Source organism: Pedobacter kyonggii (assembly GCF_004310665.1).
Taxonomy (GTDB): Bacteria; Bacteroidota; Bacteroidia; order Sphingobacteriales; family Sphingobacteriaceae; genus Pedobacter; species Pedobacter kyonggii.
The window spans coordinates 346,029-403,699 of record NZ_SIXF01000001.1 but is presented as its reverse complement, the minus strand read 5'-3'; the positions used below and the strand labels follow the sequence as shown (position 1 = coordinate 403,699).

At 39.3% G+C, this 57,671-nt stretch carries 53 protein-coding genes, 4 tRNA genes and 1 pseudogene (2 of these 58 cut by a window edge); 25 read left to right on the top strand and 33 right to left on the bottom strand.

Features of this window, described 5'->3' with window-relative positions:
- Positions 1-611: the 3' portion of a LytR/AlgR family response regulator transcription factor gene (locus EYS08_RS01820; RefSeq protein ID WP_029276707.1), read on the top strand. Its footprint begins 139 nt before the window's first position; 611 of the gene's 750 nt are visible here — the last part of the coding sequence; its start codon lies off the left edge, out of view; the stop codon is at positions 609-611.
- Positions 612-735: 124 nt separating this feature from the next.
- Here EYS08_RS01820 and EYS08_RS01815 read toward each other — a convergent pair whose 3' ends face one another.
- From EYS08_RS01815 to EYS08_RS01805, 3 genes are all read right to left on the bottom strand, one after another.
- Positions 736-1,494 (bottom strand): lysophospholipid acyltransferase family protein, encoded by a 759-nt coding sequence (locus EYS08_RS01815; RefSeq protein ID WP_131028143.1) that lies wholly within the window; start codon positions 1,492-1,494, stop codon positions 736-738.
- Between the two features lie 247 nt (positions 1,495-1,741).
- Entirely contained in the window at positions 1,742-2,296 is a 555-nt protein-coding gene (locus EYS08_RS01810; protein ID WP_131028142.1) for an NUDIX domain-containing protein, read from the bottom strand.
- A 105-nt stretch (positions 2,297-2,401) separates the two neighbouring features.
- Positions 2,402-4,891, bottom strand: coding sequence for an outer membrane beta-barrel family protein (locus EYS08_RS01805; RefSeq protein ID WP_131028141.1), 2,490 nt, complete (start codon positions 4,889-4,891; stop codon positions 2,402-2,404).
- A 215-nt stretch (positions 4,892-5,106) separates the two neighbouring features.
- On the opposite strand from EYS08_RS01805, the gene EYS08_RS01800 reads away from it, so the two are divergent.
- Together EYS08_RS01800 and EYS08_RS01795 are read left to right on the top strand one after the other, a co-directional pair.
- Entirely contained in the window at positions 5,107-6,033 is a 927-nt protein-coding gene (locus EYS08_RS01800) for a 2-hydroxyacid dehydrogenase (protein ID WP_131028140.1), read from the top strand.
- A 332-nt stretch (positions 6,034-6,365) separates the two neighbouring features.
- Positions 6,366-6,842 (top strand): OsmC family protein, encoded by a 477-nt coding sequence (locus EYS08_RS01795; RefSeq protein WP_131028139.1) that lies wholly within the window; start codon positions 6,366-6,368, stop codon positions 6,840-6,842.
- Between the two features lie 68 nt (positions 6,843-6,910).
- Here EYS08_RS01795 and EYS08_RS01790 read toward each other — a convergent pair whose 3' ends face one another.
- Entirely contained in the window at positions 6,911-8,791 is a 1,881-nt protein-coding gene (locus tag EYS08_RS01790) for a M1 family metallopeptidase (protein ID WP_131028138.1), read from the bottom strand.
- 321 nt (positions 8,792-9,112) lie between these two features.
- Here EYS08_RS01790 and greA point away from each other — a divergent pair, with 321 nt between their 5' ends.
- Both greA and EYS08_RS01780 read left to right on the top strand, forming a co-directional pair.
- On the top strand, positions 9,113-9,586 hold the full coding sequence (gene greA / locus EYS08_RS01785; RefSeq protein WP_029276724.1) for a transcription elongation factor GreA: 474 nt from the start codon (positions 9,113-9,115) through the stop codon (positions 9,584-9,586).
- Between the two features lie 92 nt (positions 9,587-9,678).
- Entirely contained in the window at positions 9,679-10,077 is a 399-nt protein-coding gene (locus EYS08_RS01780) for an HIT family protein (RefSeq protein ID WP_131028137.1), read from the top strand.
- A gap of 56 nt (positions 10,078-10,133) precedes the next feature.
- On the opposite strand, the gene EYS08_RS01775 is transcribed toward EYS08_RS01780, so the two are convergent.
- On the bottom strand, positions 10,134-10,982 hold the full coding sequence (locus EYS08_RS01775) for a hypothetical protein (protein ID WP_165456339.1): 849 nt from the start codon (positions 10,980-10,982) through the stop codon (positions 10,134-10,136).
- A 174-nt stretch (positions 10,983-11,156) separates the two neighbouring features.
- Here EYS08_RS01775 and EYS08_RS01770 point away from each other — a divergent pair, with 174 nt between their 5' ends.
- Together EYS08_RS01770 and EYS08_RS01765 are read left to right on the top strand one after the other, a co-directional pair.
- Positions 11,157-11,795 (top strand): RNA polymerase sigma factor, encoded by a 639-nt coding sequence (locus tag EYS08_RS01770; RefSeq protein ID WP_244215830.1) that lies wholly within the window; start codon positions 11,157-11,159, stop codon positions 11,793-11,795.
- Positions 11,792-12,985: a hypothetical protein gene (locus EYS08_RS01765; protein ID WP_131028134.1), complete on the top strand. Its 1,194-nt coding sequence runs from the start codon at positions 11,792-11,794 to the stop codon at positions 12,983-12,985. Before EYS08_RS01770 ends, EYS08_RS01765 begins: the two co-directional genes overlap by 4 nt.
- Before the next feature lie 17 nt (positions 12,986-13,002).
- Here EYS08_RS01765 and EYS08_RS01760 read toward each other — a convergent pair whose 3' ends face one another.
- From EYS08_RS01760 to EYS08_RS01730, 7 genes are all read right to left on the bottom strand, one after another.
- The gene (locus tag EYS08_RS01760) at positions 13,003-13,284 is read right to left on the bottom strand and encodes a GNAT family N-acetyltransferase (RefSeq protein WP_131028133.1); all 282 of its coding nucleotides are present in this window, start codon (positions 13,282-13,284) and stop codon (positions 13,003-13,005) included.
- Positions 13,285-13,290: 6 nt separating this feature from the next.
- Positions 13,291-14,181 (bottom strand): pirin family protein, encoded by an 891-nt coding sequence (locus EYS08_RS01755; RefSeq protein ID WP_131028132.1) that lies wholly within the window; start codon positions 14,179-14,181, stop codon positions 13,291-13,293.
- 518 nt (positions 14,182-14,699) lie between these two features.
- Positions 14,700-15,800: an NADH:flavin oxidoreductase gene (locus tag EYS08_RS01750; RefSeq protein WP_131028131.1), complete on the bottom strand. Its 1,101-nt coding sequence runs from the start codon at positions 15,798-15,800 to the stop codon at positions 14,700-14,702.
- 11 nt (positions 15,801-15,811) lie between these two features.
- Positions 15,812-16,114, bottom strand: a complete 303-nt coding sequence (locus tag EYS08_RS01745) for an ArsR/SmtB family transcription factor (RefSeq protein WP_029276735.1) — start codon at positions 16,112-16,114, stop codon at positions 15,812-15,814.
- 525 nt (positions 16,115-16,639) lie between these two features.
- Positions 16,640-17,191 (bottom strand): hypothetical protein, encoded by a 552-nt coding sequence (locus EYS08_RS25990; protein WP_208745763.1) that lies wholly within the window; start codon positions 17,189-17,191, stop codon positions 16,640-16,642.
- A 78-nt stretch (positions 17,192-17,269) separates the two neighbouring features.
- The gene (locus EYS08_RS01735) at positions 17,270-17,668 is read right to left on the bottom strand and encodes a winged helix-turn-helix transcriptional regulator (RefSeq protein ID WP_131028130.1); all 399 of its coding nucleotides are present in this window, start codon (positions 17,666-17,668) and stop codon (positions 17,270-17,272) included.
- Positions 17,669-17,758: 90 nt separating this feature from the next.
- A complete protein-coding gene (locus EYS08_RS01730) occupies positions 17,759-17,965 on the bottom strand; it encodes a hypothetical protein (RefSeq protein ID WP_165456338.1) in 207 nt (68 codons plus the stop codon).
- Between the two features lie 148 nt (positions 17,966-18,113).
- Here EYS08_RS01730 and EYS08_RS01725 point away from each other — a divergent pair, with 148 nt between their 5' ends.
- Positions 18,114-18,992 (top strand): oxidoreductase, encoded by an 879-nt coding sequence (locus EYS08_RS01725; protein WP_131028128.1) that lies wholly within the window; start codon positions 18,114-18,116, stop codon positions 18,990-18,992.
- A gap of 136 nt (positions 18,993-19,128) precedes the next feature.
- Positions 19,129-19,932 carry a helix-turn-helix domain-containing protein gene (locus tag EYS08_RS01720; protein ID WP_131028127.1) on the top strand — a complete coding sequence of 268 codons (804 nt, stop codon included), beginning with the start codon at positions 19,129-19,131 and terminating at the stop codon, positions 19,930-19,932.
- A 177-nt stretch (positions 19,933-20,109) separates the two neighbouring features.
- Here the strand turns inward: EYS08_RS01720 and EYS08_RS01715 are convergent, their stop codons facing one another.
- The 4 genes from EYS08_RS01715 to EYS08_RS01700 all read right to left on the bottom strand — a co-directional run bounded on the left by EYS08_RS01715 (position 20,110) and on the right by EYS08_RS01700 (position 23,843).
- Positions 20,110-20,334: a CDGSH iron-sulfur domain-containing protein gene (locus EYS08_RS01715; RefSeq protein WP_086548824.1), complete on the bottom strand. Its 225-nt coding sequence runs from the start codon at positions 20,332-20,334 to the stop codon at positions 20,110-20,112.
- An 84-nt stretch (positions 20,335-20,418) separates the two neighbouring features.
- On the bottom strand, positions 20,419-21,102 hold the full coding sequence (locus EYS08_RS01710) for a GNAT family N-acetyltransferase (RefSeq protein WP_131028126.1): 684 nt from the start codon (positions 21,100-21,102) through the stop codon (positions 20,419-20,421).
- A 70-nt stretch (positions 21,103-21,172) separates the two neighbouring features.
- On the bottom strand, positions 21,173-21,955 hold the full coding sequence (locus EYS08_RS01705; protein ID WP_131028125.1) for an alpha/beta fold hydrolase: 783 nt from the start codon (positions 21,953-21,955) through the stop codon (positions 21,173-21,175).
- Between the two features lie 634 nt (positions 21,956-22,589).
- Positions 22,590-23,843 carry an ROK family protein gene (locus tag EYS08_RS01700; RefSeq protein ID WP_131028124.1) on the bottom strand — a complete coding sequence of 418 codons (1,254 nt, stop codon included), beginning with the start codon at positions 23,841-23,843 and terminating at the stop codon, positions 22,590-22,592.
- A 225-nt stretch (positions 23,844-24,068) separates the two neighbouring features.
- On the opposite strand from EYS08_RS01700, the gene EYS08_RS01695 reads away from it, so the two are divergent.
- The 5 genes from EYS08_RS01695 to EYS08_RS01675 all read left to right on the top strand — a co-directional run bounded on the left by EYS08_RS01695 (position 24,069) and on the right by EYS08_RS01675 (position 33,364).
- Positions 24,069-25,355: a Gfo/Idh/MocA family oxidoreductase gene (locus EYS08_RS01695; RefSeq protein WP_131028123.1), complete on the top strand. Its 1,287-nt coding sequence runs from the start codon at positions 24,069-24,071 to the stop codon at positions 25,353-25,355.
- Between the two features lie 22 nt (positions 25,356-25,377).
- Positions 25,378-28,851 carry a DUF1080 domain-containing protein gene (locus EYS08_RS01690; protein ID WP_131028122.1) on the top strand — a complete coding sequence of 1,158 codons (3,474 nt, stop codon included), beginning with the start codon at positions 25,378-25,380 and terminating at the stop codon, positions 28,849-28,851.
- Between the two features lie 29 nt (positions 28,852-28,880).
- Positions 28,881-30,335, top strand: coding sequence for a Gfo/Idh/MocA family protein (locus EYS08_RS01685; protein WP_131028121.1), 1,455 nt, complete (start codon positions 28,881-28,883; stop codon positions 30,333-30,335).
- 8 nt (positions 30,336-30,343) lie between these two features.
- Positions 30,344-31,429, top strand: coding sequence for a Gfo/Idh/MocA family protein (locus EYS08_RS01680; protein ID WP_131028120.1), 1,086 nt, complete (start codon positions 30,344-30,346; stop codon positions 31,427-31,429).
- A 504-nt stretch (positions 31,430-31,933) separates the two neighbouring features.
- The gene (locus EYS08_RS01675) at positions 31,934-33,364 is read left to right on the top strand and encodes a DUF1593 domain-containing protein (protein WP_131028119.1); all 1,431 of its coding nucleotides are present in this window, start codon (positions 31,934-31,936) and stop codon (positions 33,362-33,364) included.
- Between the two features lie 386 nt (positions 33,365-33,750).
- Here EYS08_RS01675 and EYS08_RS01670 read toward each other — a convergent pair whose 3' ends face one another.
- The 4 genes from EYS08_RS01670 to EYS08_RS01655 form a co-directional block, all read right to left on the bottom strand.
- The gene (locus tag EYS08_RS01670) at positions 33,751-34,821 is read right to left on the bottom strand and encodes a PepSY-associated TM helix domain-containing protein (RefSeq protein WP_131028118.1); all 1,071 of its coding nucleotides are present in this window, start codon (positions 34,819-34,821) and stop codon (positions 33,751-33,753) included.
- Positions 34,802-37,465, bottom strand: coding sequence for a TonB-dependent receptor (locus EYS08_RS01665; protein WP_165456337.1), 2,664 nt, complete (start codon positions 37,463-37,465; stop codon positions 34,802-34,804). Before EYS08_RS01665 ends, EYS08_RS01670 begins: the two co-directional genes overlap by 20 nt.
- Positions 37,466-37,554: 89 nt before the next feature.
- Positions 37,555-38,475 carry a FecR family protein gene (locus tag EYS08_RS01660; protein WP_131028116.1) on the bottom strand — a complete coding sequence of 307 codons (921 nt, stop codon included), beginning with the start codon at positions 38,473-38,475 and terminating at the stop codon, positions 37,555-37,557.
- Positions 38,476-38,551: 76 nt separating this feature from the next.
- The gene (locus EYS08_RS01655; protein WP_131028115.1) at positions 38,552-39,052 is read right to left on the bottom strand and encodes an RNA polymerase sigma factor; all 501 of its coding nucleotides are present in this window, start codon (positions 39,050-39,052) and stop codon (positions 38,552-38,554) included.
- A 617-nt stretch (positions 39,053-39,669) separates the two neighbouring features.
- Here EYS08_RS01655 and EYS08_RS01650 point away from each other — a divergent pair.
- Both EYS08_RS01650 and EYS08_RS01645 read left to right on the top strand, forming a co-directional pair.
- Positions 39,670-40,038: an ATP-binding protein gene (locus EYS08_RS01650; protein WP_131028114.1), complete on the top strand. Its 369-nt coding sequence runs from the start codon at positions 39,670-39,672 to the stop codon at positions 40,036-40,038.
- 7 nt (positions 40,039-40,045) lie between these two features.
- The gene (locus EYS08_RS01645; RefSeq protein WP_131028113.1) at positions 40,046-40,306 is read left to right on the top strand and encodes a hypothetical protein; all 261 of its coding nucleotides are present in this window, start codon (positions 40,046-40,048) and stop codon (positions 40,304-40,306) included.
- Positions 40,307-41,204: 898 nt separating this feature from the next.
- On the opposite strand, the gene EYS08_RS01640 is transcribed toward EYS08_RS01645, so the two are convergent.
- Positions 41,205-41,867: a hypothetical protein gene (locus EYS08_RS01640; RefSeq protein ID WP_131028112.1), complete on the bottom strand. Its 663-nt coding sequence runs from the start codon at positions 41,865-41,867 to the stop codon at positions 41,205-41,207.
- Positions 41,868-42,356: 489 nt separating this feature from the next.
- Here EYS08_RS01640 and EYS08_RS01635 point away from each other — a divergent pair, with 489 nt between their 5' ends.
- Both EYS08_RS01635 and EYS08_RS01630 read left to right on the top strand, forming a co-directional pair.
- Positions 42,357-43,919 (top strand): hypothetical protein, encoded by a 1,563-nt coding sequence (locus EYS08_RS01635; protein WP_131028111.1) that lies wholly within the window; start codon positions 42,357-42,359, stop codon positions 43,917-43,919.
- 17 nt (positions 43,920-43,936) lie between these two features.
- Complete coding sequence (locus EYS08_RS01630) at positions 43,937-44,551, top strand: hypothetical protein (protein WP_131028110.1); 615 nt, start codon at positions 43,937-43,939, stop codon at positions 44,549-44,551.
- Between the two features lie 744 nt (positions 44,552-45,295).
- On the opposite strand, the pseudogene EYS08_RS26250 reads toward EYS08_RS01630, so the two are convergent.
- The 9 genes and pseudogenes from EYS08_RS26250 to EYS08_RS01590 all read right to left on the bottom strand — a co-directional run.
- A pseudogene (locus EYS08_RS26250) lies at positions 45,296-45,523 on the bottom strand (tyrosine-type recombinase/integrase); the annotation flags it as partial.
- Between the two features lie 112 nt (positions 45,524-45,635).
- On the bottom strand, positions 45,636-46,052 hold the full coding sequence (locus EYS08_RS25985) for an HNH endonuclease (RefSeq protein WP_208745762.1): 417 nt from the start codon (positions 46,050-46,052) through the stop codon (positions 45,636-45,638).
- A gap of 1 nt (position 46,053) precedes the next feature.
- The gene (locus EYS08_RS26565) at positions 46,054-46,350 is read right to left on the bottom strand and encodes a group II intron reverse transcriptase/maturase (protein WP_208745761.1); all 297 of its coding nucleotides are present in this window, start codon (positions 46,348-46,350) and stop codon (positions 46,054-46,056) included.
- Positions 46,268-46,861 (bottom strand): site-specific integrase, encoded by a 594-nt coding sequence (locus tag EYS08_RS01615; protein ID WP_131028108.1) that lies wholly within the window; start codon positions 46,859-46,861, stop codon positions 46,268-46,270. The genes EYS08_RS26565 and EYS08_RS01615 overlap by 83 nt, the downstream gene beginning before the upstream one ends.
- Complete coding sequence (locus tag EYS08_RS01610) at positions 46,839-47,189, bottom strand: Arm DNA-binding domain-containing protein (protein WP_131028107.1); 351 nt, start codon at positions 47,187-47,189, stop codon at positions 46,839-46,841. The genes EYS08_RS01615 and EYS08_RS01610 overlap by 23 nt, the downstream gene beginning before the upstream one ends.
- Before the next feature lie 249 nt (positions 47,190-47,438).
- Positions 47,439-47,510 (bottom strand) — tRNA-Glu (locus EYS08_RS01605).
- 75 nt (positions 47,511-47,585) lie between these two features.
- Positions 47,586-47,661, bottom strand: a tRNA-Met gene (locus tag EYS08_RS01600).
- Between the two features lie 90 nt (positions 47,662-47,751).
- Positions 47,752-47,823, bottom strand: a tRNA-Glu gene (locus tag EYS08_RS01595).
- 74 nt (positions 47,824-47,897) lie between these two features.
- A tRNA-Met gene (locus EYS08_RS01590) sits at positions 47,898-47,973 on the bottom strand.
- Between the two features lie 114 nt (positions 47,974-48,087).
- Between EYS08_RS01590 and era the strand changes: the two genes are divergently transcribed.
- The 4 genes from era (at position 48,088) to EYS08_RS01570 (ending at position 51,807) form a co-directional block, all read left to right on the top strand.
- Positions 48,088-48,984 carry a GTPase Era gene (era, locus tag EYS08_RS01585; protein ID WP_029274793.1) on the top strand — a complete coding sequence of 299 codons (897 nt, stop codon included), beginning with the start codon at positions 48,088-48,090 and terminating at the stop codon, positions 48,982-48,984.
- Positions 48,985-49,000: 16 nt separating this feature from the next.
- Positions 49,001-49,507, top strand: coding sequence for a TlpA family protein disulfide reductase (locus EYS08_RS01580; protein ID WP_131028106.1), 507 nt, complete (start codon positions 49,001-49,003; stop codon positions 49,505-49,507).
- A gap of 154 nt (positions 49,508-49,661) precedes the next feature.
- The gene (gene der / locus EYS08_RS01575) at positions 49,662-50,963 is read left to right on the top strand and encodes a ribosome biogenesis GTPase Der (protein ID WP_131028105.1); all 1,302 of its coding nucleotides are present in this window, start codon (positions 49,662-49,664) and stop codon (positions 50,961-50,963) included.
- 334 nt (positions 50,964-51,297) lie between these two features.
- Positions 51,298-51,807, top strand: a complete 510-nt coding sequence (locus EYS08_RS01570; RefSeq protein ID WP_131028104.1) for a GNAT family N-acetyltransferase — start codon at positions 51,298-51,300, stop codon at positions 51,805-51,807.
- 196 nt (positions 51,808-52,003) lie between these two features.
- Here EYS08_RS01570 and EYS08_RS01565 read toward each other — a convergent pair whose 3' ends face one another.
- The 3 genes from EYS08_RS01565 to EYS08_RS01555 all read right to left on the bottom strand — a co-directional run bounded on the left by EYS08_RS01565 (position 52,004) and on the right by EYS08_RS01555 (position 55,810).
- Complete coding sequence (locus EYS08_RS01565; protein ID WP_131028103.1) at positions 52,004-52,510, bottom strand: GNAT family N-acetyltransferase; 507 nt, start codon at positions 52,508-52,510, stop codon at positions 52,004-52,006.
- A 407-nt stretch (positions 52,511-52,917) separates the two neighbouring features.
- Positions 52,918-54,051 (bottom strand): histidine decarboxylase, encoded by a 1,134-nt coding sequence (locus EYS08_RS01560; RefSeq protein WP_131028102.1) that lies wholly within the window; start codon positions 54,049-54,051, stop codon positions 52,918-52,920.
- Positions 54,052-54,202: 151 nt separating this feature from the next.
- The gene (locus EYS08_RS01555; RefSeq protein WP_131028101.1) at positions 54,203-55,810 is read right to left on the bottom strand and encodes a S41 family peptidase; all 1,608 of its coding nucleotides are present in this window, start codon (positions 55,808-55,810) and stop codon (positions 54,203-54,205) included.
- Positions 55,811-56,000: 190 nt separating this feature from the next.
- On the opposite strand from EYS08_RS01555, the gene murQ reads away from it, so the two are divergent.
- The 3 genes from murQ to EYS08_RS01540 form a co-directional block, all read left to right on the top strand.
- Positions 56,001-56,804: an N-acetylmuramic acid 6-phosphate etherase gene (gene murQ, locus EYS08_RS01550; protein ID WP_131028100.1), complete on the top strand. Its 804-nt coding sequence runs from the start codon at positions 56,001-56,003 to the stop codon at positions 56,802-56,804.
- A gap of 109 nt (positions 56,805-56,913) precedes the next feature.
- A complete protein-coding gene (locus tag EYS08_RS01545; RefSeq protein WP_131028099.1) occupies positions 56,914-57,480 on the top strand; it encodes a hypothetical protein in 567 nt (188 codons plus the stop codon).
- 38 nt (positions 57,481-57,518) lie between these two features.
- Positions 57,519-57,671, top strand: the 5' portion of a protein-coding gene (locus tag EYS08_RS01540; RefSeq protein WP_131028098.1) for a Bax inhibitor-1/YccA family protein. 603 nt of this gene lie beyond the right edge of the window; 153 of the gene's 756 nt are visible here — the first part of the coding sequence; it begins with the start codon at positions 57,519-57,521; its stop codon lies off the right edge, out of view.

Sequence of the window (57,671 nt, the reverse complement as noted above, 5' to 3'; positions counted from 1 at the left end):
GGGGAATTGATCTTGTATTTTTAGATATTCAAATGCCTGAACTGACCGGAATCCAGTTTTTAAAAATCGCTGGCAATAAATGCCACTACATATTAACTACTGCCTATCCGCAATATGCCCTAGAGAGTTACGACCTAAATGTTTCAGATTATTTATTGAAACCTATTGCGTTTGATCGTTTCTATAAAGCGGTAGAAAAAGTACACAATCAGGTAAAACCAGTTGAGGCTCCGGCCAGTGTAGCGCAGCCCATCGTTACACCTGCACCGTTTTCTGGTTCAGCAAATCCTGTTCAGGATTATATTTTTGTTAAAACAGAGCATAAGATTCAAAAAATCTATTTACACAATATTTTATTCATCGAAGGTTTAAAAGATTACATTTCGATATTTACGAAAGATGAGCGTGTTATTACGCTTCAGAGTATGAAAAAGATGGAAGAAGCTCTACCTCAAGGTCAGTTTATCAGGGTACACAAGTCTTATATTGTAGCTGTTGATAAAATCGAAAGTATCGAACGTAGCCGCATTACCATCAATCAAAAAATTATCCCTGTTGGCGATACTTACCGCGATGAATTTTTCAGGGTGATTGGAAATAAGAATATCTAGAGCGGTTGGCACTGGGCGCTTAACCAGTTCAATTAACCTTTTAATTGCCACGGAAATATAGAAACTAAGGAATGATCCTGCCGCGATTGGGAGTCGAAGGATCTTTAAAGAGATTAATAAAAAATTATAAAACAGCAACCTGTACCATTGGTTGACCTAAAACTTTCCTGATTTCGTTTTCTACCTCAAGCGTGATATCATTTGGCGTTTTTACGCCCGGTTCTATCGGTTTTAAAACTGTCCATTTTAGCGCATTGCCTGTGGTTAATGGAAACATGCCAAAGCGAACAATTTTCCAGGAATTTTCTATGGCCACAGGAACGACCAAAGCATTGGGTACTACTTTTAATATGGTAGCAATACCTCCAAATTGGAATGTTTTCAGCTGACCATCTTTCGCTCGGGTTCCCTCTGGAAAAATAACCGTGCTCCAATTATTATCTTTCATTCTACGGCCAAGTTTGATGATTTCGGAAATGGCCTGTTTGTTGTCTTTTCGGTTAATGTTTGCCCCGCCGCCCAGGCGCAGGTTAATTGATATGGATGGAATTCCTTTAGTAAGCTCGATTTTGGAGATAAATTTTGCGCTGTGTTTCCGTAAAAACCAAATTAACGAAGGGATATCGTACATACTTTGGTGGTTGGCAGCAAAAATAATCGGTCTGTCGGTTGGCAAATCGTATTCGTTCTTAAAGCTGATCGAATTGAATAGAAAGATCTGGCAGTAGGTTAAGAAAAAGTTAAGGATATCTACCGAAACTTTATGCGCTTTATAGCCAAAAAGCTTAAAGCAAATCCATTGTATAGGATGGAAGATACAAAGTGTTAATCCAAAGAAAATATAAAAAATAGGGCTTAAAATATATCCGAAAAGCTTGCTCATCTGGTTGATTTTATAGATGGCAAAGATAATAATAAATTATTCTGGTTTGATTATCGCAATTACAACTTGGTGTACCACAAATTGCAAAGGTTTAAAGCTATAAACATATTTGTCGTCATTCCGACCGTAGCGGAGGAATCTTTAAAAATGATTTAATTTATCCACTGAAAGATTTCTCGACTACGCTGCGCTGCCCTCGAAATGACGGAACCTAGGTTAATTTATTCGCAAATCTTTAGATATGATTTTACAATTCGCCATTCATTATCATCAGCCTTGCTCTTAAAATTGCTGCAACGCTTATCGAATCGGTAATCTCTCCATTCAAAACCATTTGATAAGCCTCATCAAAGGGTAATTTTTTTACTACGAGTTGTTCCGTTTCTTCTGGCATCGCGATACCTTGAATTAAGCCAGTGGCAACATAGATTATGCTCAGTTCATCGCTTACTGAGTTAGACAGGTGCATTCTTTGGATCTCTTTCCAGTTTCTGGCGCTCATGCCCGTTTCTTCCAATAATTCCCTTCTGGCACTTTCTAGGGGTGCTTCGTGAAATGGCCCACCACCTTCTGGAATTTCCCAGCTGTAAGCATTTAGTGCATATCGGTACTGACCAACCAACCAGGTATTGTAATTTTCATCTAACGGGAGGATTCCGATCGCCAGGTTTTTAAAATGAACTGTACCATAAATTCCTTTTCCACCAGAGGGGTTAATCACCTGATGTTCGGTTAAGCGGATCCAGGTGTTATCGTACTTTACCTCGCTCTCTAGTGTTTTCCAAGGGTTGATCTCTTCCATGGTGCAAGATAATAACTTGTTATTGTTTTAAAGGAAGGAATTGTATTGAAGAAAATTTAAAGGAAAAAAGGTGCTTAGAAATATTTTTCTAAGCACCTTAGGTTATTAAAAGGATCCCTCATCAGGGCGGTTGTCCTGCTGATCGTCTTTTTTCTTTTTACTCGTACCGGTAAATGTAGTTTTTCCAAAGCGGTAAGAGAACGTTAAATTTCCCATTGTTCCCTGAAACTGGCGTTCAAAATCAACAATTGTGGCTCTATCTTCAGTGGTCATGCTCCATCTTCTGGTATTAAATACATCTCTAACATTGAAACTTAAAGATGCTTTTTTGTTCGGGAAATCGTATTTAGCTCCACCGTCAATGCCGTACATAGCATTGCGTTTTCCCTGCGCCATTACTTCTGGCGCACGGTAATCGCCCCGTACCTGTAATGATAAATTTTTAACTACTGTTAAATTTCCGGTAAGATTGGCGTTCCAGCTAAAGCCACTGCTTGATGGAATGTCAAATCGTGCATCACCAGCAAATTTAGCCTGATATAAGTTTACATTAGTAGTGAAATTTAAAGCTTTAACCAGATCGAAACGACCAATTAACTCTAAACCACTATTGATTTGATTCGTTAAATTTTGAGGGGTTGAAGTAATGATCCCGTTAACTGGCGTACTTCTTACCCGTTGAATTACATCATTGGTTTGGCGGAAATACAAACTTGAAGTTAAAGTTACTTTTTTCCAGTATTTACTATATCCCAATTCGAAAGAGTGTACATCCTCTGGCAATAAATTCGGGTTACCACCTCTATAGTTTAAAGGATCCGAAACATCCAAGAATGGATTGGTATCCCATGGGCGGGGGCGGTTTACGCGGCGTGTATAACTCAGTTGAAGCTGGTTATCGCCTTTAAATTTCTGCGTTAAGAAAACACTTGGATAGATCCTTTTGTAGTGGATATTTCCTTCGGCCGTGGTTAATACATTACCCGTGTAACCTTCTAAATGCGTATCTAAACGCGCATCTTCTCCTCTTAGTCCAATTTGGTAACCAAAATCTTTAATCTGGTTCTGATAATTGAAATAAAGTGCGTGCACCTGATCCTTACTGTCGAAACCGTTAATTAATTTATTATTACTGACATAAATATTCGTATTGGTAGGGATCGAATCTGCATATTGATCATTTTCCCCTAAGCGGATCTGACTGCGGTAACCAACTTCAACTTTACCCGCTTTACCAACAGGTAATGCATAATCAGTCTGGATGTTATAATTGGTATTGTTGCCCGTATTAAACACCCGCTGTAAACTCAAGGTCTCATCAATCGGCACACCATTTCTGTTCGTGGTATTGGTGCTATAAGTCTGGTCGTTGTTATTTGTTCCGTTCGAATAACCAAAGTTGAAAGTTAACTCTTCTTTAGGCTTATTAAATTTCTGCACGTAATCTAAATTCAGGTCATAACTTTTTCCGTAGCCATCATTTTTATTGGTTCTGTTGCTCAATAAAACCGGCGACTGGTTGGAACTTAATTGTCTGATATCAAGCAATTCGTTTCGCTCATTTTCTCTTGAGTTAAAACCGCCCGACAAGCTGATTACGCTTTTTGGTGCCAAGTAATAATCTAACCCAGCTTTAGCATTGTGACCTCTATCAGAAGAGTTCGAAACCGTGTTCTGATTTGCGAAAGCTGTTGAACTGGTTGGTGTTTTGTAGGTAATATCCTGGAAGCCACCACCCAAACGGTTGCCATAGCGATAGCCATAGTTACCATAAATATTTACTTTACTGTTCTGGAAGCTTAAGTTGGTGTTTGCATTATAGTTATCGCGGTTACCTGCAGTTAGTGCAGCTGAACCATTAAAGCCAAGTTTTGTGTTTTTCTTTAGTACAATGTTGATAATGCCTGATTGACCTTCTGCATCATATTTAGCCGATGGATTGGTAATTACCTCAACACTTTCGATAGAGCTAGCTGGGATTGATTGAAGAATCTGCGCAACATTACCTCCAGCAATTAAAGATGGTTTTCCATCAATTAATACTTTAACGCCCGAAGAGCCACGTAAACTCACATTGCCATCCATATCAGTAGAAACAGAAGGTACATTCTGCAATAAATCGCCTGCTGAGCCACCTTCGCTGATTACGCTCTGGTCTACAGCGAAAATCTTTTTGTCGATCCCCATTTGCATGCCTTGTTTTTGGCCTGTTACCGTAATTTCGCTCAGCATATTGCCTTTGGCGGCATTCATTTTAATGTCGCCAAAGTTTAATGTGCCCGTAGCTGCAGTAATTACCACATTATCTCTAACCATGGTTTGGTAGCCCACAAAGCTTATTTTAAAGGTAAAAGTTCCGGGTGGGATATCTGCCATCACAAATGAACCATTTACATCTGTTTGGGCAATTTTTGCATTTTTGCTTGTTGCTTTATCAATTAAAACAGCGGTAGCAAAGGGAATGGTTTCTTGTGTTTTTGCGTCTTTAAGTACTCCGGTAATTTTTGCCTTTCCACCTGTTTGCGCGAAAAGACTAAATGATAAGCTTAAAAGTAAAAGGGTAATCTGTATTGTTCTCGATTGTAGAAGTCTCATTAAAAATAAATTTCGTGTGTTTTTATAAAGGGAGACAAAGTAACGGCAACTAAGTTTAATTAAGGAGGCGTAACTATTTTATTACAGCCATTTTATAGTAATATTTTTGTGGGTTAATCGCCAATTAACTGTTCTCAATTAGCAGTCTTCAGTTTTACAAAAACTTAAAAGAATATTGCAATTGAACAATTTGCAAAATGTTACTTTTGTTTATTATGAATAGGATATTAATTGTTGATGATTTGCACCCTGCCTTTAAAGAGCAGGCGATTGCTATGGGCTACCAGGTTGATGATGAACCACAGATTACCCGCCAACAAACATTAGATAAAATTAAAGATTATACCGGTATTGCTGTCCGGACGAAATTTAGGATAGATGCCGAAATTTTTGCTGCAGCTCCAAATTTAAAATTTGTGGCCAGGGCAGGTGCAGGCCTGGATAATATCGATGATAAAATCGCTTTTGAAAGAAATATCGAATTGATTAACGCACCAGAAGGCAATTGCGATGCGGTTGGCGAACATGCTACCGGTTTGCTGTTATCATTGATGAACAACTTCCGCAGGGCCGATATCGAAATCAGAAATGGTGTATGGGATAGGGAAGGTAACCGTGGCTACGAATTGAAAGGCAAAAAAGTAGGGATTATTGGTTATGGTTTTATGGGACAAAGCTTTGCAAAGAAGCTGGCGGGTTTCGAGGTTGATGTAATGGCTTATGATAAATACAAAACAGGTTTTTCTGATGCTTTTGCCCGCGAGGTAAGTATGGAAGAAATTGTGAAACACAGCGATGTGCTGAGTTTGCATATTCCCTTAACGGCCGAAACCAGGCAAATGGTTGATGACGAGTATTTCTACCATTTTAAAAAGCCAATTTTCTTTATCAATACGGCAAGGGGTGAAATTGTAAATACACCAGCAGTATTGAATGCCATTAAAAGCGGAAAGATTTTAGGTGCCGGACTGGATGTATTGCAAACAGAAAAATTCCCGGCCCTGGGTGAACAGGCTTGGTACAATGAACTTAAAAATAACGACAAAGTGATTTTAACGCCACATGTTGGTGGCTGGACATTCGATTCGTACCGTAAAATTTCGGAGGTTTTGGCCGAGAAGTTAAGCGGGCTTAGTTTTTAATTAGGTTAGACCTCGCAGGTTTTAAAAACCTGCGAGGTCTAACTGAAAGATATCCGATTTTTGCTGACACTCCTGGCCTTTGAAAAAACTCGAAAGCCTTTGCCGACTAAACCTGATAAAGCGGAAAGCCCACAGCGCAGCGAGGACTTGAAGCGATAGCAGGGCTTTCGGAACCGAGCACACCGAACCCTGCTTTTCAAAATAATATAACACCTAAGATGGATATAATTGTTTTGCTACAGGTTCATATCTTGCAGGTTTTAAAACCTTTCTGATCTTAAAAAAGTAATTTTATTTTCTTAAATTGGCTATACAATCTAACCAATTTTATCATGCCGAAAGATCATTTATATTCAACTACAGTTACTTGGACGGGCAATAAAGGCTCGGGTACAATGGATTACCGTTCGTACGATCGCGATTATGTAATTTCAGTAAAAGGCAAAGCCGACATTTCAGGATCGTCTGATTCTGCTTTTTTGGGCGATAAATCTAAATATAACCCTGAAGATCTGTTATTGGCCTCAATATCCAGCTGTCATATGCTCTGGTATTTACACTTATGCTCTAAAAACGAGATCGTAGTAATCGATTATAAAGATGAGGCAGTAGGTACAATGGAAGAATCAGCCGATGGAAGTGGCCGTTTTAGGGAGGTTACCCTTCATCCCCAGGTTTTAATAGCCGATAAGGCACATTACGAACTTGCAGCTTCGCTGCATCACGAGGCAAATAGAATGTGTTTTATTGCCAATTCATTAAATTTTCCAGTTAAACACGAACCTACTTGTAAAGCAGAAAACGGGTAACAGTTTTCAGTTTGCAATTTTCAATTGGCAGTTAACTACAAACTGTTAACTGCCAACTGAGAACTGAGTTATTTGCTTTCCCAAACATTATCTTTTGGCGTAGCATCTACATAAATGCCATTATCTAAAGCAATTGACTTTATTTTTTTAGCTGTATTCACTGTTACATTCACCTCTTTCTGGTTTGCTTTCCAAACTGCTGGCGTTTTATGAGTCGTTTCAGTTTTTCCATCGGCATAAGTAACCACTACATCAAAAGGAATAACAAAACCACCAATATTTTTAATGGTAGCGGTAGATTTTCCTTTTGCAGGCGTTACTTTGGTTATGGCTAAATCAAGATAGTTGTTGGTGAAAAACCAATTCTGGAAAAACCAGTTTAAATTTTGTCCAGATCCTGCATTCATCGAGTTAAAATAATCCCATGGAATAGGGTGTTTGCCGTTCCAGTTGCTCATATAGGTATGCAATGCTTTTTTAAATAAGGCATCACCCAGCATATCTTTTAAGGCCAGATAAGATAATGAAGCCTTTCCGTAGGAGTTATTCCCATAACCCGAACCTGAAACCTGATCGGACATCGAAATTACGGGCTGGTCTTCTTCTGCCGATTTATCATTGATATATTTATTTACCCTAAAGTTTTTGTAAAACTTATCGGCTGCCTCTTTACCGTGTTCTGCAATACCGATTAAATATTCGAATGTTGTAGCCCAGCCTTCGTCCATATAGGCATAACGGGTTTCGTTAATGCCCATGTAAAAGGGGAAGTAGGTGTGTGCTACTTCATGGTCTTGAACCAATTGTGCAAAAACAGGATCGCCAAATTGAGAATCGTTAACCATCATCGGGTACTCCATATCGGCAAAACCTTGAAAAGCAATGGTTTTAGCATAGGGATAGGGGATTCCTGGCCAATTGTTCGAGAACCAATCTAAAGCATTAAGGTTATATTTAACCGAGTTTGTAAAATCTGTCCCGGTAGTTGGATTGTAGGCAGCCTGGGCACTTGCACGGCGATTCGCCTTTTTATCTACAATTACACTTGCGCCATCCCAAACATAATGGTTGCTTAAAGCAAAAGTAACATCGGTAATGTGTTTTACGGCAAATTTCCAGGTGTTCCAGTCTTTTTGCTGGGTTACTTTGCCGTCTTTCATTTCCTGTTCGGTAGCAATGTGGATGATCTCATCACCATTATATGATTTTTTTAAACGTGCAGAAATTTCTGGTTGTAACACTTCATCTGGATTCAGGAAATCTCCGGTTGCGTAAACCACATAGTTTTTAGGCGCTCTGATTGCGAATTCGTAATCGTTAAAGTCGTTATAAAACTCAGCTCTATCGGTGTGTGGAATGCGGTCCCAGCCGTTATAATCATCATATACAGAGATACGAGGATAGCTATAAGCCACAAAAAATGAGTTTGGATCAATCTGTCCTTCACGACCGCTTTCTTTTGATAGGGGGTAGTCCCACTCTATTTTAACGGTAATTTTCGATTTTGGAAGCAACGGTTTGTTCAGTTTTACATTGCCAACTGTTCCCCATTTTTTGCTGTCTACTTTATACGTTTCGCCATCAACAGAGAAAGAACTGATATTTAAGCCTGTGCTTAAAAAATCTTCGCTTACCGCACCACCTCTCGGTGAGGTTGGTTTATGCAGGTTGTTTACAAAGCGAATGGCCAAAGTTCTTAAAGTATCAGTGCTGTTGTTAATATACAGAATTTCTTCTTTACCGCTCACCACTTTGGTTTCGGCATCTACCTTAATATCCATGTTGTATTTACCATGGTTTTGCCAATAGTTAGGACCAGGTTTTCCATTCATGGCACGGGTACCCTTAGCATATGCTGCTTTTATATTTCTGGGCATATAAAGTTCTTGGGCAGAAACGGTATAACCACCCAAACAAATGAGTAGGACAATAGATAATAACTTTTTCATTTTTACGAATAATTTTAGCTAAAAATAGAACTAATGATTGAATTTTGGATAAGTGTATAAATGAATGTTACCATTGTGGTGATTCTGGCATATAATTATAATAAGGAAAGAATGTGTTAATCTTTATTTTAAGAGGTAATTAATGTTTCAAATTGACCTTGAGCGTCACAAAAGGTTAAAATGTTGGTCACTTCTTAATTTTTTATTTGCTTTTGTAATTTCCACATTTTATCTTCGTTATAATTGAAGCAAGACTATGTAGCAAACCAACTATATAGTCTTGTTTGTTTTTTATAGCGTTTGAATAAAATTAATAGAGCAATGACAGAGGTAACATACTACACCCAAGAGGGGTTAGATAAATTAAAAGAGGAAGTTCATTATTTAACAACCACCGGTCGTCAGCTAATATCTAAAGCAATTGCAGAAGCGAGGGATAAAGGTGATTTATCGGAGAATGCAGAATACGATGCTGCTAAAGAAGCGCAGGGTTTGCATGAAGCAAAAATTTCAAAATTAAAGAATACGTTGGCAAACGCACGTTTAATTGATGAGTCTAAATTAGATTTATCGAAAGTACTTGCTTTATCGATTGTTAAAATAAAGAATGTTAAAAACGGCGCTACCATGACTTATCAGTTGGTGGCTGAAACAGAAGCAGATCTAAAAACAGGAAAAATTTCTGTTAAATCGCCAATTGCACAAGGTTTGTTAGGTAAATCGGTAGGCGAATTCGCCGAAATTGAAGTGCCCGCAGGTAAAATGCAGTTCGAAGTGCTAGAAATTTCTAGATAAGCGAATAGTATTTGGCGATGAGCGTTTAATCGCCTGCCGCCAAACGCTTGACCCTAACCGCCCAGCCCTTACACCTTTAACCATATACCTTAATGACTGTTTTTTCAAAAATTGTTGCAGGCGAAATCAGTGCACATGTTGTTGCTGAAACCGTAGAATATTTAGCATTTTTAGATGTTCAGCCTTTAACGGCGGGGCATGTTTTGGTGATTCCGAAAATTGAGACCGATTATATCTTCGATATGGATGAAGACCTGTATGTTGGTCTTTGGATGTTTGCTAAAATTGTAGCGAAAGGTGTAAAAATAGCTTTCCCTTGCAAAAAAGTGGGTGTTTCGGTTATCGGATTGGAAGTTCCACATGCTCATATTCATTTAATACCAATGAATAATGTGAGCGACATGAACTTCAGTAAAGAAAAATTAAAGCCAACCAGCGAAGAATTGGCTGAAGCTGCCGAAAAAATTAAACAAGCCTTACTCGAAGTATAAAAAAGGCCGGCTGTGAAAACACCAGCCGACCATTCTACCCGCCTAACCCAAATTATTTATGGCGCCGGCGCAACTGTAGCATTTAGCTGTAACACCGGCCAAGTTAAACCTGGCCCTTTTCCGATTACTATGCCCAGGTTATCGCCTCTTTTTAGATCTGATATCCAGTAGTATAAAGGCCATCCCTTGTAGGTTAATTGTTTTTTGTTGATGGTGGCTACTGTGATTACACCAACATCAGCTTTTGAAACAGCCGAGGGCACATTAAGCACTTCAGATTCGTAAACTGGCCAAATACCTTCTTGTGTAGCGCTTTTTGTATAGGTATTTACGCCATTTTTGTCTGGCGCAAAAGCGTACAAAGTACGCCCTTTGCTATCGGTCAAGTAAATGGTTTTGCCATCGCCAACAGCATAGGTACTGGTGTAATTAATATTGTTCGCGGTCAGTTGTGCATTGGCCAGCATCAATGAATAATCGGGTTTAGCCACAAACCATATTCCACCAACACCATCGCCCTTAATATCTCCTTTTGCAACATCGCTAGCAAAGTAATAAAGTGGATAACCACGGTAAGTGCTTTGTTTACGGCCATCAGCACGGGTAACCTCTCCAACTTCTGCTTTGTTCAGGTTTAAATCGGTGCTGGCATCGGCTGAGTAATAAAGTGGCCATGCGGTTTCGCAACCACCGGTACAGGTTGGCGTACCTGCAGCATCGGATGCAAAAAAGTATAAAGTTTTACCATCTTTATCGGTTAGTACCGACCCAAATTTGGCATCGGTTGCCAATTGAATTCCCTTTTTGTTAGCCGCAGCATCGTCTGAACTATTTTTTTTGCAGGCACTAAACACCATGGCTATGCACAATGCAGCCAATAGATTTCTTTTTAAGTAGATTAGCATAAGATTTTTGTTTTTAGTTTTAACTTTAATCATTAATATGCTGCTATTACGCCGTCGGGTTGTAAATGGTTGCTTATGGAAAAGAGAATTTTAGCATAACCGAGCGAATAATAATTATTTTAAAGAAAATACTTTTTTGTGGCAACCTTTTGTAATTTCTTACCGTAATGTATTTTGAAAGGAGAACCTGTGACCGCTAGCCGCGATAGTGAAGATATTATACAAAAGTATATTCAAGGGTGCGTTAGAAATGAAAGGGATAGTCAAAAAGCACTATACAAACATTTCTATAGCTTTGCTATGGGGATTTGTTTGCGTTATGCAAACGATCCGCTAGATGCTGCAGGAATACTGAACGATGGCTTTTTTAAGGCCTTTAAAAATATAACCAAATACGAAACTTCGAAGGCCTTTTTACCTTGGCTCGGTCGGATAATAACCAATACTGCTATTGATTATTATCGTGCCAATTTAAAATTTGCCGATCATGTAGATATTCAGGATCACGAAAATATTGCACACACAAACTCTGTGTACGATAAATTGGCCTATCATGATTTGTTAGCATTGGTTCAAAACCTAAGTCCGGCATATCGAACGGTTTTTAACCTTTTCGCTATAGATGGCTATAGCCATGAGGAAATTGCCGAAATGCTGGGAATATCGATAGGAACATCAAAGTCTAACCTGTTTAAGGCACGACAGAAATTACAGGAAATGCTAAAAGCTACAGATGCGAAAACTTACCGGGTAAGGAGTTCGGAGGTAGACAGAAACCTTTTACAGGTGAGGTTAAATACAAACATGCAATGAGAGAGGGAAAAGATATAGATAAATTATTTAAGGATGGATTGGAAAATCCCGATCTTCCTTTTAATGATTTAGATTGGGATAATCTGGAGGAGAGATTGCATCCAACACCTAAAAGGAGGGTTGTGCCTATCATTTGGCTCACTGCGGCAGCAGTAGCCGCCATGTTATTGGTGGTGTTTTTATTGGTTAAACCGAATAGTGATCAGTCAAAAAGCAATTCACTGGTGAAAACAGATTCAAATGCGCACAAAAATAAGAATAATAGACCTTTAGATAATGAAGGCGGTTTAATTGAAAAGCCAACTAACAATGGTTCGTCAGCCAAGGATAGAAGAGAAAATTTATTGACAGGTAATAATAAAGGAGCGGAAGATAACAAAGATCAGAAAATAGCTAAAACAGGATTCGGCCACCAAATTTTTCCAAAGTTAATTGAGACAGGTAATAATGGTAATAATAACCTTTTAGCGGATGTGATTTATAATCCAGAAATAAATGCTGAAACCAAGCTTGTAGAATTTGAAAAACAAAATCTAGTTGTTGAGCCTGTTGGAAGCAAGATGCCAAGAATTAAAGACCCGATTTTTAAGAAAAAACCACGATTTGTGTTGAGCATTCTGGCTGCACCCGACTTGACCAGTGTTCAAAAATCGGGACAAAGTAGTTTAAGTGGCGGTTTTGGGGTTGAAGCTACGCTTGTCTTAACAAAGAAATTAAGTGTTACTACCGGGGCAGTTTATGCTAAGAAAATCTACGACTCAGATTTTAGTTTATATAATCCCAATACAAACTATGTTTTCGGCGTAAAACCATCAAATATCCATGCCAATTGCGATGTAATCGATATTCCTATCAACGTGAATTATAAGGTTTTTGACGGACGTAGAAATTCGATTTCCGTAAGTACGGGCTTGTCTAGTTATTTAATGTTGAAAGAGAAATACAGCTATTCTTATAATGGAGATTATCAAGGCCCTCAAAGCTACGAAGTTAGAAGCCAGAATCAGCATTATTTAGGTATAGCCAATGTTGGTGTCGAGTTTCAGCACAAAATAAATAATAATTTAAGCATTAGCGCTAAGCCTTTTATGAAAATCCCTTTAACCAATATTGGTTATGGAAACTCCAAATTATCATCAACCGGCGTAGCAGTTTCAGTAAATATGAATTTATTTGGCAGGAAGAATTAATCGTGTTTTAATCAATATTAAAATAATACGTCTTGAATTTCTGGCGTTTTATCGAAAACACTTTTTGCAAATGGACAAAGCGGGAGAATTTTCATTTTGTTTTCTCTGGCATAATTTACGGCGGCAAGTACTAATTTTTTCCCTACACCTTTGCCAGCAAAATCTTGATTTACTTCGGTATGGTCAATAATGAATTTGCCAGGGCCAGCCCAAACATATGCCATAACACCTGCTTTTAAGCCATTCTCTAAGGCTTCGAATTGCCCTTTCTTTTCGTTGTTAATCTGTTGTATTTCCATCAGGGTTTATTTCTTAACCTTTGGGTTTTGATCTGGCAATGGCACAAAATCTGTTTCTCCAGGAACAGGTTTAAAGCTTTGTTCCAGCCATTTAATTTTGGCTTTTTCAATCAGTTCTTTGTCAGATGCAACAAAGTTCCAGTAAATGAAACGCTCTTCAGGAAAGGGTTCTCCACCGAAAATGTAAACCGTCGTGTTTTCGTGCATGGTAAATTCACACAGTTTGGCGTCGTTGGCAATTAAAATTAAACGCGGCTCAAAAATATTCCCCTCACTCTCAATTGTACCCTCTAGAATGTAAAGTGCACTTTCGCCAAACAGGTAATCGCCAATATTTAGCTTTTGCTGCTTGGTACTTTTCAATTCTAAAAAATATAATGGACTATACACCGGAACCGGAGATTTGTAACCAAAAGCTTCTCCTGCGATTAATTTAAAACTTACACCATCTTCTGTCCAGCTTGGAATGTCCGCCCCTTCTACATGGCAAAACTCAGGATCCATTTGTTCCAAATCTTTGGGTAAAGCTACCCAGATTTGTAAGCCATGGAGCATTTTATCCGTATGGCGAAGATATTCGGGGGTTCTTTCCGAATGTACAATGCCGCTGCCCGAAGTCATCCAGTTTACCTGTCCGGGTTTAATTACAATATCCGAACCTAAACTATCCCTATGTGTAATTTCACCTTCAAATAAAAAAGTTAAGGTAGATAAACCGATATGTGGATGAGGTGGAACGTCGAGATTTTCGTGATCGCTCATTGCTGCGGGGCCCATATGGTCGATAAAGGAAAAAGGCCCAACCATCCGTTTCTCTCTGAAAGGCAGCAACCTTCCAACCATAAAATTGCCAATATTTGCTGGTCTTTCTTCGATAATGAGTTTAATATTCGACATGGATAATCAATTTTTTGATGACGTGAATTTAAGGAAAAAAATCTTAAGGCAGATTGGTTTGGTAATATCTGGTGGCGTGAAAAAAAACTAGTTTGTTTTTTGGAAAGCGATAACAGAAGCTTTTAGGTTGTTGTAGTCCCGCTCCCGCTTCTGCCAAATTGAAGAAAATCGGCATCTCGCTTTGATCGGGTTTAGGTGGCAACGGCATTGCTACTGTCAGAAGTGAAATAAACCCGACCGGCAGCGTTATCCCGACTTTTTCAGTCGGATTAAGCAAAGGGCGGGGCTGGCGCAACCGAAGCGATACGGGTACTGCTTTTCAAATTATCAAGAAAATTTCCGTGCCCTTTGTGCTTCCGTGGCAGAAAAATTATTTCTAAACTCATTATGTTAACAGCTGACGGTGCGGGTAGATCTCTCCATTTCACTGCGTTTCAGTCGAGATGACGATGCCTCCTTATCAAAAAAGCATCCCTTTCGAGATGCCTTTCTAAACTTAAAAAGAAAAAATACGGTTGTTATACCAATTCCATTAAAGCTTCTTTGCTAAAGCCTTTCAATTCTTCTGTAAGGTTGTTTTTAATTTTCTCTACCCAGTTCGGATCTGCTAAAAGCGGACGGCCAACTGCTACTAAATCGAAATCGCCGCGGTCCATTCTGCGCACCAGTTCATCCAATGAGCTCGGCTGTGAACTCTGGCCTGCGAAAGCGCCAAAGAAATCGCCATCCAAACCAACTGAGCCCACTGAGATTGTAGCTTTTCCGGTTACTTTTTTAGCCCAACCTGCAAAATTTAAGTCAGAACCTTCAAATTCATGTTCCCAGAATCGGCGTTGCGAACAATGAAAAATATCAATTCCGGCTTCGGCCAATGGTGTTAACCACTGTTCCATTTCCTGCTCGTTTTTGGCCAGTTTGAAATCGTAGGCAGCAGGTTTAAATTGTGATAAGCGGATAATTAAGGCGAAATCTTCTCCAACCCTTTTACGTACTTCTTTAATTACTTCAACACCAAAGCGTGTACGTTCAGCTAAGGTTTTACCGCCATAAATATCGGTACGGTTGTTTGTACCATCCCAAAAAAACTGATCGATCAGGTATTGGTGCGCACCATGTATTTCAACAGTGTCAAAACCCAGGGCTTTGGCATCTGCTGCAGCCTGGCCAAAAGCCGCAATGGTATCTGCAATGGCTGCATCAGTCATCGGTACGCCGTTTTCGAAACCTGGTTTGTTTAGGCTTGATGGACCTTCGAAAGGAGTGCTTGGTAACCAGCCTGATGCGTGGTTATCCATAATGCCCTGGTGCCAGATCTGTGGTCCCATTTTACCACCGGCCTGGTGTACACTTTTAATTACGTTCTCCCAACCTGCTAAAGCTTCGGTACCGTAAAAATGTGGAATATTAGGATCGGCAGAAGAAGATGGACGGTTAATTACAGTTCCTTCTGATAAAATTAAACCCACTTCGCCAGCGGCTCTTTTTGCGTAATAGCTAGCCACATCGGCCGTTGGCACGCCACCCGGAGAAAATGACCGCGTCATTGGTGCCATTACTATTCTGTTTTTGATATTTAATGTTTTAAGGCTAAAAGGCCTAAATAAACTATCTGTGTTCATATGTTTCTAAATTATAATTCGGTATTGATGATTTCGCTTAATTTTTCTAAGCCTTCTTTATTGCGTTTGTAATAAGTCCATTGGCCTAAGCGCGTTGAACTGATTAAATCGGCACGCTGTAAAATAGATAGGTATTCGGAAATGGTACTTTGTGATAAGCCACTTTTAAGCTGAATCTGCCCAACACAAACACCTACATTTTCAAAATCGGCATTGGGTTGTTCCGGAAAATGTAGTTCAGGCGCTTTTAACCAGCCTAAAATCTGTAAACGTGTTTTGTTAGAAAGGGCTTTGAATATCTCTACTTGATCCATGGTACAAATGTATATCGACTTTTCCCGATATGCCAATTAAAAGGATAAAGTTTACAATTGGATGTAAAACTTAATGATGGGCAAAATGGATTATAGTACGTGCAGAAAGATTCTTCGTTGCATATTATTGATAGATTTTAGAGAACGGTCGTCATTCCCGCGCAGGCGGGAATCTTAATGCAACATACAAACCCTACCGAGGCATTACGATTATTCATATGTTTTCCTTTTTTCAGAGGCATTCATGAGCACTCCGTGGTTCCCAATCAAGTTGGGAATGACGTGTCACTGTGATTGGTCGCTGGATTTTTTGATAAAGACCTCTTAGAATAAGAATTGCAGATCAATATTTTCTCTGTTCCCGTGGCTAATAATTAAAAAAAGATAAACGATAAAATAGCCGAAAAAATGGTCAAAAAAGAACGGGGATAAATCATACCGACCTATCCCCGTCATCTAAATTAACGCTCTCATATATATAAACAACTAAAAAGGTGATTTATTATATTTGATGCAAAATATTTTTTATTTTTTTGCTGTCGGTTTTTTTGCTGCTGCTTTTGCTTTCTTTTCGGCTACTGGAGTCTCTTCAATCGCTTCAACTTTTTTCTTTGCAGGCGCCTTCGCTTTTTTAGCTTCTACAATCGGTTCTTCAATTGCTTCAGCTTTCTTTTTAGCAGGTGCTTTTGCTTTTTTAACCTCGGCAGGCACTTCTTCAGCTACAGCTTCTTTCTTCTTGGCTGGCGCTTTCGCCTTTTTAACTTCGGTAACTGGTGCTTCAACAACAGGTTCTTCTTTAACCTCTACTGCTTTCGGAGCATGATCTTGTTGTAGATAGTTTGCCAGGATCTGTCGTAAATATACCTCTGGTTTAGGCATATTGATGATGGTTCCAGGTTCTTTATCCTGAGATTGTTTAATGTAAGCTGATTTTATTTTGCCCCAATCTTTAGAGTAAAGTCTGATAAACATCTCTACAAATTGTTCGTCTGTATATTTTTTAGGCAACCTACCCAGCACTGCCTGAATTTTTTCTTCTTTTTTATGTAATACCGCCATCGATTTTATTTTGTACAAAGATAGCCGAATTTTATCATTATCAGTTTTTTGCTTTTTTTGGCAAAATGAATAGTATATAAAAATAAATTTTAGTGTCTAAAGCGAGGTCGCCATTGCTGCTTCAACCAATTCGCTTCTTCTGTTTTTAACCAATCTTTCGCGATGTTTTAACCCCCAATCCCTTAGTTCATCAATTACTCTTTCAAGCGATTCACTATAAGGGGTAAGCTCGTAAGTTACGGTAACAGGAGTGGTAGAAAATACTTTCCGGATCAGAAATTCATTTAATTCTAAATCTTTAAGTTCTTTAGACAATATTTTGGGCGTAATTTCTCCAAGTGATTTTTGGATCTCGTTAAAACGCAGTGGTCCTTCCTGCAGAGAAATAATCAGGGGAAGTTTCCACTTGCCATTTAGCACATAGAGCGCATCTTTTACTGCATTTAAACTTGCATTACAGGTTTCTTTATTACGGTGTTCTTTTCTTGGTCCCATAATACAAAGGTATAAGCTTTCGTAAAGGATAGTACTATCCTTTGGGATACTAGTGTCTTTTGGATAGTAAGCTATCAAAGTTTGACCGCATTATAACAAACGGCTACTTTTCCCATCCTTTCTGCATTTTTTTATAAGCCTTTTTACTGATTTTTGATTTCTTCTTCGATCGTGATTTCCCTTTTTTCTTTCGGGCATTGATGTTATTAACAAGGGAGTTTTTAACACCCAACTTATTTTTTTTCTTGCCTTTTTTTTGTCTTTCTTCTTTTTCCCTTTTTTCTTTTCTTTCGCCATAACTCATGTGTTTACTATTAAATAACAGCAGATTATACTTAAAAGTTATGGTAGATCAATTGAGCTTTTTAACAAAGTAAATTGAGCCTTGAAGCAAAACTTTTGCCTCGATTATCAGCCTACCTTTGATTCTATAAAATTTAGAAAAATGAAAAAAATATGGTTTATCACAGGTAGTTCCCGTGGATTGGGACGTGACCTAACAGCACAGGTATTGGCAAAAGGCGACTTAGTTGCGGCAACAGCAAGAAATACAGCAGCTTTAAAAGATCTTATAGAAAAATATCCTGATCAGATTTTTCCGATCACTTTAGATGTTACCGATTACGATCAGGTGTATCTGGCAGTAGAATCGGCAGTAGCCCATTTTGGTAAAATAGATGTTTTGGTTAACAATGCCGGTTTTGGTATTGTTGGTGCAGCAGAAGCTTTTACTGAAGAACAGGTGCGCAGTCAGTTGGAAACAAATTTATATGCACCGATCGAAATTACGAGAGCTGTATTGCCATTTATGCGCAAGCAACGTTCGGGCAGAATTCTTCAAATCAGCTCGATAGGCGGGCGGGTAGGTAATGCTGGAGTAAGTATTTACCAGGCTGCAAAGTTTGGGTTGAGCGGCTTTAGTGAATCCCTGGCAAAAGAGGTAATGGATTTAGGGATTTATGTAACCTGTGTAGAACCTGGTGGTTTTCGTACAGATTGGGCTGGTGCCTCAATGTCATATGCACCTCGCGTTGAAGGATACGAATCTACCGTAGAGAAACGCTCAGATTTTTTCCAAAGCGGTAACTTTATACCGATGGGGGATCCGCAAAAAGCAGCGAAAGCCATGTTGGCACTTGTAGAAAATCCTGAACCACCGGTACACCTGGTGTTTGGAAGTGAAGCCATTGGAATGCTTAAACATGCCGATGCTACGAGAACTGCCGAAATGGAGAAATGGATGGACGTAAGTTTATCAACAGATCATGATGAGGCTGAGAATTTTTTGGCAACTGATCTGGGAAAATCTTTTACTAAAGAATAGTTTCATTAATTCTCCAGCTTTCATCAATATTAACTACAAATGCACACAGAAAACACAGATTTTAGCAGTGTCATATTTTATCTGTGTGCATCCTTTTTATCTGTGGTTAAGTGTTAAATCCATAAATTTGATAAAGATGTCAAATCAAGAGAAACGACCCAAGATCCTGTATTCCTGCTATGCCCAAAAAAGCAGCGAGGGCGAACAGTTTATTCCTAACCATTCTGTGGGGTTGGTTATTACCGGAGCGTCTGAAATTTTTATTGGAGGAGAAAAATTTGTTTTTTCTGATGGCGATTTCCGTTTTTTCAGGCGGAATCAATTGGCTCGGTATACCAAATACCCGCCAGCAGGAGGAGAGTTTAAGTCGATTAGCATTAACATCGACCAGGAGATTCTGCATAGCATCAGCAATGAATATGACCTGCACATGCAAAAGCCGAATCACGATATTAAAGGTCTGGCCTTAGAAGCCAATGGCCTTTTAAAGAATTATATTGATTCGATATGGCCATATTTAGACGGAAATAACGAGTTTAATCAGGCTTTGATCGATTTAAAAGTTAAAGAAGCGGTAATGATTTTACTGCAGACCACCCCAATATTAAAAGATGTGCTTTTCGATTTTTCGGAACCTGGAAAAATTGATCTGGAAGCCTATATGAATGCCAATTATAAGTTCAATGTAGATATTAACCGTTTTGCTTATTTAACAGGAAGAAGTTTGGCCACATTTAAAAGGGATTTTGAGAAGATTTTTAATCTTTCGCCTAACCGCTGGCTGCAGAAAAAGCGTTTGAATGATGCCTATTACCTCCTAACCGAAAAAGGCTGGAAATCATCAGATGTATACCTCGAAGTTGGTTTTAAAGATCTGTCACATTTCTCTTTCGCCTTTAAAAAAGCTTATGGCATGGCGCCATCAAGGGTAGGTATTTAATTGATGCTGCTTTCAAAATATAAAAGAGGCTGTATCATAAAGGTAATTTTACCTCAGATGCTGTCACGTTGAGCTTGTCGAAACACCTTAAGGAGTAATTTAAAAGGTTCTTCGGCAAGCTCAGGATGACAAAATCTCTATTTATGATACAAGCTCTTTAAAAATATAATTTCGTTATTAAACCTTTTTTGGAGGAAGATCAAAGGCTATTGCCTCATGCTCAAAATGGCCGTTATGTGCGCCATCGCAAAAAGGCTTGTTTTTTGATAAACCACAACGGCAGATCGAAAGTACTTCTCTGCCCTGTAAGCCATAAGTGTTTCCGTTTCTATCTACAATTTCGAAATCGCCCTCAATTTTAACAGAGCCGTTATTGTTAATGGTAAGTTTTGTTTTAGACATGTATGTGTTAGTTTAGTGCAAAACTAAAGCATTGAAGTGGTAATTTCTGAACGGTTTTCTATTTAGAAACATTCTCTTCTTGGTCTAAGCCTCTTTTTTGATGACGTAGGCAATCATATCTGTCCTGATCTCGAAACCCAATTTATGATAAAGTTTAATGGCGCCCTCATTATCATTTCTAACGTGCAGAAAGGGTATTTCCGAACGGAGCAGTATCCGTTTAATCTGTTCTTGTAAAATCTTAAAGGCATAACCTTTGCCTAGGTGATCAGGATGTGTACAAACTGCACTTACTTCACGGTAAGGGCTGGGATGAAATCGGTGTCCGGCCATAGCTGCCAATTTCCCATCAACAAATATGCCTGTGTAATTACTAAGCTCGATAGTTTTGGCCAAAAATGGCCCTGGTTTGGTCAGCTCTACCAGGTCGATCATTTCTGTAACGTGTTCCAGATTAAGGTCTGTTATTCCAGTTGCCTCTGCAGTTGGTGTTTCTTTGCCGCGAAAAACAAATTGAAACATATCGATATGGGTTAACAATTTCCACTTCTGAGGTATTTCGACAGGTGTTTTTGAGAAAAATACGAAAAGGCTCTCTGCTGGACTGATCTGATAAAGGGTGTTTAGATTCTCCTTTGAATTATCTTTTAAGCCTGCAAATGCGGTGATATCTTCGATATAATATTTTACCTCATCAAGTCCTTTTGTAATATGGCTATGTCCGGATGTTAAGGCATAATAAATTGGATTATCCAATACGTATTCCATCTGGCAAAGATATTAAATGCTAAATCAGGGGAGGGTAAATTTTATGTGGATTAACTCAATGCACTCATAACTATTGGTTTAAAAAGGTTTCCACCAGATGTGCCGTAATCTCAATTGTTTTGTCGCTTACATCCGGATTGAGGTTTTCGCCGATCATAGCGCCATGTACGCCAGGTAAAATAACCAGCTGCGCATTTGCAATCAATCTCGACATTTTAACCACATGTTCGGACTTGATCACATCTGTATCTGCTGCCATTAAAAGCGTATCGGAAGTAATTCCCCTCAAATCATCATCGCTCAGGTCGGTAAAATCGAGCATGCGCTGTTTGTCCTTTTCGAACATCGTCTGCAGTGCGTTTTGATCTGGGTTTACTGCTAAAAAAGCTGTTTTCAGCGGCTCTGGCATATGATCGATGGTTGCATCGCCAAAGCCATTATAAAAGCCATCAATCAAGCCGTCGCGTTGGTAATTGGCTGAAATGACAATAATTTTATTCACTATGGACGGATGGTGTGCTGCAATATGCAAAGTTGTTGTTCCGCCATTGCTGAAACCTAGAAAATTGGCTTTTGTTATTTTTAGCTGATTTAATAAAGTGGTCACATCTTTTGCATCCTGCTCAAAAGATTCTGGTTGATCCCGATCAGTGGTACGCCCATGCGACTGAAGTTCAACAGCGATCACCTGACCAGATTTCACCAAAAAAGGAATAAGTTTTCCGAAGGTAGATTGAATGGTAGAACCCCCGCCATGTATCAATACCAGCGGAATTTCTCCCTCCCCGTAAATTTCATAATACATGTTAATGCCATTTACCTTTTCATGTCCTGCTTTTTTATATGCTTCCATCAGTCTTGGTTTAAAATTTTGCTATACAAATCTAAATAAGCTATCGGAAAATAAGGTGCCAATGCCAGACAAATTTAGGGTGGTTTGCGCCATCCGGAATATTAGAGCCTGTTTAAATTTGATACATTTATTTTACTTATCTAACATTTTTGTCACCCTGAGGGGTAATTTATTTCATATGATCAATATAAATGAAGTTGAAATATCAGCTGGTATATAATTCCCCTCTTTTAGAGGGGTTTCCGCAGGACGGGGTGTTCTATTTGTCCTAGCCTGACAGGCCTTTTTCTTTTGGTACCAAAAGACTAGCAGAGCTAGCTTGAATGCAGTTGAAAACATAAAGGCCTTTGAAAAAACAAAAGTGTCGGCTGAAAATTTTTGTATTGAAGTTTCTGCATAGGCTTGGCCTGTGGATTCCCAAAAATTTGTTAGGCCGGATTTAAGTAGAACGGGGATATAGTGCTATGGCCTAGCTGGGTGGAAATGTATAGTGCCGCAAATATCTTATTAGTAAATAATTGCAAAATAACGTCAATGGTGGCTGAGTCGAAGTGCTTTTAATATATCGAAAAACGGGTTTTCGACTACGCTCAGAGTGACATACTAATAATTTATAATAAAATTAAACAGGCTCTTACTTTTTAAGCTTTTTTACTTTTTTGATGTAAGCGCCCAGAAATTGATCAATTCCTGATGCTGCATATCCCAATAACCTGGAGTTTTCGCCCAGCTCGGAAGAAACTATCGTTGTTTTTTCTCTAATTTGGGTCATACAATAGGTGTTTATTGCCTGTTGCATGGGTAATGTGATGTATTGCTTGGCCCCCGCAATTTTGCCGCTTAAAATAATCAGTTCGGGATTGAATAACTGGATCAGAACAGCTATTCCTTTGCCCATATGAGTGCCAACATTGGAGAGCAGCTGAATAGCGTATTGATCACCCTTATTGGCTGCCTTAATAATCAGGGGGGGCTCAATTCTTTCCAGTTCTTCGTTCGAGAGGTTGGTAAGCATAGAGTTTTTGCCCAATAAAATACCTTCTTTTGCCATTTCTGACAGCGCGTTTCCAGATGCAACGGTTTCGAGGCAACCGTGTTTTCCACAGTAACAGAGTGCGCCATTCTCTACAAAAGGCATATGGCCCAATTCGCCAGAGAAACCGCAGGTGCCTTGCCTCAATTTTCCGTCCATTATAATGCCTAAGCCCACACCCCAATCCATTAACAAAACGAGTACATTCTTTTTGCCCTTAGCCATTCCGTGGGTAAATTCTGCCATTGATGAACCATTCACATCGTTTTGGATCACTACAGGTATATTTAACATTTTTTCAAATGCGGCTGTTAAAGGAATATTTTCATCATCGCTTAAGAAATAACTGTAATTTTCTCCCTTTTCAGCATCAATTAAGCCAGGCATGCCAACACTACAGCCAATAAACTGCCTATGCTGAATACCCGCCGATTTTAAGATATCCTGAAGGTGTGTATGTAGTATATTGAAAAAATCAGTCCTGCTTTTTGAAATAGGCACCGAAATGGTTTTAACATCCAACACAAAATTATAATTGTTGTCAATAATGGCTATTTTGGTATGAAATAATTCAATGTCTATACAGAGAATCAGAATCTTTTTATCGTTTAAACGATAAAGGTCGGGTTTTCGCCCCCCAATAGATAAACCATAGCCCTTCTTTTCTATCCAGCCCTCATCAATCAGGCCAAGCAGAAGCTTCAGGATACTTGGCGTACTCATTTCCATAATTTCACATAAAGTAGAAACTGAAGATGCCCCTAAATTAAAAAGGTGTTTTATGAGCCTGTGTTTTTGGATCGACTGCTTATCGTTAATGTCTGACGTTAACTTATTTAATAGATTAAGATTCATGTTGTTAATTGCACTATTTCGATAAATATAAATAACTTCTATTAAAAATTTATTAAAGTTTTTTTAATACGTAAAGAAATCAACGATGTTTTGTCTTTATAATAATTTCTTATTAACATTAACCTTATAATTTTAATCTAACCAGATCGATAAATCCTATGTTCCAGCACCCTAATGCTTTTGGAACCAAACTATCATATAAGTTTTTACAATACCAAAAAACAAATGAAAACTAAAGAAGAACCACAAAATGAACAAAACACCAGACGCGATTTTATCAAAAAATCTGCAATTGGCCTGGCAGCATTTACTATTGTCCCAAGGTATGTATTGGGCGGACAAGGGTACCTTGCCCCAAGCGATAAATTAACCAAAGCCGTAATAGGTGTTGGGGGAATGGGTAGAGGTCATTTTGACTACGAAGGCACCCAGGTAGTAGCCATATGTGATGTTGATCAGAACCACCTTAAACAAGCAGCATCAATGTTGGATAAAGGTGTAAAAACATTTAGTGATTATAGAGAACTTATACAATTACCTGAAGTAGATATTGTACACATTGCTACCCCGCCACACTGGCATGGTATCATGGCTGTAGATGCTGCCAATGCAGGAAAAGACATTTGGTGCGAAAAACCAATGACCCATACCATAGGTGAAGGAAAACGAGTGGTAGAGGCTGTAAAACAGCATGGTAGAATGTTTAGGTTAAATACCTGGTTTAGGTTTAAAGATACCTTTTACGGAATGGGTACTACTGTAAAACCGATCAAAAAATTGGTAGATAGCGGTATGTTAGGCTGGCCATTAAAAGTAACCGTAAGTAAACATACCGGCTACGACTGGAAATTTTATTGGGTGGGTAAAGACCATTTAGAACCTCAGCCCGTACCACCAGAATTAAATTATAATGCATGGTTAGGCCCTGCACCATATAAGCCTTACAATGCACACCGTGTTCACCAAACTTTTAGGGGTTATTGGGATTATGATGGTGGTGGATTAAGTGATATGGGACAACATTATATCGACCCGATTCAATACTTTTTAGGTAAGGATGATACCAATCCAATTTCTGTAGAAGTTGATGCACCACAACAACATACCGATGCAGTAGGCATTTGGCGCAGGATTACCTATACTTATGCCGATGGCTGCCAGATTATTTTAGACGGTGAAGGTAAAGATACCAATGTTCCTTATATAGAAGGGCCAAAAGGTAAATTGTATCCGGGTTTTAAATCTGATATTCCTGATCTGGAACGTAAACTGGCGCAATTCCCTGATCCTGATCCTGAGATTGTAGAATTTTCAGAATCGGTAAGGACGAGGAAAAAATTCGCTTTAAATGAAGAGAACGGACACCGTTCATGCAACATTGTAAATATTGGTTTGGCTGCCTTAAGGTTGGGAAGATCGTTAAAGTTCGACCCGGTTAAGCAAGAATTCGTAGATGATGAGGCTGCTAACAGATTGATTAATCCCGTAATGCGTGCACCATTTTCTATTTAAAACATCTCAAATACAAACCATCATGAACAAAAAAATATTATTGGTGCTGCTAGCCATTGTAATGCTTACAAATGCATTATTTACGGTAAGGGCCCTGGCTCAAGATAAAAAAGACGAGAGAACTACAGTCACACGTATTGCCGATTTATTGGCACAGCTACCCGCTAGAAATGCTGCCCAGCTAGAACGCAATATGAAAGAAGTGGCCGATTTAGGTGAAGAGGGTTACGTAGCCTTAATTAGTGGTTTAACCGCTTCTGAAAAAGGAAACAACGCCCTTATTGAGTATGCAGTAGGTGGTTTTACTGCTTATGCTACAAAAAACGGGCAACAGAACTTAAGGAATATGGCTGTCAGTGCCTATTGCAAATCACTGGCTAAACTATCCGATAAACAGAACAAAGCATTTATCATCAGTCAGTTCGATTTGGTAGGAAATGATGCTGCGGTAGCCTGTTTAACAGATTACCTTGCTGACGAACAATTGGCTGATGAAGCATCGAGAGCACTGGCCAAAATTGGTACTGCCTCTGCTACAAATGCATTGGTTAGCGGCTTGAGTAAAGCAAACGGCAAAGCAAAAATTACCATTGTAGAAGCATTGGGCCATACTAATGCTAAAGCAGCAGCTACAGCTATTGCGCCATTAGCTACTGGAACAGATAAAGCATTAACCAAGGTAAGTTTGTATGCTCTGGCAAATATTGGCGATGCATCTGCAAAAGAAATTTTGGTAAAAGCTGCTGAACAAGCAGGTTATAAATACGACCAAACCAATGCGGTTGCGGCTTTATTGGTTTACGCCCAGAAAAACATAACAACAGATAAAACCGGAGTAGAAACGATAGCCAAAACAATATTAGAAAAGGCAACGGCTGAAGATCAGGTAAACGAACGTACTGCGGCCTTAAAATTACTTTCGGCAACACAAACCGATCAACAGGCCTTGTTAGCTGCTATGACCGATAAACAGTTCGAATTTCGAGCGGCTGCGGTTAAATTTGCTGCTGCAGGTGTAAATGATACCAATAGTGATGCCTGGGTAAGCCAGTTAAAAAAGGTTGATGCCCCAACCCAGGTTTCTATTTTAGACATGCTTGGCAATAGCAAAGCAAAATCTGCATTGCCAGCCGTACTCAAACTAATTAAAAGCGACGATGAGCAGGTAAAACTTGCTGCAATAAACACCGCTGTAAAACTAGGACAGGATGCGGTTATAGATGACCTGTTGAAGTTAATGGGCAAAGGAGATACAGCAGATATTGCGGGTATTTCTAATGGCATTTTAAGAATAAAAGGCGAAAGTGTAGCCACTAAAGTTGGCGCTTATCTTCCGAAAGCTAAACCAGAAGTACAGGTTGCCTTAATTAATATTTTAGCTGCCCGCGCGGCAACAAGCCAAACGGAAGTTATTTATGCTGCATTAAGCAGTAAAAAACCTGAAGTACGAAAAGCAGCATACCTTTCATTACAACATGTAGCAGTAGCAGAAAATAAAGCACAATTATTTGACCTTTTAAATAAAACTACCGATGCCGGTGAGCTTACTGCTGTGCAGGATGCCATTATTGCTTCAGTAAAAGGATCAGCAGATAAAGCGGCAGAAACCAATGCCATTCTTCAGCAAATGGGCAATACACCTGCTGATAAGAAAGTGCTGTTTTATAAGGTGCTAGGTAGCATAGGTGGCCAGCAATCGTTAAAATCGGTGTCAGAAGCTTATGCCACAGGGAATGATGTCACCAAAAAAGCTGCAATTGAAGCACTTTCTTCATGGTCAGATGCAGGCTCGACGGATGCATTGATCGGCATTGCGCGCAGCACCACCAATCCAGATTTTTTGAACCAGGCGATTACAGGTTACTTAACGTTAGTCAGAAATACAAAGTATCCTGCCGAGCAGCGTTTACTATTGTTGCGCAATTCGATGGCAGTAGCTAAGACAACAGCACAACAACAGCAGATTCTTAAAGATACTGAACAGGCCAAATGTTTTAATGCAATTGTATTTGCAGGTCAGTATTTAGATCATGCTACTTTACAACAAGCTGCGGCAAACGCGGTGATGAATATTACCATGGCTGGAACTTACAATGGCGACATTGTAAAAGGCTTGTTAAATAAAACCATTGCCGTAATTACCGGGGGCGATGCCGGTTATCAGAAAGAAGGTATGCGTAAATATATTTCTGAAATGAAGGCTGGCGAAGGCTTTGTTCAGGTTTTTAATGGCAAAGATTTGTCTGGTTGGAAAGGACTTGTTGCCGATCCGATCAAAAGATCAAAAATGGATGAAAAAGCCTTAGCTGAAGCGCAAACTAAAGCTGATGCCGAAGCAAAGGAAAGCTGGAAAGTGATTAACGGCGAACTACAGTTTCAAAGTCATGGCAATAACCTTGCTACGGTTAAAAAATATGGCGATTTTGAAATGTTGGTAGACTGGAAAATCATCGACGATAAAAAAGGAGAAGGCGATGCGGGTATTTACCTGCGTGGTACACCACAGGTACAGATCTGGGATCTTGCCCGTACAAATGTTGGTGCCCAGGTTGGTTCTGGTGGTTTGTACAACAATCAAACGAACGAAAGTAAGCCGCTTAAGGTAGCCGATAACAAGTTAGATGAGTGGAATACATTCAGAATCTTAATGAAAGGTGACCGTGTTACCGTTTATCTGAACGGACAGTTGGTGACAGATAATGTGATTTTGGAAAATTATTGGAACAGAAGTTTGCCGATCTTTGCAGAAGAACAGATCGAATTGCAGGCGCATGGGTCGCCGGTTGCTTATCGCGATATCTACATCAAAGAAATTCCTCGTCCAAAACCTTTTGAGCTAAGTGCACAAGAGAAAAAAGAAGGTTATAAAGTATTGTTCGATGGAACCAATATGCACAGCTGGACAGGTAACACTACTGATTACGTTATCGAAAATGGAAACATCGCTATCCGGCCGAAACCAGGTAAAGGATCAGGCGGTAACTTATTCACCAAAGAAGAATTCAGCGATTTTGTTTACCGTTTCGAATTTCAGTTAACCCCAGGCGCGAACAACGGTTTAGGAATCAGGGCTCCTTTAGAGGGCGATGCTGCTTATGCTGGTATGGAACTACAGATATTGGATAACGATGCACCGATTTATAAAGACCTGAAAGTGTATCAGTACCATGGATCGGTTTATGGCACGATCGCTGCCAAAAGAGGATTTTTAAAACCTACCGGCGAGTGGAACTATGAAGAAGTGATTGCCAAAGGATCGAAGATAAAAGTGATCTTAAACGGCGCCGTAATTTTAGATGGCGATATCGAACCATTTAAGAAAAACGGCACACCAGACCATAAGGAACACCCGGGTTTATTACGTGAAAGTGGACACATAGGCTTCTTAGGTCATGGTTCTCCTGTTCAGTTCCGCAACATCAGGATTAAAGATCTGAGCAAGAAAGCGGCAAATCAGAAAGAAGCTGATACAAAAGCTGCAGGTAAAAAGAAATAAATTAAATTTAGCATTATAATAAGTTAATAATGATAGAAGATAAGGCAAATTCGAAAACTGAAAATTCGAGAAGAAACTTCATTAAAACAACAGCACTTGCTGCCGCTGGATTAATGATCGTACCCCGCCATGTATTGGGCGGGCCAGGTTTTCTGGCACCAAGCGATCGTTTGCAATTGGCCGGAATAGGTGCAGGTGGAAAAGGAGAAAGCGATATTGCCAGTATTGTTAGAGGCGGTAAAACAGATGTTGCTTTTTTATGCGATGTAGATGATAGAAGGGCTGCAACTTCTTTAAAAAATTTCCCAAAGGCAAAATATTACAAAGATTATCGGGAGTTATTGGATAAAGAAGGTAAAAACATTGATGCCGTAACGGTATCTACACCCGATCATACCCACGCGCAAATTGCCATGGCAGCCATGCAATTGGGTAAACACGTGTATGTGCAAAAGCCTTTAACGCACGATATTTACGAAGCCAGGATGTTAACCGAAGCCGCAAACCGCTATAAAGTGGTTACGCAAATGGGTAATCAGGGTGCTTCGGGCGATGGTGTAAGAAGACTTCAGGAATGGTACGATGCAGGCAGGATAGGTAAAGTTCATACCGTTTACTGTTGGACTAACCGGCCAGTATGGCCACAGGGAATTTCGTGGCCTAGTGGAAAAGCCGAAATACCAAAAGAACTCGATTGGGATTTGTGGTTGGGAAGTGCTCCATATAAAGAATATGTAAATAAACTGGTTCCCTTTAATTGGAGGGGATGGTGGGATTACGGTACCGGTGCCATTGGCGATATGGGCTGTCACTTAGTAGAGCCTCCTTTTAGGGTGTTGGGTCTGGATACTCCAATCAGCGTAGAATGTAGTGTAGGAAGTGTATATGTTGATGAATTTAAACGCGCTTACTTGCCAGAAAGCTGTCCACCATCAAGCCATGTCATTTTGACTTTCGCTAAAACGCCAAAAACCAAACACGAGGTTCAGGTGCATTGGATGGATGGAGGCATTAAGCCTGAGCGTCCGGAAGAATTGGGACCTAATGAAAGTTTTGGCGATAATGGTGTGCTTTTTATCGGCACAAGAGGTAAGATGATCTGTGAAACCTATGGCAAAAATCCAAAGTTGTTACCACTCTCGCGCAACGAATCAGATAGAACGAAAATCACTATTCCACGTATCGCTAATCAGGAAGAAGGGCATTATACTCAATTTGCCGAGGCCGCCATTGCCGGTTATGGAAAAATGGAACTGAGCTCACCATTTGAAATTGCCGGACCACTTACCGAAACTTTATTGATTGCCAATCTGGCGATTAGGGGTACAGATGTACAACGCAGAGATGCAGCAGGTAAAATCAGTTACCCGGGTAGGGATATCAAAATGCTTTGGGATAAAGTAAATATGAAGGTGACCAATTTTGATGAAGCAAACCAATTTGTGAAACGCGAATACCGCAAAGGTTGGACTTTGGGCGTTTAAGATTTAGTATGTCGAAAGAAAATAAGAATTTAAAGGTATTAGTAGTAGGCTGCGGCAATATGGGGGCTTCCCATGCCAAAGCTTATCACACCTTACCCGGCTTTGAAATATGCGGCTTGGTTTCTACCGGTAAAAGCAAAGAAAAACTTAATGAAAAGCTAGGTGGACAATATGATTTATATACCGATTTTTACGAGGCACTCGAAATAACCAAACCAGATGCAGTTTGCATTTCTACTTATCCCGATACACACGAAGCTTACGCCATAAAATCTTTCGAAAATGGTTGCCATGTGTTTATCGAGAAACCATTGGCAGATAGTGTAGAAGGCGCAATAAAGGTGGCAGAAGCTGCTAAAAAAGCGAACAAAAAGTTATTGGTGGGCTATATCCTCCGCTATCATCCCTCATGGGAGAAATTTACATCGCTGGCTCAGGAAATGGGAAAACCTTTGGTGATGCGCATGAACCTGAATCAACAGAGCCATGGACCTAAATGGACGGTGCACCGTAACCTGATGAAAAGTTTAAGCCCCATTGTCGATTGTGCCGTGCATTATATAGATATTATGTGCCAGATGACCCGATCGAAACCTGTACAGGTGAGTGCCATTGGAGCAAGGCTTACTGATGATATACCAGAGTGGAATTACAATTACGGACAACTGCAGATCCGTTTCGAAGATGGTTCTGTTGGTTGGTATGAAGCTGGCTGGGGTCCGATGGTGAGTGATAATGCTTTTTTTATTAAAGATATTTTTGGCCCGAAGGGATCGGTATCAATTATGGCTAAAAAAGCAGGTGCAGCTGGAAATTCTGATAATATTGATGCGCATACCAAAACCGAATCGATTAAAATACATCATGCCGATTTAGATGTTAATGATGAGTTCAGCAAAGCCGATGAATGGGTAGACCTTACCGATGAACCTGATCATCAGGAACTGTGCAACCGTGAACAAAGGTATTTCTTAAAAGCCATTACCGAAGATATAGATTTAACCGATGCCACTGAAGATGCTGTAAACAGTTTAAGGATTGCTTTTGCGTGTGATGAATCGGTAAAAACCGGTGAAATGATCCGGTTGGATTAAAATTATTTCTTGTCATTCGGTTGCTGCGGTCGTCCTGCTGAACTTGTTTTATTCTCAATTCTTATTGTTTTACAGGCCTATTGCTACTTCGTGGTCAGCATCTATGTAGCTCGAAAATTTAAGGTCTAAATATCAGGCCTCATTTCAAGCAAGTGCAGTGATGCTGGGAAATCTTTAAATTAGTGTGCCAGATGGTAACATCTGACACCACAAAAAAAAATCTCGTCATTTCGATTGGAAAGCACTGAAATGCATGCCCTTAGGCATATTGCACAAGCCTGCTTTTCTGTTTCGTTTGCCTAAAGAATAGGCTTCAATAAGCCGTTTTCCAAATTGTAGTACTATTTCTTTGCAAAAGTCATCAACGTTTACAAAAAATTCTATAATTTTAGTTTTGAGTATAATTGTTAATTTTTTTTAATAAGCTGATTTATACCTGTTTGGAAAATCATGCGCTTGGCTCTCTTTTTATATACGTTTCTTATCCTAACTCCTTTTAAAATAATGAAGACAAGACTAATACTACTTGTATTAAGTAGTATACTGGCAACAAACCTTACAGCTTCTGGCCAAACAATTGCCAAACATCGCCTCATTGTCATTACAGATATCGGAAACGAGCCTGATGATTTTATGTCGATGGTCCGGTTAATGTTATACTCAAATCAAATCGACATTGAAGGGCTCATCGCTTCAACATCCATTCATCAATCAAAAAAGGTTAGCCCAGAACTCATTGTAAAGGTCATTCGTAGTTATGAGAAGGTGCAACCCAATCTTCTAAAACATGAATCCGGATTTCCGATAGCGCAAAAATTATTAAGCCTGGTAAAAAAAGGCCTTCCGGTTTACGGAATGGAAGGGGTAGGAAAAGGCAAGGATTCTGAAGGGTCAGGCTGGGTTATCAAGATGCTTGAAAAGGATGACAGCCGCCCTTTATGGGTGACTGTTTGGGGAGGCCCGAATATATTGGCGCAAGCACTCTGGAAAATCAGGGAGACTAAAAGCGAAGAGGAGGCAAAAAGGTTAATAAGCAAGCTCAGGGTATACACGATTTCGGATCAGGATAATTCGGGGCCATGGATACGCAAGAATTTTCCAAACCTATTCTACATCGCAAGCCCAGGAAATTATTATCCGGCTACATGGTCAGCCATTTTAAGCGTATTTCCCGGCGCCAACAATGAAGTCGTGAGCAATGATTGGCTTACGCGAAATATCCAGCAGGGGCATGGGCCGCTCGGGGCAATCTATCCGGATGTGTCTTTTGGCATGGAGGGTGATACTCCGTCCTGGCTTTCGCTGATTCCCAACGGACTAAACAGCCCGGAGCATCCAAATTGGGGAGGTTGGGGCGGACGTTATGAATTTTACAAACCACCCTTTGACCCCAAGATAAAATGGATTGTTCCCCTGGAAGAAGAGACGAGACCGTTTTGGACAAATGTCGAAGACGAATATACACCTTGGGTGCCAGGCAAATGGGGGAGCGCCATTGTAAAAGACACAGTTACATACAAAAACAACCATGTAACGATTTGGAGATGGAGAGAAGAAATCCAGAATGATTTTGCGGCAAGAATGGCTTGGTGCAATACGGAATATAAAGCCGCCAATCACCCACCAGTTGTAAAACTCAATACGCCTGAACAGTTCACGGTAAAATCCGGCGAGACATTTAATCTTGACGGCAGTGCATCCCATGACCCTGATGGAGATGCTCTGAGTTTTCAGTGGTTTCAATACAGGGAAGCGGGAACCTTGCCTAATACAATAGCGGTCACTCCGGCAGAAAACATGTCTGTTATTCCAGAATTAAAAGCGCCAGAGGTAGGTACTCTCCAAACTACTCACTTCATTTTGAAGGTTACCGATAAAGGAACACCCCGGCTAACCCGGTATAAAAGAGTAATTATAACCATTCTTCCAAAGTAATGAATGATAAGCAACAGGGCGACTGCGGTGCCAAATCTACAATATGAGAGAATGATTACATGCAACAAGGAAATAAACTCATTTTAAAGCGGAGTTTTGCACTAAAGAAAGATTATGTTCCTTAAGATCGATCAGTTTAAGGCTTTTTATAAAGAAATGGCCAAAGCCGATGATCAGCAATTGGCTATGAAATAAGAAAAATTAACAGAGATTGAATCATAGAGGCAATTTCACCTCGGATGCTGTCATGTTGAGCTTGTCGAAACACCTTAAGGCATATTAACAGGTACTTCGACACGCTCAGGATGACAAATCTATATTTATGATACAATCTCTTTATTATTTAAGACCACCGCTAAATATCTAAGCACTGCGATTAAGTAATATTATTTACGCCAGAGCCAGATACAAAAGCCTGTTATGGGCAGTGAAGCCGTAATTAAACCAGCAATGAATACAAGCAGTTTGCTCCAAAACCCAAAAATACTTCCGGTGTGTAGATCATAGTTTAGCGCTTTTGCTTTATCTAAAGCAGATAGGGAAGAAAAAGGCTTCCCTTCTAATAATAGTTTACCACTGTAGCGATCAAATCTATATTGAATTTTTTGATGGATTCGCTGAGGGTCAAGATAGGCCGATACATTTACTGTTCCGCTTTTGGTGTTGGGAAGATTATAAAGAAGATAAGCTGGTTTAATACCTAAAGATTTCATCTTCGCGATGATAAGATCGTTAGGTGCAACGCTAATCAAAGATGTGGTGTCAGAAAATACCTTTACTTTCTTATCAGCAACCAGATCGAACGACCACATCAGGCCTGTAAGCGAAATGATCAGCAATATTAAAAAAGCATAAAAGCCAAAAACCTGGTGCAGATCATAATTCAGTCGCTTTGCTTTAGCCTCCCATTTTACCTTAAGCTTTTGTTTCCAAAAACTCATTTTCCATTTCTTTGGCCACCAGAGTATAATGCCAGAAAGGAGCAATATTACAAAACAGACCACCGACCAACGTATGATGAAATGACCAACAACATCTCCAAGTAATAAAGTACGATGAATGGAAAGTACTACATTGAAAAATTCTTTGTTGGCATCTTCGTGAAATACGATTTGTGCGGTGTAAGGGTTTAGGTATACTTTTTCAAAATATTTGTCTGCTTTATATGCCCTGAACATGTAGGTTCTGCCTGGCGATTGCTGGATTTCGACCCTGGATATTTTTTTATCCTTACCAAGTTTTTTTTGTGCAACAAACAAAAGCTGATTAAATGATTGCTTTTCTGCGCCATGCGGAATATCTACATATAATCTGTTATGATATACAACAGCTTTTAACTCATCAGAAAATGAATAAATGGCACCTGTTAAACCAATCACAAACACCACTAGCCCGGATAAAAGTCCGAGCCAGAGGTGTAATTGGTAGATGATTTTTTTAAAACCTGTACGAAACATTGGCAACAAAAGCTCTTGGCATTTGGGCACTCAATACGCCCTGTCCGGTAAAGTATAATCGATTAGTAAGATTATCCACCTTAAATCCCAAGCGGTATTTTCCAGTGTCATAAAACGCTGTTGCATTCATCATCACATAAGATGGAAGCGTGAAGATTCCTGTTACAGCAGAATTAGAAGTTAAATGTTTGCCAACATAATTTGTGCCCAATCCAAGCCCCAATCCTTTAAGCTCTCCCGAAGGGAGAACATAACTTATCCAGCTATTAATTAATGTGGCAGGACCAGCAGAAGCTGGTCTTCTACCTTCGAGCGCAACAGTAGCTTTGGTAAGTTTACTGTCGTTGTAACTATATCCGGCAATAATATTTAATCCCTTTAACGGATTGGCTATTAGCTCTAACTCAACCCCCTTACTACGTTGTGTGCCATTTTGAACTGTAATATTATAAGTTGTTCCACCAACAATCAGATCCTCGTTGCGGGTTAGGTTATCCACTTTAATATCGTATACACTGGCGGTGAAGCTTAACAATCCATTAAATAGATCGGTTTTTACTCCTGCTTCAAACTGATTGGCATGCTGCGGCTTAAATGTTCCCGATGCGCCAGAGCCTTCAGGCTGTGTAACGGGTGCCACGTTTGCAAAACCGTTCATATAATTTCCAAAAACAGATACCTGATCCTTGACCACATGATATACCAGACCTAGCTTTGGCGATACCGAAGTTTGCATGTACTTGCTGTTGGTAATAATTGTATTTGTAGCTTGGTTCAGTGTGCCTCTGTTCTGGAAACGATCAACACGTAAGCTTAACATAGCTAATAAGCGGTCGGTAATATTGAGTACATCCGAGGCATAAGCACTATAGATATTGCTTTTTCCAATGTTTTTAGTTGGTGCTGCAGTACTCGCAGCTAGTCTGGCCTCAACAGCCGTTTTCGAAAGTTTTACATAGTTAGGGTCTGATGGATTTAACCCACTTACATTATCAAAAACAATGTATGGCGAATTGTTATTATTTATTGTTTGATTAAGGTAATCAAGGCCAACAATTAATCTATTTCGAAGCCCCAATACTTTAAAATCTCCTATAAAATTTTGTTGGATATCACTTGCGGTATTCGTCGAATTTTGAAGGCTGATATTACGCTCTAACATTTCATCGCTGGTGGCACCTCTAATAAATTCATACTGGTAAAAGCCATCCGATTTTCTGGAATTACTAGAATAAATAGTTTGTGAGCGCCATTGATCTGATATCTGGTAATTAATCTGTGCCTTAATATTTACGGTTGGATTTTTCATGGTCAGATCGTTCGAGTTGTAAGATCTTTTCCAATCAAAATTTAATTCAGCTGGTGTGGTAGCGATAAACTTTCTTACCCTGTTCAAAAAGATTGATGATGAACTGGTAGCCTCTGTTTGGTAGAAGCCAGCGTTAAGACTGAGCGTTAACCTTTTCGATGCACGGTATTCTACCGCAGGGGCAAAAAATGTTGTCCTTCTGAAACCAGCATCCTGAAAGCTTCCCTGGTATTGGTAAGCCGCATTTATCCTAAATAACAACTTCGAATTCTTTTTAGCAGGGCCATAAACATCAGCTGTTAATCTGTTCAGTCCATAACTTCCGGTAAGATAAGATATCTCTCCTCCGGCTGTATCAATAGGCTTTTTGGTTACAATATTGATCAAACCGCCAAACGATACCACGGCTCCACCAAAAAGTGTTCCTGATGGCCCCTTAATCAGTTCAACCCGTTCTATATTGGACGGATCGATTTCACCATTGGTCTGCGATGGCAATCCATCAACCAATGCTGCCTCGGTTCTAAAACCTCTCATGCTATAATATGATGCGCCATCTGTATTTATACCCCTCGATCCCTGAATTTTATAAACCCCGGGAGAATTTTTGAGGGCATAACTGAAATCCGTAATCATTTGTTCGTTTAACAAGGTTTTTGGGATGGTGGTATAAACTTGAGGATTATCTAAATTTGCTAAGGGCATTTTTGCTGCCGTAGTGGTTTTTTTTACCGAGAATCTATTAGTTTCACCACCGTTGATCACTACCTCATCCAATTGTGAATGGCTTTCGCGTAAGGTAAAATCGGCGTTAACTCTGGTGCCAGCCTTGATGTTGATTTCTCTGCTCTGACTTTCTAAGCCAATATAGCTCACAAAAAGCGTATGTTCGCCTTCTGGTATGTCACGAAACCGGTAATTCCCGTCAGCATCAACAATGGTACTGCGTAAACGATCGATACTAACACTAACAAATTGTGCAGGTTTTCCCTCTGCAGTAATTACCTTACCGCGAATTTCGCCCTTAGCCTGTTGTTTAACGGTAATGTCTTTCCCGCTGGCAGTAAAGGTTAGTCCAGTTTTTTTAGCTAGCTCAATAAGGATTTCGTTAACCGATGAAGCTGATGGCGATAAGCTGATGGTTTTATCCAGCTCAGTGCTAAGGTCACTGTAGATAAAATTCAGGCCTGCTTTTTTTTCAAGTTGTTCAAGCGCTGCACGCAGTTTTAGTGTACGTGGCGAAATGGTTACAGTTGCATTTTGTGCAAAACTGTTGTTTGATAGCAGGAGGCATAGTAAAATAAAAAAGGCTGAGAGAACAGACTTTAAATTCATAAATTTGTAATTGATCATTGATTGTGAGAATTGATGGTAATTTTAACTGCCGGAGTGTTAGCGCAATCCGGTAGTTTCTTGTTTAATTTTTATTTATAGACTTCGACATATTTTCCTGAATTTTTAAAGCGATAATCTGACGCCCGCTCTATAAGCTGTAGAACTTTACTGATAGATTGATCTCCAAACTTTCCGCTAATGGGTTTATCAAGCTTGCAACTAATCTTAAACTTAAATCCATATCTGTTTTCGAGCGTCTCAAGCACTTCGGGCATTGGTGTATCGTTAAAGCGGATAGTCCCCGTTTTCCATGCTGTTACCGCATTCGTATCTACCTGATTAATGCTTACAAGATGTTGATTGCTTTTGTCGAAAATTAAACTTTCGCCTGGTTTTAGGATACTCAAAGCACCTTTTTTCGGCTGGAAACTAATTTTGCCCTGAGTAAGGGTAACCTCAAGAACAGGTGCTGATTTTAGATTGCGCACATTGAACCTCGTACCCAGGACCTTAATTTCGCTGTTGGAGCTATTTAAGATAAAGGCTTGTTCGGTATTATGTTGGATAATAAAGAATGCTTCACCCGAAAATAGGGTTACATTTCTTGCGTTTTTATTGAATTTGTCTGGGTAAGAGATTTTACTCCCCGGCTGAAGTTCTACTTTGCTGCTGTCAGGCAAGGTAATGGTGCTTGGTTGCCCGAATGGAGCAATAAATACTACATTTTGCGCATTGCCCTTTTGCTGGTTAAAGAAGAAAAATCCAGATGCCAGTGCGAGACTCGCGGCTATCGATCCATATATCAGCCATTTGAAATTGATTTTTCTTTGAATTGGCTTTACGTGAGCCTGAATAGCTGAATAAATCTCCGCTTGAATACGTTCATCCTCAATTTTTGATCCTTCATGGAATTGTTCGTCGGCAAGCCATAACTCAACTTGTTCTTGCTCCGAAGGACTGCATTTGCCTTTTGCATACTTTTCCAATAAGTCGGCATCGATATCTTCCATACCTATATCTACCCTTAAGATGGCATTACCCTACGCGAAACCTGAAAAATATTTTATTTGAGGATGATTTGATTCTTTAAGCGGGGTTGAGGGCAGCTCTAAACTCTTTAAGTACACGTGAAATGTGTTTTTCAACCGTTTTTACTGCTATTCCTAATTCTGTTGCAATTTCTTTATAACTCAGTTCCTGCTCCCTGCTCAATAGGAAGATGCTTTTGGTCGGTTCAGCAAGATTTGATATAAATACTTCAAGTTCTTGCGAGCGTTCTTTATCAATGAGCATCGCCTCCGGATTGTATCGTAAAGCTTCAATCCCGCTGTCAAAGTTTACATCTGTAATTTCCTCATGTTGCTTCTTGTTCCTGAAAAAATTAAGAATCTGATATTTGGTAGATCTGGCAAGGTATTTTGATGCTTCCACATCATTTTCAAATGTGATTTCCCTTTTCCAAATGGACAAGAATATATCTTGACATATATCTTTCGCGATCACCTCATCGCCACATTTTGATAGCGCTAAACCATAAACATTGCCCCAATGTAGATTAAAGAAATCAATAAATTGTTGGTTGTTCATATCTATTTTGAGGGATATGCGGCAAATATAAGTTTATTTAGACTTGTTACAAATAGAGTTTGTGTTTTTATTTGAATGTTAAAGAAGATTGCACGGATTGCTTTTTCCTTGAGCATAAAAAAAGCATCAACCTTAATCAGATTGATGCTTTTCGTAGCCCGTAGGGGAATCGAACTTTATCCGTAAACCGTTATCTTTCAATGTCTTATATAGCTGTCTGTACTCTGCGCACCGAATTACTCACCACTATCTTGATGCAGATTAACTCTGGATCTTACAATTCAAAGGTACAATTTGAGATAAAATTAAACTCCCATATAAGAAACCAATATAGTGTTTAGACTTCTTTATGGGGATTTTGGTAATAATAGTGAACACCGGATTCCATTCTAAAGTGTGCACCTGGGGAATTACCCAATTTGAAGAAGGGCAAGCTAAGAAATAGCCCAAATATATTTTTTTCTCCCAAAACCACAGCAGCCTAGCTTGCAACAGTTTTTCTCCTCCAATCTCTCCCGCTTCTGCCAAATTGAACATCCAACCTTGATTCTAGGCTAAAGCAACTTCAGAAATATATTTTTTCAGGCAAAAAACAGATTCGGAAAACCAAAAGTCTGTTGCCTGGAAGTGAAATCATTAAAAATGCGCTGAGGGAAGAAACTTCCGTCTATCCTGACATCGCTATCCGTGAAATAATAGCCAACGCGCTTATACATCAGGATTTTACCATCAGGGGCAGCGGACCGATGATCGAGATCTTTGAGGACAGGATCGAAATTTCAAACCCCGGTAAGTTGCTGCCTACCAAGAAAATCGACCGCTTAATCCGCACCAGCCCGGAATCAAGGAACGAAATCCTGGCTGCCGCTTTCAGAAGATATAATATTTGTGAGGAAAGGGGATCAGGGTTTGAAAAATCGGTAAGGGCGATTGAACTCTTTGGCCTGCCGCCATTAAAAATTTCAAGAGACAGAAAATTCCTTTAAGGTGGTGATGTATAGTCCGAAGAAATATGCAGACATGAGCCTTCAGGAAAGAATAGAAGCATGCTATCAGCATTCGGTAGTGCAATATTATGGAAATGAGGGCATGACAAATGCTTCCCTGCGTCAGCGCTTTGGAATGCACGATAAACAGGCTTCGCAAATATCCAGACTAATTCGGGAGGCAATAGATGCCGGCAGGATCAAATCTAAGGATCCTGATAACGAATCCAGAAAGTTTACGATTTACTGGCCGTACTGGGCAATGTAATTCGCTTCACATGGCATTTTAAGGTAGGTTTTTTCCCTGCTTTATTTGATCGGGATCCGGAATTTCTGTCCTTTTTGTTTTTCTGCCACCGATCTTTCATCTGCGCTAATTCAGTTGTCTCGTTTTTTTTTTTGACGGGAATCCGGAAATCTTGTTCTAGCTCTTTGCTCTGTTTCTTCTTTTGGTCATTCAGCGCATGTTTATGTTCTGTTCTTTTTGACTGGGATCCGGAATTTCTTTTTATGCTCTTCGTCTTTCTACTGCTGATCTTCCTTTTACGATTGCTATTGCTTTGTTTTTTATTTGACTGGAATTCGGAAATCTTGTTCTGTCCCGTTTTTTTGTTCCTTCCTTTTGGTTGTTCAGTGCGTGTTTTATGTCCTGTTCTTATTTGACTGGAATCCGGAATTCCTTTTTTTGTTCTTCGTCTTTATGCTGCTGTTGCTTTGTTTTTTATTTGACTGGAATTCGGAAATCTTGTCTTTCCCGTTTTTTTGTTCTTCCTTTTTGTTGTTGAGTGCGTGTTTTATGTCCTGTTCTTATTTGACTGGAATCCGGAATTCCTTTTTTGTTCTTCGTCTTTATGCTGCTGTTGCTTTGTTTTTTATTTGAATGGAATTCGGAAATCTTGTCTTTCCCGTTTTTTTGTTCTTCCTTTTGGTTGTTCAGTGCGTGTTTTATGTCCTGTTCTTATTTGACTGGAATCCAGAATTTCTTTTTTTGTTCTTCGTCTTTATGCTGCTGTTGCTTTGTTTTTTTATTTGACGGGAATCCGGAAATCTTCGTCCAGCTCCTTAGGTTGTTCCTTCCCGGGTTATTATCGGTGGTTTTTGTCCGGGTCTTATTAAATCGGAATCGGAAATTGTACTTGCAGGTTTCATGTTTGAGATGCAGAATATTAGATCCCGTAACCCTTCAAGGCCTTATTGAGCAGCTTGATAGCTGGTTTTTTTTCCTGAATTAGCTTGCTAAGCTCGGCAATATCTTCATCGGAACAATCATATCCTGGTTGAACCTCAGTGATCTTAAATGTTGCAAATTCGTTTTCCAAAGCCAACTCCAGATATGCGAGCTTTTCCTGCGCGTCTGTAACTATAGGTTTCAAGTGTGCCGCACCATATTCATCAGAAGTCGTCTTGATAAGAAAGCGGTATTCATCTTCGTTTTTAAAATCTCCTTTGATATAAAATGCCCCTATTTTTGAGATATAACTAAAATTAAACGGCTTTTGATACCTGGCCTCAATACGATCGGACAAAACTTTCACCAAAGGAATTGCCTTTGTATGACCTTTGGAATAATAGACCTCCCGGAAGTCATTGTGTTTAGGTTCAACCTCTATGGTGAGCCTGCAACCAGCACCTGAATCGCCGAATAATTCCCATTTATTATCGCCAGCCATGTCAATGGCCATCCCGCTTAGGGACAGGAAAAAGATTTCGCTCATGATGTCCTTTTCGCTGTGGCTGATGCCGAAAGTTGTCCTATCGGATTTATATCCAGTGATTCCATGGTGGCTGTAAAATTCTTCGAACTCTCCATCTTTAAAGCGTCTTCTCAAATTAGACAACCTGAGTTTCCGGATCCCAGAATTGAAAGGGCTGCGTTGTAATTGGTAAAATGATAGTACTGTTTTAGATTTGGTTTCGGGAAACTGTGCTCAAAGATGATATAGGACAACTTTTTGTCCAGCACTGGTGGCAGTATGTTCCCAATAAAATCCCCGTAATGCATAAACCAATATGATTGACCCCGTTTTGTCAATTTTAAGATGTAGGGCAACTAACTATAAACTAGCAAACTACAGGATGATTATTTTTGGTAAAATGGGGCCAATGCTTTCTGGTTTTTCCACCTTGCCACAAGGCTGTCGAAAGGATCGTAGTCAAAACTGACATTTTCACTAAAAAAACACAAAGGGAAAGTAGGCATCGGTGTAAATAAATTCCCTATTTATATTATATGTTTTAATTATTGATATTTGTCTTTTATATTAGCGCATAGAATCCTTATTTATCATTAACTTATATAACCATAATCCACCAAAAGGATGAGAAAAATTAATGCTCTCAAAGGAACACGCTGTCTTGCATTATTTGCATCAATCAGTCTGAGTTTATTTATCTACTCTTGTAAAAAAGATAATCAGGAAAAACTTGAAAATGCAGAAATCATTTCTGATGTAAAGTCCTGGTTCGGCAGTCAAACATCAAACAGGCTTCTAACGACTTCACTCTTCCGGCAGTCAGGTTCCAACAAAATTTCCGCTCTGAAACCTACTCGTACACAAACAATCCCTAATGCAGCAGATCATTCATTGACCATTGACTGGGAAAATGCAAAAACTTACCAATCTTCAGACAGCACAATTATCGAAGTGCCAGTGACCAGTGATGGACTTTTTAAATTCAACACTAAAGTTCCTATTGAGGGAGAAAAGATCAGCATGAAGAAAAGTTTTACTAGACTACTGTTCATAAAAACAGCAACAGCGACCGAAGGATATTTCATGACTATTATTAATAGTGACGAATACCTTGAAACTACATCAAATCCTGAACAAAATACGTTTTTGAAAAAAGAAGCAAGCTTTATTGGTACTGTAGTGTATCATGATTTTCAGGGTAAAATGACAAATGCTATATCGATCGGCGGAATAAAACTGCTAAATAAAAAGGTATCCGTAAACTCTCAAGCTGCAAGAGGTAAAATAATGCAGGCCTTTCCTGATGAATGCAAGGAAACAGACATATATCAAGTGATTGGCATTGGTTGCTTTGACATTGGAGCTTATACTTACTGTGAGAATTCTTACAGCATTTATGTTGGCCGCACAAAATGCGGTGGTGGTAGTGAGCCAGGAGCTGGTTCAGGTGGTGGTGCAGGTGGAGGGGGTACTAGTAATCCGCCCGTGATATTGAAAGTTGATGTAGACTCAAATGCCAGACAATGTTTAAAAGACATGAAGGCTGCGCTTGAGAGTCTGGGAATGAAAAATACAAGTAAAACCGCAGGGCTGATTTCTGATATATTAAACAAACTTAATCTAAGCCAGGGAAGTAACTTTAATGCCATCATTAACGAAGGTGTTACCGCAAATGGCCATCTTGCTGAAACCATATGGATTACTGATCCTAATAATAGCTCTAACCTTCTTACGCAAATAAAATTTGATTCGGGCTATCTCAATAAACTCACCGATTTGGCGGTTGCAGCAACAATGATGCACGAATATATACATGCTTACTTTGATTGGAATATCCGCTTGATGAATGAGGGGAAGACTGGATTCGATGCTAATTTCCAAGCAACCTATAAATTTTTATTTGATAAAACTGGGGCACCCTTGAACGATCAATTAGGCACATATCAGCATGAACAGATGGCAAATAGTTTTGCCACATCAATTGGTGAGATGGTGAAAAAATATGCGGATTCTCAAGGAATCACCTATCCCGCAGATCCAGATTATTTTAAGAAAATCGGTTGGATCGGGTTAACCGGAACACCATCTGCTACGCACGCTCCTCCAGGTACATCTTATACACTCGCCTCAGAGGAAGGATCTTCAGGAACTACTCCATTAAGTCAACGGTTAAAATGTAAACAATAATTTATTATCCACGCATTATGAAATACAAAATACTATTCATTCTGATTCTGACGTTAAATTGCAAAGCAATTTTTGCCCAAGAAAAATCCAGCGTCCCTCCTTTGTATAAGTTTCTGAAGGATAATACTGATACTACATTCGTTCTAAAATACGAAAGTAACTGGAACCTTAACCCGGAATATCTAATACTAAGTAAAAAGAGAGATACCATAAATGCTTACGTTTATAAGATTACCACTAGTCTCGACCAAAGAATCGTGATTCCCCATAATTTTAGCTATAAGTTCTACCAAAACACTCAAGTTCCAGTAGATGTAAATCCTTATTTCAATCCCAAGTATTTATCTGCTGATAGCCTTATGAATATCTGGAAAGAACTAACCAGTTTAAAACCCTGGAGTATTAATGATGATCAAATTGATGGTGCAGGCTGCCCAGTTAGTCAAGACAGTTTACAAAGACAGATACGAGACGCAGCAAGTATTAAATTAAGCTTAATAACAAAAAAAGGTATAAAGGAACTGAGCTTCTATGCTCCTCAATACTATGAGAAAGAAATTTGTCCTGGAAGAACTGGACGGCAATTGATACTTAAGATTGAAGAATTATTTATAGCCTACATCAAAAGATGATTTCAGCTGAGATCTTCAATAGATTATCCATTGAGTAAATGACATAACTGTAATTCATAATCCCGCAGAAAAAGGATGAAAAAATTCAATGCTCTATCGAAAAAACATTGATTCACTTTGTTTATTGCAGCCAGTCTAAGTGTATTTATCTATTCATGTAAAGAAAATAATCAGGGAAAACTTGAAAATGAGGAAACCATTTCTGATGTAAAGTCATGGTTCCGCAGTCAAACTAGCGTTAAAGGAATATCCGTTGGGTTAATGAGAATGAAAACTATGTGTTATGAATCATTTGATGATCAACAATAGTATATCTACTCATAAAAGTATCTCGTCATATACCTGTATTGGTATGTCTTCCAAATATGCTATCTGTAGAGGAAGTCGCTAAAGACTGTACAAACTTTGGTTAGATGAGCAGCCTAAAATAGCCCAAGTTGAAATTGTATCGAAATCTATAGTATTACTGACTATGTTTCGTATATTTAACTATAGCATTTGCAGCTAAAATATATTTAAAAAAAGGTGCGTTATTCGGGGAGTCGAACTACAAAACCATCCAGATATTGTTTAATCGCCAATTTTCACACTAGGTGTGAATCCCAGCGGGATTAAGTACCTCAATCTTTAAAAAGTTATCTATTGCAAATTTGAAATATAATCCACAACTAGATATTATAAAATGTTAAAAGCCGCAAAAATTTTTGCGGCTTTTAACATTTACTCTGAAAGCTAAATTAAAGTTTAATTACTACTGAACTGTTGTTTAAACTTACCCATATCATGGCTGACCTTGGTATCAAGAACTTTTGCATAGTGCTGAGTAGTTTTTAAGGCAGTATGCCCAAGTATTTTGCTAACTGTCTCAATTGGAACCCCATTCGAAAGAGTTATTGTTGTAGCAAATGTATGCCTGGCTAGGTGAAATGTCAAATGTTTATCTACGTAGCAAAGATCTGCGATCTCTTTCAGTGGGCTAGGCCAACAGCGCTTTGCCACCTTGCGGTGGTAAGTCTCTGCTAACCCGCCCCCGAACCGTACGTACATGTTTCCATGTATACGGCTCTCCATTGTCAACATAACCTTACTTATCATAGCTTTTGTGGATTAATGCATCGCAATTTTGACAGACTGCGAGCGTTTTACGATGGCGTTTGATCATCACTGCATTCCATCTGGTGTCAGCTTTAAGCTGATTGATGTTACGTACGTGATGCATCACGAGGTCTCCCATTACACCACATAGTTCACACTTTCTCTCTTTTAGCCTTTCCACAAGTGTGGGCGCTGGAAGATACATGGTGTTGGGTGTCTTGTCGTATTGGTTATCCTCGTAGATGTCCATAAAGCGTTTACATTTGAATCCACCATTATACCATACTCTTTGTTTCCCGTTGCCTTTGTTATCCCTATAGGGGATGACCACATCCGTTCCGTCTCTATACTTTTCAAGTATTTGTCCGACGGTTCTTTTGTGCTTACGGCCAAGAGTTTTGAGCATGCTATATTTCATGAAGTAATTGAACTTCCATCCCTGATTGATAGCTGATATTGTCTGCGATAGAATAGTAGTTGTAGAATCCCCGCAATTCAAGATTGTATTGCGCCATGATATCTGCATCTTGCCTATTCACCATATACTTGCGAGACGAGGGTTTAAGCGTTTGTTTCCTGTCTACCTGTGTGATAAGCACAGCATTATAGGATTGAAGTCGCTTAAGTACGGTCTGGTAAGATAAGTTTAAGACAATTGTTCCTGTCCACGAACGGCGCTGTAGTAAATATCCATTTTTCACCATCTACCCCTAGAGCGATTTCAGAATGTTTTAGTTTTTTAACATCGGCATAGGATAATCCTGTAAAGCAACAAAAAATGAAAATATCCCTAACTTGTTGTAACCTTCCTATAGTTAATTCTTTAGCTATAATCTTATCTACTTCCTCTTGGGTTAAATAGGTGCGTTCTTTGGCTTTGGCTGTGGATTTATAGGCGATGAAGGGAGCCTGTTTCAGCCATCCATTCGCCATACAGTAATTCGCGATCTTTTTAAGGTGTTTAATATATTTTGCGGCAGAAACATCGCTACACTCTGCCCGTAAATAATGTTCAAAATTATTAATGTGTCTATAACGCAAGTCAATGAAGGCATAATTAAGTTCACTGATCTGAATATCATCTTGAGCGTACTGTTTTCGAAGGAAATCTGTTAAGTGTCTTTCAGATGTAATGTAGCCTTTTAGTGTATTGGCTTCAAAGCCATTCCCGATTAATTTCTTTATCCTCGAATTATGTTCTGCAAATAACCTCATTAGATATCTGCTTTTTTGTGATTTGCCTGTAAACTGTCCTTGCAAAGTCGCTGCTGTAATCTGTTGCCCTGTGTCGAGTAAAAGCCTGATGAGCCATTCTCATCTTGCTTTGTAAGCTATCCAGATAGCTATTGAGTGTTCTGACATCTTCCTTTGTGCCAATAGCACGCCCTGCAGAACTGTTCCATTTGTCGGATTCACATTCACGACCAATAGACATTTCTGCCCATTTACCATCTACGGTGATGCGCATATAAATGGCCCTAGGGCCTCCTTTGTAGACTTTTTGCTTTCTTAGATAATAAAGCAGATGGAAATTACCTTTCATAATTACTTACTTAGAGTGAAACAAAAGTAAGACAGCAGCTAGCCCATATCAAGATGTTTAGCGACTAAACATGTTAGTGTACAGTTTATTATTGGGAATTCAGTGCGTAGTATTTTCCATTTTTGATACGCACCGAAATACACACTTTTTTATTGCGGTTTGATGTGTATTTTAGGTTTTTGATATCAATAAAAAACCCTGCAAATGTTTGATTTGCAGGGTTTTGACATCATTTGACATTGGTTTTTGTAGCCCGTAGGGGAATCGAACCCCTGTTTCCAGAATGAAAATCTGGCGTCCTCACCCCTAGACGAACGGGCCATTAATCTGAGTTTTGACTTTGGAGTCTTTAGTTTGGAGAAACTCCCAACTTAAAACTCTCAACTCCCAACTTCTTGGTAGCGGGGACACGACTCGAACGTGCGACCTTCGGGTTATGAGCCCGACGAGCTACCAACTGCTCCACCCCGCACTCTCATGTATTTTTAAGGGAAATACCAACCTTCAATTTTGCAGTGTTGAAACTGATAAAAAAAACCGCTCAGCTTTTGTAGCGGTTTCGTAGCCCGTAGGGGAATCGAACCCCTGTTTCCAGAATGAAAATCTGGCGTCCTCACCCCTAGACGAACGGGCCATTAATTTGAGTTTTGACTTTGGAGCTTTAGTTTGGAGAAACTCCCAACTTAAAACTCTCAACTCCCAACTTCTTGGTAGCGGGGACACGACTCGAACGTGCGACCTTCGGGTTATGAGCCCGACGAGCTACCAACTGCTCCACCCCGCACTCTATACAACTCGTTTTTTTCTTTGAATTAAATCCTTAACTCTGTTTCCGAATTGGAATGCAAAGATATAATTCGTTTCTTTGTGCTGCAAATTTTTTTTAAAAAATATTTTAATGGCGCATAAAGCAGGTTTTGTTAGTATAATAGGTAAACCAAATGTAGGTAAATCTACCCTCATGAATGTGCTTGTAGGCGAGCGACTTAGCATTATAACTCCTAAGGCACAAACCACAAGACACCGCATTTTAGGTATCGTAAATGAAGAAGAATATCAGATCGTTTTCTCTGATACTCCGGGTATAATTAAGCCAAAATACAGTTTACAAGAGAGTATGATGAGCTTTGTTAACGGATCTTTGACCGATGCCGACGTACTTTTATTCGTAACCGACATCAACGAAGAGCACGATGAGGAAGACGTTCTGGAGAAAATTCTGAACCGTAATATCCCTACAATTGTACTCATCAATAAAATAGATAAAGCATTACAAGAACAGGTTGACGAGAAGATTGCCTATTGGCAGGAGAAGTTAAATCCGGTTGCTATTTATGCAATTTCGGCTTTGCATAAACACAATGTCGACGGATTATTGGATCGCGTGCTCGAAATGTTGCCAGAACATCCACCATATTACGACAAAGAAGATTTAACCGATCGTTCAGAACGTTTCTTTGTTTCGGAGATTATCCGTGAAAAAATCTTCCTTAATTATCAGAAAGAAATTCCTTACAGTACCGAGGTAATTGTGAAGAGTTTTAAAGAAGAGGAAATGAAAAACGGTAAAGGTGCATTGATCAGGATTACTGCAGAAATTGTGGTCGAACGCGATTCGCAAAAGAACATTTTAATCGGTACAGCCGGGAGCATGTTGAAGAAGGTAGGTACCGAAGCACGTTTAGAAATTGAGAAATTTTTAGACAACAAGGTTTTCCTGGAGATGTTTGTGAAGGTAATTCCCGACTGGAGAAGTAAAAAGAATTATTTAAAAAGCTTCGGTTACGATAATTAATTTCGATTTTTAGGATATGAAGAAAAATTTAACGTTTCTCTTGCTGCTGATCGGTACAGCAGTTTTTGCCCAGGAATCAAACAATGGTAAAAAATTGTGGGCAAAATCTATCCTGAACGAAAAAGCGCCAGACCTGGTTGTTGAAAAATGGATTTCAAAACAGCCCGATACTAAAGGGAAGTTTGTGCTGATCGATTTTTGGGCAACCTGGTGCGGACCATGCAGGGCATATATCCCTACATTGAACGATATCCAAAAGAAATATGCCGATAAAATTGTCATTATTGGTGTTTCTGATGAAGCAGTAGAAAAAGTAGAAGCTTTTAATAATCCTAAAATCAACTATTTTGAAGCCATAGACACTAAGGGGACAGTAAAAGACTCACTTCAGGTTAAAGGTATTCCGCATGCTATTCTTATCGATCCGAAAGGAATTGTTAGGTGGGAGGGCTTCCCTTTATTGCAGGGAAATCAATTAACCGAAGAAGTAATAAAAGGACTTTTAGAAAAGTATAAAAATTAATATTAATAGAGGTTACAAAAAATAACCGTACCTTTGCAGCCCGAAATAAATCGGTTAGTAGTTGATAGTCAATGGCTGATAGCCAAATAGTTTGAGCAGCTTGCCTAAACACCACGACCATTAACTATAAGCCATTAACTATCAAAAGAACACCATGAGTAATATTATAGCCATCGTAGGCAGGCCAAACGTAGGCAAGAGCACCCTTTTTAATAGATTAACCGAAAGCCGTAAGGCGATTGTAGATGATATCAGCGGGGTAACCCGCGATAGGCACTATGGAGTGGGTGAGTGGACAGACAGACAATTTACAGTAATCGATACTGGTGGTTATGTAGCCAACTCAGAAGATGTTTACGAAGCCGCCATCCGTGAGCAGGTAATGATCGCCATCGAAGAAGCCAGCGTATTAATCTTTATGGTTGATGTAACCACAGGCATCACCGATTTAGATGACGACATTGCCCAGGTATTGCGCAGAAGTAATAAACCCGTTTATGTTTGTGCAAATAAAGTTGATAATACCGCTTTATATAACGAAATCCATACTTTTTATGGTTTCGGATTAGGCGAAGTATATCCATTGTCATCAATGACTGGTTCTGGAACAGGGGAGTTGTTGGATGAGATTGTTAAAAATTTCGAAGATATTCCGGAAGAAGAAAATCAATTGCCTAAAATTACCATCGCAGGCCGCCCTAATGTGGGTAAATCTTCTTTGGTTAATGCATTAATTGGTAAAGAGCGTAATATCGTTACTGCAAATGCAGGTACAACCCGCGACTCGATCAAAATCCATTATAACCAGTTCGGTCATGAGTTTATGTTGATCGATACTGCTGGATTACGTAAAAAAACAAAGGTTAAAGAAAACTTAGAGTTTTATTCGGTAATGCGTACCATTAAAGCTTTAGAAGAAGCTGATGTTGTGGTATTAATGATCGATGCCGTAGAAGGAATCGAAAGTCAGGATATTAATATCTTCCACCTGGCCGAGAAGAACAAAAAAGGTATCGTAATTCTGGTAAACAAATGGGATTTGATCGAAAAGAATACCCAAACCATGAAAGCTTTCGAAGAGCAGATCCACGAGCGTATCCGCCCTTTTACCGATGTGCCAATTGTATTTACTTCGGTATTAAACAAGCAACGTATCTTCAAAGCAATTGAAGCGGCTTTAGAAGTTTATAAAAACCGTAGCAAGAAAATCCCTACATCTAAATTAAACGATGTGATGTTGCCGCTGATCGAGAAATTCCCACCACCGGCATTAAAAGGAAAACACATTAAAATTAAATACATCACGCAAATTAATGCTACTTCGCCAATGTTTGCCTTTTTCTGCAACTTACCACAGTACATTAAAGATCCGTATAAACGTTTCATCGAGAATAAATTGAGAGAAAACTTTGATTTTTCTGGTGCACCGATCCAGATTTATTTCAGACAGAAATAGGCTAAGGCTAAAGGTTTAAGGTCGGGATACCTACAATATAATTAAAAACAGGGCTGCATTCATAGCGAAAGCAGCCCTGTTTTTGTTTTTTGTCATTCTGAATGATCATTTTTTACGGAACATTGGAGCTGAAGCGATATTTATATAGAGATCGTCATTCCCAACTTGATTGGGAACCCTAATGCACTAAGCTTTAAGATTCCCACCTGCGTGGGAATGACGGCCAATAGCCGCAATCTGTTTTGTTCGTAGAGATTACAATAGGTGGTCTACTTTCCTAAATCTGTGCTCATCCTCCTTATCTGTGGTAAAAAAATACCATTACCTTTGCTTCATGCAATTACAAGTACAAAATAGCTTGGTAGCTGACATCGATGCCATTTTCGAATTTTACGATATGGCTATTGCCCACCAAAAGAAAGTATTTAATAAACATTGGCAAGGCTTTAGCAGAGAAATGGTGCAAACCGAAATTGATGAAAACCGCCAATATAAAATTCTTGTAGATGGCGTGATGGCCTGTGTATTTGCGGTTACGTTTAACGATCAGTTAATTTGGGGAGAACGGGATCACGATGCGATTTATATCCATAGGATTGTAACCCATCCCGAATTTAGAGGCTATTCTTTTGTGAAGGAAATTATAAAATGGGCTAAGGATTACGCAGCAAAGAACGACATTAAATTTATCAGGATGGACACCTGGGCGGATAATGAAAAACTACTCGAATATTATACAGGCTGTGGCTTTGATTATGTTGGGGTGGTGAGCATGGAAAAAACCGATGGGCTACCAAAACACTATGAAGGAATCAGTTTAAGCTTGTTTGAGATCGTGGTGTAGCACATTGCAAACGTGGATCAATGGTGTTTGTTCGTCGAGATTTGTAATCTCGTCGCACTGCGCTGTGGATTTGCAATCCACAAAAGTCTAAACTCAAAACGGTTGCAAAATCCCGACTAACGAGGGAGGCCTAATCTACTCGAGGTCAGCATCTTTTTAGTATCGTCCTCGTTGCAAACGATGACGATGTATTAAATCATTTCAATTTAATTTTCCAGCTTAACATATCATCAACTTCTCCAATATGGATAAAGTTGTTTTTTTCTAAAATGGAATACGAGGCCACATTGTCTTTTGTGGTAGCGGCAAAAACGGATTTCACTTTTGGCTGTTCCTTAGCCCATTCTATTAATCGGCCAACGGCTTCCGTCATAAAGCCCTTACCTCTAAATTCCTCGTAAGTACCATAACCGATCTCAATTTCGCCATTTGGATCAGGCTCACCAACAAAACAGATATCGCCTACCATTCTATGATCGGGCTTAGATATGATTGTCCATAAGGTATGGTACAGATAATCTTTATCCTTATCGAAAACGTTAGGTAAAATTGTTTCTTCCAAAGCATCATGAAGCGAAGGTGAGATGTTTTTTTTGGTTGGCAAAAGACCAAACTCTTGTTCTAAAGAATGATCATCTTTAATGTATTTTAAAAGCTGATCGTGTGTTAAGGGTTTTAAAATGAGACGTTCTGTTTCTATCATGCTTGAGTTTGTTAGATAGACTAATATAAAGCTTTGGTTTTTGAATAACCAAAATTTTAGAACAAGCTTTTGTTAATTAAACCTGATGGGAATTACATCGATTTTCTTCAGATAGAATGTACAGCAGGATATTAGCCAAAAGCTTCAGCTACTTTTTTGCCCAGTGTGCCTGTTGCGCCTACAATTATTATTTTCATCTAGTATTATGTCTTAAAAAGATGCATATAATCTCCCGCAAATTTCGCAGAAAAGCGCTGATTTGTAATTTTACGCTACGTTAATCTGTGTGATTAGCGGGAAATTGATTAGCCATTATACAATTAACTTATCAATAAGTGTGTTTAACGTGTAAATACTAATTTAGCATCGTTATTAAACATCGGCTTCATTGAAATGTTTACATTGCGTCAATCCTGCAACACCATTTCAGCTTCAAGGTCAGCAGTCAAAAGATCGATATGCGATTGCATTACGTTAGGCATGCAGATGATATGCGAATTTCCCTGCTCTGCTGCCAACTGCCATTTTTTGCAGATTGCTGCAGATGGGGTAGGGAAGTTTACGGTTATGGCATTCGCATTTCGCCACGCGGCAATACCCAGCGCTTTAAGTTTTTGTTCGGTATAAGCTGCTGTTGCTAAACTGTGCATGGCTCTGCTTTTTAAACCTGTTATGCCCAAACGTTTAATGGTGTGCCATAAAAACAAGGGGCTATGGCCATTTCTAGATCCGGTAATGGTGGTATCAACACTTCCGATGTAAGCCACCGAACGGGCAATCCGATCACGGTTCGATTTTTTGGCAATCACCACACCGCAAGGCATCGGCGAACCAAAAAACTTGTGACCACTAATGGCGATGCTGTCTGCGCCATCTTCAAAGTCGAATGCTGGTCTTGGTTCAATTAATGCACTGTACGTGCCAGAAAGTGCTGCGTCAGCGTGGATATAATAATGTTGGATAGCCAGTTTTTTTAAGATGCTTTTAATTTTGGCAACATCATCACGTGCTTCGGTCATGGTGGTGCCAATATTGGCCATGATGATAACAGGCATATGGCGGTTCATCCTAATGGTGTGTTCAAGGTCTTCGTAATCGATTTCTCCATTTTCCTGGGTGCGGATAACGATATTCGACATATTGAGTAAGTGCAGGTTCTTTTGCACACTATAATGTGTAGCTTCAGAGTAATAAACCATTCCTTTAGGATGTAATTCGCGGGCAAGATACAAGCCGTAAAGATTTCCTTCTGAGCCACCATTGGTTACATAACCCCACCAATTATCTGCAGGTGCACGGAAAAGCTCGGCAAAAAACTGTACTACTTCTTTTTCCAGCTCACGTGAGCCTACTGCATAGGTTGAAGTAACGAAAGGATCACCCAGGTTGTTCATCGGATACTTTAAAAAATCAGAAAGTGCCTGATAATCAAAGTCCTTCGAAACAGGATAACCTAAGAATAAATCGGTCTGTTCTTTAACATGCGCTAGCAGATCATTTAATATCTGCTGATCTTTTTCCTTTAATTTGCTCGCTTTCATAAAGATATGATTTGCTGACAAAATTAACAAAACAAAATATAGTATTACTGATTGTTTTAAATTAAGAATATTATATCGAAAAACGTTATTTTTGTGGAATTAAAATTCTTTTTAGTGTCTGAGTTTATTCGCCATAGCATATAAAATATGGCTATTGAAGGTTAAGTAGCGCTTGTCTTACGGCGTTGTCGGTTTGGTTTGCAGCCTTATAATAGCCTACATCGCCCAGGTAATAACGGCAAAGCAAAGCTTTTAAATCATTCAAGATCACGTTTTTCGAATTATACAATTGAAAACGGTCTATCGCTACATTTTTGCGTTGGAGATACCCGATAAAGTCTTTAAAGTCGTTATCATTTATAGTGAAGATATTGATATTCTGCTCTACGAAACTGGCGCTATACTTATTGGTAAGTACATTAAATACATAATCAGAAAGCACTTTTTTGCTCACTAAATTGCTGTAAAACTTATTGTAGCCACTCGTGTCTAATTTTACAAATACATCAGGCTGGATACCGCCAATCGGTTTAACTTTTCTGTTCGGCTGAATATTTACACCTTCTGTTTTCTCAACAGAGTCCTGAAAAGAGGCCCGATCTCCGGTAAGCTCTCCGTCCATCATGCGTTCGTCTAATTCATGTTTGTAGGCGTCGTAACCTTTTTTATAAGATTTTTGGATACTACGACCAGATGGTGTGTAATACCTTGCAATGGTCAAGTTCAATGCAGAGCCATCACCAAAAGCAAATTGCTCTTGTACCAAACCTTTGCCAAAAGAACGGCGACCAACAATAATTCCGCGCCCCAGATCCTGGATGGCTCCAGCTACAATTTCGCTGGCCGAAGCCGTATTTTCATTAATCAGGATAGCGAGTTTGCCATTTTGAAAAGCGCCAGTGCCTGTAGAAAAATAATCGGTACGTGGCTCATGTTTACCCTGTGTATATACTATAAGTTTGTTCTCTGCTAAAAACTGATCGGCCAGGCCTGTAGCAGCAGTAAAATAACCTCCTCCATTATCGCGCAGATCAAGAATCAGTTTTTTCATGCCCCTTGTTTTCAGGTTATTGGCTGCAGCAGAGAAATCGTTATCTGTATTGGCGCCAAATTTACTGATCCGCACATAACCGGTTTCGTTATTGATCATATAAGCGGCATCAATACTGCTGATGTTTACTTTGCCTCGTGTAACCATAATGCGGTTACTTTGCTGCGCTCCTGGATGTAAAAGTACCACGCTAACACCTGTTCCTGATCTGCCTTTAAAGCGACCGGTAAGTTGGTCTTTTGGTAAGTTTCTCCCACTTACAACTGCCGTATCGATACTTAGAATTTTATCGCCCAATTTTATCCCCGCCTGGTAAGCAGGGCCATCTTTAACCACGCCAGTAACCATCATGGTATCGTTAAGCATATAATATTCTATGCCCACACCCTCAAAGTTCCCTTCCAGGTTATTGGTCATATCCTGCGCATCGGTTGGTGGCAGGTAAACACTATGTGGATCGAGTTGGTGCAGAACGCTATCTATGGGTAAGTTTTGAAGCGAATCGGTATTAATATCATCAACATAATTACCGTTGATGATGTGTAAAATTTCGTTTAATTTTTCGTCACTATTGTTGGCTAGCTGAGGACTTTTTTTAACGCCAAAACCTTGATCTTTAATGAATTTTATGCCCAAAAACATACCTACTATTAAAATTACAGAATAGCTTACAGCGATCAGTACGTTATTTCGGGTGTTTTTTTTCATCAGCGTTATTGCAAATTTATGAAAATTAGCGAGTTGATATATTTTTTAACTGCATTTTCATGTCTTTTGTTTATAATATTTAACATTAATTAACGCAATGGAGCGATAGGTTGAAATTTATGACAGATATTTTTGGGTTTTTAGGGTAGTTTTTAGAAAGAATTTACCGAATTTTATCAAAATTAAATTTATGAATAGAGTTACCGAGCAAGAATCTAACTATAACCACATCGATCAGATGTCGGTGTTAGAAGTTTTGCAGGGCATTAATAATGAAGATAAAACTGTAGCATTTGCGGTTGAAAAATCTTTGCCTCAGATCGAAAAATTGACATCGGCAGTGGCCGAGCGAATGAAAAAAGGTGGCCGTCTCTTTTATATAGGTGCGGGTACAAGTGGTCGTTTAGGTGTAGTAGACGCATCAGAATGCCCACCTACATACGGTGTTCCTTTTGATTGGGTTGTTGGAATTATTGCCGGTGGAGATACGGCGATCAGGAGAGCAGTAGAATTCGCTGAAGATGATGCCGAACAAGCCTGGAAAGATCTTCAGGAGTTCGAAATTAACGAAAAAGATTGTTTGGTTGGCCTGGCAGCATCAGGTACTACGCCATATGTAATCGGCGGATTAAACACAGCACGTAAGCATGGTATTTTAACGGGTTGCATCGTTTGTAATACCGGTGGACCTATTGCTGCAGAATCGGATTTTCCGGTTGAAGTGGTGGTTGGCCCTGAGTTTGTTACCGGATCTACCCGTATGAAATCTGGTACGGCGCAGAAAATGGTGTTAAACATGCTAAGCACTACTGTTATGGTTCAGTTGGGGCGTGTAGTTGGGAATAAAATGGTCGATATGCAGTTAACCAATCATAAATTGGTAGACCGTGGTACACAAATGGTAGCCGATGAATTAAATATAGGTTACGATGAAGCGGCTGAGTTGCTCACACGTTATGGAAGTGTACGTAAAGCAGTTGAAGCAGGACATTAGAAATGAGTGAAGGATAGAGTGATTGAATGAAAGGATAGCATAATGCGATGTAGAGATGACCTTTAACATTCAATCCTTCAAAGTTCCACTCAATCAATAATTAAAGTATATGCACGAAATTGAGCCTTATTACCAGTGGAGAGATGATTATATTTCGGCAGAAGATGAGCGCTCGCCATTTTACAATACCGAATATTCAGAACTTTACTTCGATAAGCAGATTTACAATTTTTTATTGCACCCGCAATGGGACGAGTTTGGTTCGAATACCTTATACATGAAGGTGTTATACGCCGATTATGATCGTAGTTATGCCGTTATAGAATTTATAGGCGAGTGGAATGACGCCATTAACAATGACATTATGCTGCTGAAACGCGATATTTTAGAGCTGATGATGGATGAAGGCATTAATAAATTTATCCTGATAGGTGAAAATGTGCTAAATTTCCATGCTTCTGACGATAGTTATTATGAAGAGTGGTTCCAGGAAGTAGAAGATGGCTGGATTGTTGGAGTAAATTTTCAGGAACATGTAATCACCGAGTTTCGCGATAATAACATCGATTATTACATTAACTTTGGTGGTGCATTTGATAATCTGCCATGGCGCACATTAAAACCTTTACAGTTCTTTAAAAAAGTTGAAGAACTGCTGACAAAAAGATTAAACTAAATATTTATTTTTATATAGTTAAATACACAAAAATTAAAATGGAACAACAAAATTATCAATATCAGGACAATAGTGTTTTTGTACAGGAAAAATCTGTTTCTAAAAAATTCTTTGCCAACGTCTTCTTATGGATGTTCGTAGCATTGAGTTTATCAACAGTAGCCGCCTATTTGTTTGGTACAAATGCTGAA

Bases quoted from the DNA above. Each gene is read 5' to 3' on its own strand.
- EYS08_RS01815 (WP_131028143.1), bottom strand. From the start codon at position 1,494: ATGAGCAAGCTTTTCGGATATATTTTAAGCCCTATTTTTTATATTTTC.
- EYS08_RS01810 (WP_131028142.1), bottom strand. From the start codon at position 2,296: ATGGAAGAGATCAACCCTTGGAAAACACTAGAGAGCGAGGTAAAGTAC.
- EYS08_RS01805 (WP_131028141.1), bottom strand. From the start codon at position 4,891: ATGAGACTTCTACAATCGAGAACAATACAGATTACCCTTTTACTTTTA.
- EYS08_RS01800 (WP_131028140.1), top strand. From the start codon at position 5,107: ATGAATAGGATATTAATTGTTGATGATTTGCACCCTGCCTTTAAAGAG.
- EYS08_RS01795 (WP_131028139.1), top strand. From the start codon at position 6,366: ATGCCGAAAGATCATTTATATTCAACTACAGTTACTTGGACGGGCAAT.
- EYS08_RS01790 (WP_131028138.1), bottom strand. From the start codon at position 8,791: ATGAAAAAGTTATTATCTATTGTCCTACTCATTTGTTTGGGTGGTTAT.
- greA (WP_029276724.1), top strand. From the start codon at position 9,113: ATGACAGAGGTAACATACTACACCCAAGAGGGGTTAGATAAATTAAAA.
- EYS08_RS01780 (WP_131028137.1), top strand. From the start codon at position 9,679: ATGACTGTTTTTTCAAAAATTGTTGCAGGCGAAATCAGTGCACATGTT.
- EYS08_RS01775 (WP_165456339.1), bottom strand. From the start codon at position 10,982: ATGCTAATCTACTTAAAAAGAAATCTATTGGCTGCATTGTGCATAGCC.
- EYS08_RS01765 (WP_131028134.1), top strand. From the start codon at position 11,792: ATGAGAGAGGGAAAAGATATAGATAAATTATTTAAGGATGGATTGGAA.
- EYS08_RS01760 (WP_131028133.1), bottom strand. From the start codon at position 13,284: ATGGAAATACAACAGATTAACAACGAAAAGAAAGGGCAATTCGAAGCC.
- EYS08_RS01755 (WP_131028132.1), bottom strand. From the start codon at position 14,181: ATGTCGAATATTAAACTCATTATCGAAGAAAGACCAGCAAATATTGGC.
- EYS08_RS01750 (WP_131028131.1), bottom strand. From the start codon at position 15,800: ATGAACACAGATAGTTTATTTAGGCCTTTTAGCCTTAAAACATTAAAT.
- EYS08_RS01745 (WP_029276735.1), bottom strand. From the start codon at position 16,114: ATGGATCAAGTAGAGATATTCAAAGCCCTTTCTAACAAAACACGTTTA.
- EYS08_RS01735 (WP_131028130.1), bottom strand. From the start codon at position 17,668: ATGGGACCAAGAAAAGAACACCGTAATAAAGAAACCTGTAATGCAAGT.
- EYS08_RS01730 (WP_165456338.1), bottom strand. From the start codon at position 17,965: ATGGCGAAAGAAAAGAAAAAAGGGAAAAAGAAGAAAGACAAAAAAAAG.
- EYS08_RS01725 (WP_131028128.1), top strand. From the start codon at position 18,114: ATGAAAAAAATATGGTTTATCACAGGTAGTTCCCGTGGATTGGGACGT.
- EYS08_RS01720 (WP_131028127.1), top strand. From the start codon at position 19,129: ATGTCAAATCAAGAGAAACGACCCAAGATCCTGTATTCCTGCTATGCC.
- EYS08_RS01715 (WP_086548824.1), bottom strand. From the start codon at position 20,334: ATGTCTAAAACAAAACTTACCATTAACAATAACGGCTCTGTTAAAATT.
- EYS08_RS01710 (WP_131028126.1), bottom strand. From the start codon at position 21,102: ATGGAATACGTATTGGATAATCCAATTTATTATGCCTTAACATCCGGA.
- EYS08_RS01705 (WP_131028125.1), bottom strand. From the start codon at position 21,955: ATGGAAGCATATAAAAAAGCAGGACATGAAAAGGTAAATGGCATTAAC.
- EYS08_RS01700 (WP_131028124.1), bottom strand. From the start codon at position 23,843: ATGAATCTTAATCTATTAAATAAGTTAACGTCAGACATTAACGATAAG.
- EYS08_RS01695 (WP_131028123.1), top strand. From the start codon at position 24,069: ATGAAAACTAAAGAAGAACCACAAAATGAACAAAACACCAGACGCGAT.
- EYS08_RS01690 (WP_131028122.1), top strand. From the start codon at position 25,378: ATGAACAAAAAAATATTATTGGTGCTGCTAGCCATTGTAATGCTTACA.
- EYS08_RS01685 (WP_131028121.1), top strand. From the start codon at position 28,881: ATGATAGAAGATAAGGCAAATTCGAAAACTGAAAATTCGAGAAGAAAC.
- EYS08_RS01680 (WP_131028120.1), top strand. From the start codon at position 30,344: ATGTCGAAAGAAAATAAGAATTTAAAGGTATTAGTAGTAGGCTGCGGC.
- EYS08_RS01675 (WP_131028119.1), top strand. From the start codon at position 31,934: ATGAAGACAAGACTAATACTACTTGTATTAAGTAGTATACTGGCAACA.
- EYS08_RS01670 (WP_131028118.1), bottom strand. From the start codon at position 34,821: ATGTTTCGTACAGGTTTTAAAAAAATCATCTACCAATTACACCTCTGG.
- EYS08_RS01665 (WP_165456337.1), bottom strand. From the start codon at position 37,465: ATGAATTTAAAGTCTGTTCTCTCAGCCTTTTTTATTTTACTATGCCTC.
- EYS08_RS01660 (WP_131028116.1), bottom strand. From the start codon at position 38,475: ATGGAAGATATCGATGCCGACTTATTGGAAAAGTATGCAAAAGGCAAA.
- EYS08_RS01655 (WP_131028115.1), bottom strand. From the start codon at position 39,052: ATGAACAACCAACAATTTATTGATTTCTTTAATCTACATTGGGGCAAT.
- EYS08_RS01645 (WP_131028113.1), top strand. From the start codon at position 40,046: ATGTATAGTCCGAAGAAATATGCAGACATGAGCCTTCAGGAAAGAATA.
- EYS08_RS01635 (WP_131028111.1), top strand. From the start codon at position 42,357: ATGAGAAAAATTAATGCTCTCAAAGGAACACGCTGTCTTGCATTATTT.
- EYS08_RS01630 (WP_131028110.1), top strand. From the start codon at position 43,937: ATGAAATACAAAATACTATTCATTCTGATTCTGACGTTAAATTGCAAA.
- EYS08_RS25985 (WP_208745762.1), bottom strand. From the start codon at position 46,052: ATGCTCAAAACTCTTGGCCGTAAGCACAAAAGAACCGTCGGACAAATA.
- EYS08_RS26565 (WP_208745761.1), bottom strand. From the start codon at position 46,350: ATGGTGAAAAATGGATATTTACTACAGCGCCGTTCGTGGACAGGAACA.
- EYS08_RS01615 (WP_131028108.1), bottom strand. From the start codon at position 46,861: ATGAGGTTATTTGCAGAACATAATTCGAGGATAAAGAAATTAATCGGG.
- EYS08_RS01610 (WP_131028107.1), bottom strand. From the start codon at position 47,189: ATGAAAGGTAATTTCCATCTGCTTTATTATCTAAGAAAGCAAAAAGTC.
- era (WP_029274793.1), top strand. From the start codon at position 48,088: ATGGCGCATAAAGCAGGTTTTGTTAGTATAATAGGTAAACCAAATGTA.
- EYS08_RS01580 (WP_131028106.1), top strand. From the start codon at position 49,001: ATGAAGAAAAATTTAACGTTTCTCTTGCTGCTGATCGGTACAGCAGTT.
- der (WP_131028105.1), top strand. From the start codon at position 49,662: ATGAGTAATATTATAGCCATCGTAGGCAGGCCAAACGTAGGCAAGAGC.
- EYS08_RS01570 (WP_131028104.1), top strand. From the start codon at position 51,298: ATGCAATTACAAGTACAAAATAGCTTGGTAGCTGACATCGATGCCATT.
- EYS08_RS01565 (WP_131028103.1), bottom strand. From the start codon at position 52,510: ATGATAGAAACAGAACGTCTCATTTTAAAACCCTTAACACACGATCAG.
- EYS08_RS01560 (WP_131028102.1), bottom strand. From the start codon at position 54,051: ATGAAAGCGAGCAAATTAAAGGAAAAAGATCAGCAGATATTAAATGAT.
- EYS08_RS01555 (WP_131028101.1), bottom strand. From the start codon at position 55,810: ATGAAAAAAAACACCCGAAATAACGTACTGATCGCTGTAAGCTATTCT.
- murQ (WP_131028100.1), top strand. From the start codon at position 56,001: ATGAATAGAGTTACCGAGCAAGAATCTAACTATAACCACATCGATCAG.
- EYS08_RS01545 (WP_131028099.1), top strand. From the start codon at position 56,914: ATGCACGAAATTGAGCCTTATTACCAGTGGAGAGATGATTATATTTCG.